This window comes from Deltaproteobacteria bacterium (assembly GCA_016180855.1).
Taxonomy (GTDB): Bacteria; UBA10199; UBA10199; order JACPAL01; family JACPAL01; genus JACPAL01.
On record JACPAL010000002.1, the window covers coordinates 1 to 57,671 of the forward strand.

The 57,671-nt window shown below is 51.0% G+C and carries 55 protein-coding genes and 2 tRNA genes (1 of these 57 running past the window's edge); 27 read left to right on the forward strand and 30 right to left on the reverse strand.

Translation table 11 applies throughout. The features are described from left to right. Positions 1-22: 22 nt before the first annotated feature. The 4 genes from HYT77_00065 to HYT77_00080 all read left to right on the forward strand — a co-directional run bounded on the left by HYT77_00065 (position 23) and on the right by HYT77_00080 (position 2,104). Positions 23-95 (forward strand) — tRNA-Glu (locus HYT77_00065). Between the two features lie 340 nt (positions 96-435). After that, the gene (locus HYT77_00070) at positions 436-1,407 is read left to right on the forward strand and encodes a hypothetical protein (protein MBI2066394.1); all 972 of its coding nucleotides are present in this window, start codon (positions 436-438) and stop codon (positions 1,405-1,407) included. Next, positions 1,404-1,700, forward strand: coding sequence for an STAS-like domain-containing protein (locus HYT77_00075; GenBank protein ID MBI2066395.1), 297 nt, complete (start codon positions 1,404-1,406; stop codon positions 1,698-1,700). The genes HYT77_00070 and HYT77_00075 overlap by 4 nt, the downstream gene beginning before the upstream one ends. A gap of 68 nt (positions 1,701-1,768) precedes the next feature. Next, complete coding sequence (locus HYT77_00080; GenBank protein MBI2066396.1) at positions 1,769-2,104, forward strand: hypothetical protein; 336 nt, start codon at positions 1,769-1,771, stop codon at positions 2,102-2,104. Between the two features lie 166 nt (positions 2,105-2,270). Here the strand turns inward: HYT77_00080 and HYT77_00085 are convergent, their stop codons facing one another. Both HYT77_00085 and HYT77_00090 read right to left on the reverse strand, forming a co-directional pair. Then, positions 2,271-3,419 carry an ATP-binding protein gene (locus tag HYT77_00085; GenBank protein ID MBI2066397.1) on the reverse strand — a complete coding sequence of 383 codons (1,149 nt, stop codon included), beginning with the start codon at positions 3,417-3,419 and terminating at the stop codon, positions 2,271-2,273. Positions 3,420-3,657: 238 nt separating this feature from the next. Continuing rightward, positions 3,658-4,125 (reverse strand): hypothetical protein, encoded by a 468-nt coding sequence (locus HYT77_00090; protein ID MBI2066398.1) that lies wholly within the window; start codon positions 4,123-4,125, stop codon positions 3,658-3,660. Between the two features lie 215 nt (positions 4,126-4,340). On the opposite strand from HYT77_00090, the gene HYT77_00095 reads away from it, so the two are divergent. Then, the gene (locus HYT77_00095; protein ID MBI2066399.1) at positions 4,341-4,511 is read left to right on the forward strand and encodes a hypothetical protein; all 171 of its coding nucleotides are present in this window, start codon (positions 4,341-4,343) and stop codon (positions 4,509-4,511) included. A 244-nt stretch (positions 4,512-4,755) separates the two neighbouring features. Next, the gene (locus HYT77_00100) at positions 4,756-4,872 is read left to right on the forward strand and encodes a 4Fe-4S binding protein (protein MBI2066400.1); all 117 of its coding nucleotides are present in this window, start codon (positions 4,756-4,758) and stop codon (positions 4,870-4,872) included. 17 nt (positions 4,873-4,889) lie between these two features. On the opposite strand, the gene HYT77_00105 is transcribed toward HYT77_00100, so the two are convergent. After that, positions 4,890-5,180: a hypothetical protein gene (locus tag HYT77_00105; GenBank protein ID MBI2066401.1), complete on the reverse strand. Its 291-nt coding sequence runs from the start codon at positions 5,178-5,180 to the stop codon at positions 4,890-4,892. Positions 5,181-5,317: 137 nt separating this feature from the next. Between HYT77_00105 and HYT77_00110 the strand changes: the two genes are divergently transcribed. Continuing rightward, positions 5,318-5,776 carry a putative molybdenum carrier protein gene (locus HYT77_00110; GenBank protein MBI2066402.1) on the forward strand — a complete coding sequence of 153 codons (459 nt, stop codon included), beginning with the start codon at positions 5,318-5,320 and terminating at the stop codon, positions 5,774-5,776. Positions 5,777-5,897: 121 nt separating this feature from the next. Here the strand turns inward: HYT77_00110 and HYT77_00115 are convergent, their stop codons facing one another. From HYT77_00115 to HYT77_00150, 8 genes are all read right to left on the reverse strand, one after another. Continuing rightward, positions 5,898-6,551, reverse strand: coding sequence for a hypothetical protein (locus tag HYT77_00115; protein ID MBI2066403.1), 654 nt, complete (start codon positions 6,549-6,551; stop codon positions 5,898-5,900). 13 nt (positions 6,552-6,564) lie between these two features. Continuing rightward, a complete protein-coding gene (locus HYT77_00120) occupies positions 6,565-7,332 on the reverse strand; it encodes a gamma-glutamyl-gamma-aminobutyrate hydrolase family protein (GenBank protein MBI2066404.1) in 768 nt (255 codons plus the stop codon). Between the two features lies 1 nt (position 7,333). Next, on the reverse strand, positions 7,334-8,701 hold the full coding sequence (locus tag HYT77_00125) for an aldehyde dehydrogenase family protein (protein ID MBI2066405.1): 1,368 nt from the start codon (positions 8,699-8,701) through the stop codon (positions 7,334-7,336). 67 nt (positions 8,702-8,768) lie between these two features. Further along, entirely contained in the window at positions 8,769-9,911 is a 1,143-nt protein-coding gene (locus HYT77_00130; GenBank protein MBI2066406.1) for an iron-containing alcohol dehydrogenase, read from the reverse strand. A gap of 10 nt (positions 9,912-9,921) precedes the next feature. After that, on the reverse strand, positions 9,922-11,286 hold the full coding sequence (locus tag HYT77_00135) for a glutamine synthetase (GenBank protein ID MBI2066407.1): 1,365 nt from the start codon (positions 11,284-11,286) through the stop codon (positions 9,922-9,924). 24 nt (positions 11,287-11,310) lie between these two features. Further along, positions 11,311-12,588 (reverse strand): MFS transporter, encoded by a 1,278-nt coding sequence (locus tag HYT77_00140; GenBank protein MBI2066408.1) that lies wholly within the window; start codon positions 12,586-12,588, stop codon positions 11,311-11,313. Between the two features lie 53 nt (positions 12,589-12,641). Then, positions 12,642-13,040: a hypothetical protein gene (locus tag HYT77_00145; GenBank protein ID MBI2066409.1), complete on the reverse strand. Its 399-nt coding sequence runs from the start codon at positions 13,038-13,040 to the stop codon at positions 12,642-12,644. A 137-nt stretch (positions 13,041-13,177) separates the two neighbouring features. After that, the gene (locus tag HYT77_00150) at positions 13,178-14,101 is read right to left on the reverse strand and encodes a haloacid dehalogenase-like hydrolase (protein ID MBI2066410.1); all 924 of its coding nucleotides are present in this window, start codon (positions 14,099-14,101) and stop codon (positions 13,178-13,180) included. Between the two features lie 362 nt (positions 14,102-14,463). Here HYT77_00150 and HYT77_00155 point away from each other — a divergent pair, with 362 nt between their 5' ends. Together HYT77_00155 and polX are read left to right on the forward strand one after the other, a co-directional pair. Next, on the forward strand, positions 14,464-14,838 hold the full coding sequence (locus HYT77_00155; protein MBI2066411.1) for a hypothetical protein: 375 nt from the start codon (positions 14,464-14,466) through the stop codon (positions 14,836-14,838). Between the two features lie 59 nt (positions 14,839-14,897). Further along, positions 14,898-16,607: a DNA polymerase/3'-5' exonuclease PolX gene (gene polX / locus HYT77_00160; protein ID MBI2066412.1), complete on the forward strand. Its 1,710-nt coding sequence runs from the start codon at positions 14,898-14,900 to the stop codon at positions 16,605-16,607. A gap of 3 nt (positions 16,608-16,610) precedes the next feature. Here polX and HYT77_00165 read toward each other — a convergent pair whose 3' ends face one another. From HYT77_00165 to HYT77_00185, 5 genes are all read right to left on the reverse strand, one after another. After that, on the reverse strand, positions 16,611-17,285 hold the full coding sequence (locus HYT77_00165; protein MBI2066413.1) for a response regulator: 675 nt from the start codon (positions 17,283-17,285) through the stop codon (positions 16,611-16,613). A 165-nt stretch (positions 17,286-17,450) separates the two neighbouring features. Beyond that, positions 17,451-18,716: a hypothetical protein gene (locus tag HYT77_00170; protein ID MBI2066414.1), complete on the reverse strand. Its 1,266-nt coding sequence runs from the start codon at positions 18,714-18,716 to the stop codon at positions 17,451-17,453. A gap of 96 nt (positions 18,717-18,812) precedes the next feature. Continuing rightward, a complete protein-coding gene (locus HYT77_00175; protein ID MBI2066415.1) occupies positions 18,813-19,436 on the reverse strand; it encodes a cyclase family protein in 624 nt (207 codons plus the stop codon). Positions 19,437-19,484: 48 nt separating this feature from the next. After that, the gene (locus tag HYT77_00180) at positions 19,485-19,865 is read right to left on the reverse strand and encodes an endonuclease domain-containing protein (protein ID MBI2066416.1); all 381 of its coding nucleotides are present in this window, start codon (positions 19,863-19,865) and stop codon (positions 19,485-19,487) included. 88 nt (positions 19,866-19,953) lie between these two features. Continuing rightward, positions 19,954-20,697 (reverse strand): 3-oxoacyl-ACP reductase FabG, encoded by a 744-nt coding sequence (locus tag HYT77_00185; protein ID MBI2066417.1) that lies wholly within the window; start codon positions 20,695-20,697, stop codon positions 19,954-19,956. Between the two features lie 93 nt (positions 20,698-20,790). Between HYT77_00185 and HYT77_00190 the strand changes: the two genes are divergently transcribed. The 3 genes from HYT77_00190 (at position 20,791) to HYT77_00200 (ending at position 26,114) form a co-directional block, all read left to right on the forward strand. Then, on the forward strand, positions 20,791-24,156 hold the full coding sequence (locus HYT77_00190; GenBank protein MBI2066418.1) for a proline dehydrogenase family protein: 3,366 nt from the start codon (positions 20,791-20,793) through the stop codon (positions 24,154-24,156). Continuing rightward, complete coding sequence (locus tag HYT77_00195) at positions 24,153-24,608, forward strand: phosphatidylglycerophosphatase A (GenBank protein ID MBI2066419.1); 456 nt, start codon at positions 24,153-24,155, stop codon at positions 24,606-24,608. Before HYT77_00190 ends, HYT77_00195 begins: the two co-directional genes overlap by 4 nt. A gap of 273 nt (positions 24,609-24,881) precedes the next feature. Next, positions 24,882-26,114 carry a competence/damage-inducible protein A gene (locus HYT77_00200; protein ID MBI2066420.1) on the forward strand — a complete coding sequence of 411 codons (1,233 nt, stop codon included), beginning with the start codon at positions 24,882-24,884 and terminating at the stop codon, positions 26,112-26,114. On the opposite strand, the gene mfd is transcribed toward HYT77_00200, so the two are convergent. After that, positions 26,109-29,504 (reverse strand): transcription-repair coupling factor, encoded by a 3,396-nt coding sequence (gene mfd / locus HYT77_00205; GenBank protein MBI2066421.1) that lies wholly within the window; start codon positions 29,502-29,504, stop codon positions 26,109-26,111. The two genes, HYT77_00200 and mfd, sit on opposite strands and share 6 nt — an antisense overlap. A gap of 230 nt (positions 29,505-29,734) precedes the next feature. Here mfd and HYT77_00210 point away from each other — a divergent pair, with 230 nt between their 5' ends. After that, a complete protein-coding gene (locus HYT77_00210) occupies positions 29,735-31,054 on the forward strand; it encodes a hypothetical protein (GenBank protein ID MBI2066422.1) in 1,320 nt (439 codons plus the stop codon). A gap of 125 nt (positions 31,055-31,179) precedes the next feature. On the opposite strand, the gene HYT77_00215 is transcribed toward HYT77_00210, so the two are convergent. The 7 genes from HYT77_00215 to HYT77_00245 all read right to left on the reverse strand — a co-directional run bounded on the left by HYT77_00215 (position 31,180) and on the right by HYT77_00245 (position 38,745). Then, positions 31,180-35,094 carry a protein kinase gene (locus HYT77_00215; GenBank protein MBI2066423.1) on the reverse strand — a complete coding sequence of 1,305 codons (3,915 nt, stop codon included), beginning with the start codon at positions 35,092-35,094 and terminating at the stop codon, positions 31,180-31,182. A 3-nt stretch (positions 35,095-35,097) separates the two neighbouring features. Continuing rightward, positions 35,098-36,249 carry a hypothetical protein gene (locus HYT77_00220; GenBank protein MBI2066424.1) on the reverse strand — a complete coding sequence of 384 codons (1,152 nt, stop codon included), beginning with the start codon at positions 36,247-36,249 and terminating at the stop codon, positions 35,098-35,100. A 152-nt stretch (positions 36,250-36,401) separates the two neighbouring features. After that, entirely contained in the window at positions 36,402-36,743 is a 342-nt protein-coding gene (locus tag HYT77_00225) for a histidine triad nucleotide-binding protein (protein ID MBI2066425.1), read from the reverse strand. Then, a complete protein-coding gene (gene hisI, locus HYT77_00230) occupies positions 36,740-37,123 on the reverse strand; it encodes a phosphoribosyl-AMP cyclohydrolase (protein ID MBI2066426.1) in 384 nt (127 codons plus the stop codon). The genes HYT77_00225 and hisI overlap by 4 nt, the downstream gene beginning before the upstream one ends. A gap of 24 nt (positions 37,124-37,147) precedes the next feature. Beyond that, positions 37,148-37,912, reverse strand: a complete 765-nt coding sequence (gene hisF / locus HYT77_00235; GenBank protein MBI2066427.1) for an imidazole glycerol phosphate synthase subunit HisF — start codon at positions 37,910-37,912, stop codon at positions 37,148-37,150. Further along, positions 37,906-38,616 (reverse strand): 1-(5-phosphoribosyl)-5-[(5-phosphoribosylamino)methylideneamino]imidazole-4-carboxamide isomerase, encoded by a 711-nt coding sequence (gene hisA, locus HYT77_00240; GenBank protein ID MBI2066428.1) that lies wholly within the window; start codon positions 38,614-38,616, stop codon positions 37,906-37,908. Before hisA ends, hisF begins: the two co-directional genes overlap by 7 nt. A 57-nt stretch (positions 38,617-38,673) precedes the next feature. After that, positions 38,674-38,745 (reverse strand) — tRNA-Thr (locus HYT77_00245). 86 nt (positions 38,746-38,831) lie between these two features. Between HYT77_00245 and HYT77_00250 the strand changes: the two genes are divergently transcribed. Then, positions 38,832-39,368 (forward strand): hypothetical protein, encoded by a 537-nt coding sequence (locus HYT77_00250; GenBank protein MBI2066429.1) that lies wholly within the window; start codon positions 38,832-38,834, stop codon positions 39,366-39,368. Here the strand turns inward: HYT77_00250 and HYT77_00255 are convergent. Further along, entirely contained in the window at positions 39,365-39,583 is a 219-nt protein-coding gene (locus HYT77_00255; protein ID MBI2066430.1) for a DNA-directed RNA polymerase subunit omega, read from the reverse strand. The two genes, HYT77_00250 and HYT77_00255, sit on opposite strands and share 4 nt — an antisense overlap. A 139-nt stretch (positions 39,584-39,722) precedes the next feature. Here HYT77_00255 and HYT77_00260 point away from each other — a divergent pair, with 139 nt between their 5' ends. From HYT77_00260 to gspN, 13 genes are all read left to right on the forward strand, one after another. Next, positions 39,723-41,600 carry a GAF domain-containing protein gene (locus tag HYT77_00260; protein ID MBI2066431.1) on the forward strand — a complete coding sequence of 626 codons (1,878 nt, stop codon included), beginning with the start codon at positions 39,723-39,725 and terminating at the stop codon, positions 41,598-41,600. Positions 41,601-41,667: 67 nt separating this feature from the next. Then, positions 41,668-42,645: a hypothetical protein gene (locus HYT77_00265; protein MBI2066432.1), complete on the forward strand. Its 978-nt coding sequence runs from the start codon at positions 41,668-41,670 to the stop codon at positions 42,643-42,645. Further along, complete coding sequence (gspD, locus tag HYT77_00270; protein ID MBI2066433.1) at positions 42,632-45,307, forward strand: type II secretion system secretin GspD; 2,676 nt, start codon at positions 42,632-42,634, stop codon at positions 45,305-45,307. Before HYT77_00265 ends, gspD begins: the two co-directional genes overlap by 14 nt. Positions 45,308-45,326: 19 nt before the next feature. Continuing rightward, positions 45,327-47,051 (forward strand): type II secretion system ATPase GspE, encoded by a 1,725-nt coding sequence (gspE, locus tag HYT77_00275; protein ID MBI2066434.1) that lies wholly within the window; start codon positions 45,327-45,329, stop codon positions 47,049-47,051. 7 nt (positions 47,052-47,058) lie between these two features. Then, positions 47,059-48,291 carry a type II secretion system inner membrane protein GspF gene (gspF, locus tag HYT77_00280; GenBank protein ID MBI2066435.1) on the forward strand — a complete coding sequence of 411 codons (1,233 nt, stop codon included), beginning with the start codon at positions 47,059-47,061 and terminating at the stop codon, positions 48,289-48,291. Between the two features lie 30 nt (positions 48,292-48,321). Next, positions 48,322-48,783 (forward strand): type II secretion system major pseudopilin GspG, encoded by a 462-nt coding sequence (gene gspG / locus HYT77_00285; GenBank protein MBI2066436.1) that lies wholly within the window; start codon positions 48,322-48,324, stop codon positions 48,781-48,783. Continuing rightward, entirely contained in the window at positions 48,776-49,429 is a 654-nt protein-coding gene (locus tag HYT77_00290) for a type II secretion system protein (protein ID MBI2066437.1), read from the forward strand. The genes gspG and HYT77_00290 overlap by 8 nt, the downstream gene beginning before the upstream one ends. After that, positions 49,410-49,892 (forward strand): type II secretion system protein, encoded by a 483-nt coding sequence (locus HYT77_00295; protein MBI2066438.1) that lies wholly within the window; start codon positions 49,410-49,412, stop codon positions 49,890-49,892. Before HYT77_00290 ends, HYT77_00295 begins: the two co-directional genes overlap by 20 nt. Further along, on the forward strand, positions 49,889-50,581 hold the full coding sequence (locus HYT77_00300; protein ID MBI2066439.1) for a prepilin-type N-terminal cleavage/methylation domain-containing protein: 693 nt from the start codon (positions 49,889-49,891) through the stop codon (positions 50,579-50,581). The genes HYT77_00295 and HYT77_00300 overlap by 4 nt, the downstream gene beginning before the upstream one ends. A gap of 6 nt (positions 50,582-50,587) precedes the next feature. After that, positions 50,588-51,886, forward strand: a complete 1,299-nt coding sequence (locus HYT77_00305; GenBank protein ID MBI2066440.1) for a general secretion pathway protein GspK — start codon at positions 50,588-50,590, stop codon at positions 51,884-51,886. A 39-nt stretch (positions 51,887-51,925) separates the two neighbouring features. Further along, on the forward strand, positions 51,926-53,539 hold the full coding sequence (gene pilM, locus HYT77_00310; protein MBI2066441.1) for a pilus assembly protein PilM: 1,614 nt from the start codon (positions 51,926-51,928) through the stop codon (positions 53,537-53,539). Then, positions 53,529-54,110 carry a hypothetical protein gene (locus tag HYT77_00315; GenBank protein ID MBI2066442.1) on the forward strand — a complete coding sequence of 194 codons (582 nt, stop codon included), beginning with the start codon at positions 53,529-53,531 and terminating at the stop codon, positions 54,108-54,110. The genes pilM and HYT77_00315 overlap by 11 nt, the downstream gene beginning before the upstream one ends. Before the next feature lie 4 nt (positions 54,111-54,114). Next, entirely contained in the window at positions 54,115-55,005 is an 891-nt protein-coding gene (gene gspN / locus HYT77_00320; GenBank protein ID MBI2066443.1) for a type II secretion system protein GspN, read from the forward strand. Here the strand turns inward: gspN and HYT77_00325 are convergent. The 5 genes in view from HYT77_00325 to HYT77_00345 are tightly spaced (at most 27 nt apart) and all read right to left on the reverse strand, a layout consistent with a single transcriptional unit that may run on beyond the window. Next, positions 54,998-55,264 carry a septum formation initiator family protein gene (locus HYT77_00325; protein MBI2066444.1) on the reverse strand — a complete coding sequence of 89 codons (267 nt, stop codon included), beginning with the start codon at positions 55,262-55,264 and terminating at the stop codon, positions 54,998-55,000. The two genes, gspN and HYT77_00325, sit on opposite strands and share 8 nt — an antisense overlap. Continuing rightward, complete coding sequence (ruvB, locus tag HYT77_00330; GenBank protein ID MBI2066445.1) at positions 55,254-56,300, reverse strand: Holliday junction branch migration DNA helicase RuvB; 1,047 nt, start codon at positions 56,298-56,300, stop codon at positions 55,254-55,256. The genes HYT77_00325 and ruvB overlap by 11 nt, the downstream gene beginning before the upstream one ends. Continuing rightward, on the reverse strand, positions 56,297-56,902 hold the full coding sequence (gene ruvA / locus HYT77_00335; protein MBI2066446.1) for a Holliday junction branch migration protein RuvA: 606 nt from the start codon (positions 56,900-56,902) through the stop codon (positions 56,297-56,299). The genes ruvB and ruvA overlap by 4 nt, the downstream gene beginning before the upstream one ends. After that, positions 56,899-57,384: a crossover junction endodeoxyribonuclease RuvC gene (ruvC, locus tag HYT77_00340; GenBank protein MBI2066447.1), complete on the reverse strand. Its 486-nt coding sequence runs from the start codon at positions 57,382-57,384 to the stop codon at positions 56,899-56,901. The genes ruvA and ruvC overlap by 4 nt, the downstream gene beginning before the upstream one ends. Positions 57,385-57,411: 27 nt before the next feature. Further along, positions 57,412-57,671 carry the end of a YebC/PmpR family DNA-binding transcriptional regulator gene (locus HYT77_00345; protein ID MBI2066448.1) on the reverse strand. 499 nt of this gene lie beyond the right edge of the window, so the window shows 260 of its 759 coding nt (coding positions 500-759); its start codon lies off the right edge, out of view; the stop codon is at positions 57,412-57,414.

Sequence of the window (57,671 nt, forward strand, 5' to 3'; positions counted from 1 at the left end):
GTTTGTTACGAAGATGCCACTGGCTCCCATCGTCTAGAGGCCTAGGACGGTGCCCTCTCACGGCATAAACACCGGTTCGAATCCGGTTGGGAGCACAAATTTTCAAAATCAGGGGCCACCACCTGATGGGCCTGGTGAGCCGCCTCCAGGAATTCCCGGTACGGTTCGAGCCAACCGGTGGCATATTCTTCGAAAAGCTTTTTAATCAATGGAGCCTTTTGAGGGTCAAATTTTGGAAAACTGTGGTGGCCACTGGCGAGTCGCTGCTGTGCCCTGAGCAGAGTCGAAGGGGGAAGGGCATCACACAGACCCAACAAATCCAATGCCACAGGAGTTCACCGTATCCAAATAATTGAAATGCAGTTGGAGATATTAAACTTTACCGGGAATCCCGGTAGCTTGACACATTACCGGGATTCCCGGTAATATGTCCGCATGAAGATACATCTCCCCAATAGCGCCTTCTTGGGAAATATTGACCCGTTTATTCGCGGGTTTGATCCCTTGAATCCCACTTCGTTGGCAATCACTTCCAATGATAAATGGATTTCTGTTCATCCGGTTGTGCTCTCAATGATTGCCGCATTGGGGTTGACCCTCAACCCAGATCACATCCATTTTGATAAGTTGGAGGCCAAATCAAAACATTACCTTGTGCGGATGGGACTTTTCGAAATTCTGGGAATCTCGTCCGGTATTAACGTCGTAGAACATGAACCAGCAGGGAGATTTATTCCAATCACTCAAATTAAAACATCTAACGAGCTCACCAAATTTATTACGGAGATGATTCCATTGCTCCATCTGGAGGCGGAGCAGTCACAGACTATTGGATATATTGTGAGTGAGCTCGTTCGAAATGTGATTGAACACGCAGGGGCACAAAATGGTGCGCTTCTTTGCGCTCAATATTATGAAAAAAGCAATTCCATCCGCATTGGCATTGCCGACACTGGCGTAGGAATCAAAAAAACAATCAATCAGTCCCATATGGCCAAAACAGATTTACAGGCGATTCAGCTGGCGTTAACCCCCGGAATTACAGGCACTACAGGTAAAGAAGGCGGCACGGAACAAAATGCCGGTGCGGGACTATTTTTCATCAAATCGATTGCCTTCGTAAATCGGGACTACTTCACTATTTATAGCGGAAACGGTTTTTATAAACTTTTGAAGCGCACATCTGATAAACAGATTTCGTTGCACGCTGATCCATTTGATGACAGGCATTCTATCGGATCCGAGAGAGGAGTGTTTCCATATTGGAATGGAACGATAGTGGGAGTGGATATTACGCTCGATCAAACCAAGGAATTCTCTCTACTGTTAGATGCAATCCGTAAAACATATAGTTCAGCTGTACGCGAACGGAAAAGGGAACGTTACAAAAAACCAAAATTTATATGAAGATAATTACCATTTTTAAAGAGGCGGGAGCCTTTGCCGAAAACAAGGATGTCGCAAGGAACATGCGCTTGCAGGAAATAATACCTGCTCTGGAAAATCATGAAGAGGTTATTCTGGATTTCAGCCAGGTCACTGCGGCGACTCAGTCATTTGTGCATGCCCTTATTAGCGATGTATTGAAAAAGTTTGGAAACGGCGTTTTGGATCGTATTTCATTTAAATCTTGCAATGACACCGTCAAAAAAATTATAGGGATCGTAGTAGACTATATGCAGGAAGGCATGGGGGATTAGGTGGAGAATGGAGGCCTCCTCCAGGTTCAGCCAATGCACCTCAGGGAGCACAAAATAAGGAGGACTCTATGCAAATCATAAAACTGGCTATCGTGATGGTGGCGCTTCTTGCTCTACCAATTCCGGCCCTCGCCAAGACCTTCAAGGTCAGTGAGTATAAAAAGTCGGGCGTTTATGAGCAAGAGATCGGTGATTTCCGCTACCTGTATGATACGGTGACCGGGTTGTGTTTCTTCCTGTATACGGATGGAAGCACGGCCGCCGGACTGACCTCTGTCGACTGCAGTAACGTCACCAAACGGCCCGAATGGTCCAACTTGCTAAAAACACCGGCATCTGAAGCAGAGCCGGAGGTAGCGCCAGCGGCAGAGCCTGAAGTTACTAAGCCGAAGAAAAAGAAGTAAACAAATGACCTGCAGGTTATGTTCATGTCATAGGAACTGGGGAGGATGAGGGGTGTTATTTTGTCTTTGTCAGGAAGTACACACCCACCGGCGTGACTTCCTTCACAGCTCAACAGGCTCCCTCCCCGCTGGAGATCCAAAGTAACTCCTGCCTCATCGATCGAATTCAAGCGATAATCTTCCCTGACCAAAGCTCTTCTAAAAAGATATTCCAGGGCAAAATTCGAATATCACCGGCCAAGCGTGGTGAAGAGTCCAGAGAAACTAAAATTGATTTGTTAACTTTATATTCCTCCTGAAATGCCTTGAGTCCCTTTAAGTGTTTCTCTTGAGCCAAAGAAGTTCCCTTGATCTCAAGGGCGATCTCATGATCCCCCAAAATAAAGTCAACTTCCATTTGGGAACTTGTTCTCCAGAAAGAGATTCCATAATTAAGCCGCGAATAATGGCTGTGCGTTACGATTTCATGATAAATGAAATGTTCCAGCGCCTTACCGAAAACCTCGCTCCCTTTTTCAATTTTACCTCTCTTCAAAAGAAAATTTACAATTCCCATATCAAAAAAATAAAATTTTGGGGCTTTTGTTACACGTCGTTTCGGTCTCTTTTGATACACGGGAAGAAATCTCCCAATCAGAGTGTCTTCGAGAATTTGAAAATAATTCCTGACCGTGCTCGAATAGACACCGCAATCGCTGGCAATGTTCGTATGGTTCACCTGTTCTCCATTACTGAATGCGGCCCCCTCCAAAAATTTTGAAAAAGCCTGCAAATTGCGCGTTAGAGCTTCTGCGAAGATTTCCTCTTTGAGGTAGTCCCCGACATACGCATGAATGAGGTCTATGGGAGCTTCATGCAGGTAGTGTTGGGGTAGAAGTCCGTGGTTTAAGGCGCGAAGAAGGTCAAAATTGGGAATTTCCTTGTAGACGAGCGGGTAGAGTTCGTACCGGACGGCACGCCCACCCAAAAGATTTCCTGCCCCCCTTTTCAGCTTTCTGGCACTGGAACCGCTTAAGATAAATTGGGTATCGTACTTTGTTATTAAGTGTTGAACGATATCCAGCAGCCTCGGAATTTTTTGAATTTCGTCGATGATGACAGGCTTTCGGTTTTTGGCTTCCGCTAAAACTTTTTCCTGAAGGAGGCCGGGGTTGAGGGTCAATTCTTCATAGAGTCGTGGATCAAGTAAATCGAACAGAAGTGAATCGCTAAAAATTTTACCAAGAAGACTTGTCTTGCCAACCTGTCGTGGACCCCATAGGAAGCAGCTAGAATTATTTAGGTTTTTAAAGGTTTGGAGACGATTGAGGAACACAAACTAATTATGCATGTAATTTTAGTATTGTAAACTATGAATTATCTCTCTGTGATATTTTAGGCAAAATAGGTTCGAACTTATGTCCCATTAGCTCAAACAGAAAGATCTTACGTGAGAGAGGTGGCCTTTACTTTTTAGGACAGGATTTGAGGTCGGCATAAGTGAAGCCCCGCGGTGCGGAGGGTAAATTCTTTGGGAGAGCAAAATTTTTCATGGATCGTAGTAGCGTATTCCACTAATCCTTCTTACGACCAAGCTTGGTAGGGACATCGGGAGTGTATTCGCACCCCCTGCGTTCGGGGTTGTAACGCCCGGTCCATTTTTCTGCTCCAGCCTCTCTAAGGGCGGTTTGAGCCTCAGCTGTTTGGGTTAAGGGGCTTTTCTCTGCAAATCGGGAACAGGTCCTGTTTAATAAAGCGATCTTTTCTTTACCATCTAGAAATGTCGGTTGATCGTTAGCGAACATCCCTGGGTCACCAAAGAGATCGTTATGGTCCACCATCCCATCAGGTTTTTCTCCAGAATTACCAGGCAGATCCAGCACTCGGACTCGACTATCTTCAAGGTCTTGACTGAATCGCCATTGAGCTTCGCAGGAGGCCTCTCTGAACGCCTCCAACTCAAACTCCTCCTGAGCAGCGTTAAAACCATCGACCGTCAAGGGATTAAATAGTACCGGCCTGACTCCATTAGATCCTCCCATAAATGTCTCCTTCAAATTGATACAGAGTTTTCCCTGTCAGATTCATTATCGGCATACCCCCCTCATCAAAGTTGCGTCGGTTGTCCTTTATCGAAATTTTCTGTTCTCTGCAGAGAACAGTTTTGGCCTAAAATGTGTTTAATCGGGGCTTAATTCCCCGCCGTCTTGCGGGGATGAATGGTCCGGAGATCCGAAGCATTGGCAGAGGAGGGTTGGTGGCTACGGGGATTCCGCCAAGAAACCCCGCGGTCTTGCCGCTGGGAGCTTCATGTGCGGAAGATTTTTCATCTTACGATGATGAATGGTGGCATTTTTACTATGGAAATCAATTTTGGGCATTTCAAAAACAAAAACCATCGGCTATTTATGGTGAAATTGTCCCTTGATGAATCCAAGGGAAACTCACGCCGCCAAGTTGAATTCGACCGTGTCGTACTCAACCACAGGCATTCTTACCTTTCGTCCAGATACCGTGGCCGTCTTGACCCTCACGGCTCCAACTTCCTCAAAGAAAAGGATGATCTTGTTTAAGTTAGAAACATCCATTTTTGTAATCTTAGCCAGCTCATAGATTGATTTCGGTTTGAAGATCAGGATGTACTTCAGAACGTGTAAGTTCCTGGCAAATCGATCGAAATCGTTTTTATTGTCAAAACTGACTTCGTAGTGTGGTTCTTTTGGAGTCGCTTTTTTTGCCTTGCGAAATGCCCTTTTGAAATCATCCAGGATCTCATCAGCGGTCTTTAGTGACACAATAAGGTGTTTCATATCTTCACCCCCATGTTTTCAAAAATTAATGTTTTAAAGTCTTTGATCAACTTTTCCTCGCCTGAGAATTCATAGGCTATTTCCTGGCTATCCAAATGAACATGGGGCCCTTTGGGATGATGGTTGTCCATGAGAATCTTTTTCCCGCTCTTTAGGTCAGCCAATACAAGTCCATACTTAATTCCATGAGGATACTTCTTCGAGAGTCCGACCTTATGTATCTCCATTTCAAGAACATACCGTCCCTGAAGACGAGCCTTATGCCAGTAGACCAGGACGGCCTTCATATTGGTTTAATATACCTATATTGTGCTCCGCCTGTCGAGTGGTATTTTGATCTACGGTATTTTTGGGGGGAGACACCGTTATTCAATTGCAATCGTTGCGGACAAGAATTCCATAAATATCTCAGGCACAAATCACTATGCTGATCAAAACAATCATCTCAGGCGGTCAAACGGGGGTCGACCGGGCGGCGCTGGATGTTGCCTTAGAGTTAGAAATTCCCTGCGGCGGTTGGTGTCCGAAGGGACGGCAGGCCGAAGACGGCACGATTGATTCGATTTATCCGCTTCAGGAAACCCCTTCGAAAAATTACTCCCAACGAACGGAATGGAACGTCCGTGATGCCGATGGGACTTTGATCCTTACTTGGGGTCTACCCTCTGGCGGAACCGCCTATACGATCGAATGTGCCAGAACGTATCGAAAGCCTCTTCTGATCGTGGAGATGAAAAAGTCTCCTTCAAAAGCAGTTTTCTTAAGATGGATTACAGAGCATCAGATAAAGAAGCTCAATGTCGCCGGCCCAAGGGAAAGCCTTTTTCCGGGATTTATCTATAAGGAAGCGAGACAAATTCTGATGAATTGGCTGGGGCCTTAAGGTTCAGCTAAACTCTGGCTCACAGGGCCTATCTCTTTTGGAAAGTAAGAAATGAGAATGACGACCTTCGGTATTCCTGGCATATGATTATGATATTGCCGATAATTTTTGTAAAAAGATTCTAATGACTGGTTGCTTCTCTTTCCAAATTGTGGAAAACATCCGGCGTTGTCATCCGTACACCCAATTTGACGACCCACTCGGGGATGTGCCCTCCGAGATCTGAAATCTCTTCATAATAGAGAAAGGTCTCACCTCTTTTTTCTGTAGGTTGGAGACGAAAACAGCCTTGAACCGAACGAACATTACCATCGATCATGGACCAGCACTGTTCGTACTTCCGTTCATAAATTTTACTTTCATTGTTTAAGTAGCGCAGAAGGAACCAGCGATTGGCGACCGGGAATGGTGTATTAACCACCTGAAAGGCTATTCCGCCCCACTTTCCTCTACGGTGGGGTTTTCTATCAATTTTGAATTGTGCAGCTAGTTTCGATAAGAACTTTGGGTTCTGATTTCTGGTCTTTTGTATGGCAACAACCCCTTCTTCAGAAACGTAGTGGCTTACCGGCATTCTTGGCATAAAGTGGGACCAATCATTAATTCGGATGATTATCTCCCAAATTTGTTCTGGTTCTCCCTTGATGATTCCCTCAGCATGCATTTTGCTAGGGCGATGAGAATCACCTTTTTGATAAGAAATTTTAATGGGAGAGGCAATGCTTATCAATGGATAAGATAAAAGCAGGCTGAGAATAAGTGACTTAGTTAACATCGCAATAGATCGGTTAAGAAGTGCCCCGACATTTTTCTAAAAATGCCGCCATGATTTTTTGCCCATCGTCGAGTGAGAGTTTTGGATTTCCCTCCCATTCTGGATGCCATTGAACACCCAGAAGAAAAGAGTTTAAAGGTCTTGCTAGCTCAACCGCTTCGATGAGGCCGTCTTCGGAGATGGCACTTGCCTTAAGCCCCTTTCCCAGGTCTTTGACCGCTTGGTGGTGAACGCTATTCACCTTAAGCCGTGCTTTGTTGTAGAGAGGGAAAAGAAGACCGTTTTCTTCCAGACTGACAAAGTGGTTGTTATGGTCATATTTTTCCACATCCCGATGGAGGAGGGTGCCCGGTTTTTGGCTGGTAATATCCTGGTAAAGGGTTCCACCAAAATAGACATTGAGGATCTGGCACCCGCGGCAGAGGCCGAGGATTGGCTTTTTAGCCTTCAAGGCCAGGTCGATAAGGCGTAATTCGTAGGCATCCCTTTTAGGATCCCCTGGCCAGCGTTCACTGATCGGTTTCTCATGATAGGTTTGAGGGGCCACATCCGCCCCTCCCGTCAAGATAAGGCCATCGATTAGCTCGATCATCTGCTCCGCATCAGAGGGTGTTCCTGTTTCGGGGAGCATGATCGGCAATCCACCTGCCCTTGACACAGCCTGGAGGCCCTCCATCTCCAGCGCCTGGATATGTTTCTTGGCGTAGATATTTCTGGGGGGATCCGGTGGATAGATATTGCCGGTCATCCCGATGATCGGTTTTTGCCTTGAGTGCTTCATATTAAGGGTGACGTAAATAATAGGCCTTCGGTTTCACAAAGGGGTAGAGACCCAAAAAGGAGAGCGTAGAGCCGAGGCCCGAATGTTTCCTTCCGGACCATGGGAGATACGGACTCACACGGTCGCAGCAGTTCCAGTATCCCGTGCCGGTGTTGATTTGACCCAAGACGGCACGGGCCCTCTCCTCTGACGTGGAATAAACGGCGGCTGTCAGACCAAATTCTGTGTCATTCATGAGACGGACCGCCTCTTCATCATCTTGAACCTGCTGGATACCGATCAGAGGTCCGAACGTCTCCTCCCTCATGAGACTCATTGTATGATTTACATTCGTAAAGATCGTTGGTTCGAAAAACGCCCCTTTTGTTCCCCATCTCTTTCCTCCGGCCAGGAGTCTCGCACCACGATTGACTGCATCTTTGACCTGTGCCTCCAAAAAAGGGATCTGTTGAGGACGTGCCAGAGAGCCTTGGGTCGTTTGGGAGTCTGTCGGATCTCCGACTTTAAGTTTTTTTGTCTCGTTCAGGAAGCTTTCAAGGAATGGCTCGAAGATCTTCTTCTGGACATAGATCCTTTCTACCGCGCAACAGCTCTGGCCGTTGTTGTAAAAACTCCCCTCAACCGCAGCGGCCGCAACTTGTCGTATCTCCCGAATATCCTCCATGACGTACAGGGGATCCTTCCCCCCCAACTCAAGCCCCATCGGGATCAATCGCGAACCGACCGCCGAGGCGATCGACTGCCCGGTCCGATAGGAACCGGTGAAGAAAAAACCGTCACAGGGGAGTGAGAGAACCATTTCTCCGACACGCCCGCCCCCGATCGCTACCTGAAAGAGATCTTCCGGAATCCCCGATTTCCATAGGAGCCGGCCGATCTCGATGCCGGTGAGCGTTGCATGTTCAGACGGTTTGTAGAGGACCCCGTTTCCCGCAATGAGGGCCGGGATAAAGACATTTACGCCGACCAGATAGGGGTAATTCCAGGCCGAGATATTGGCAACGACACCGAGCGGCTCAAACTCGAGCCACTCTTTGAGTCCCGTCTCTTCACGCGCGAGGCGGGATTTAAGGATTTCAGAGGCGTGGTCGATAAAAAATTGCATTTTTTTCCTGACCCCGGTGAGTTCGTTCAAAGACTCGCGAATCGGCTTGCCGACCTCCAAGGTCAGGGTTTTTGCGAGCGATTCCTTGTTCTGTTCCAATAAAAGGGAAAAACGTCGGATCGGCTCGACTCTTTTTTCCAGGGGGATCTTGGACCATCGCCTCTGACCCTCCCGAAGGGCGTCGTATTTTTTTTGAAGTGAACTGGTCGTCTCTTCTTCAACTTCCTTGATTAATTCTTCCGTGGCAGGGTTTAAAATTTTCATAAGATAAATTCTCAGTACCATGCCCCCCTTAGGGTAAGGGGGGCCTATGGGGAGTTAAGGAGAAAATCTAAAAAATCTCCCGATACATCCTCTCAAAATCCTGCCGGGTAACGGGACGCGGGTTTTCCAGTTGGCAGACATCCTGAACGGCGAGATCGACGAGTCGTCCCATCATCTCTTCTTTCACACCGGCATCCCGGAGTCGCGGGGGAATTCCGATCGCTGCCGTCAATTTTTTCATAAAGGTAATGAACCCTTCAGCGGTTCGATCCTCAAGGCCACTATGCGTCGCGAGTGTCTCCAAACGATCCCGACGGACCTCCTTGTTAAAGGTGAGTGTTGTGGGAAGACAGAGGGCATTCGCAGTTCCATGGGGGATACCGGCAACTGTTGTCAGCGGATGGGCCATCGAGTGATTGACGCCCAGCCCTTTTTGAAATGCGATCGCCCCCATCATAGCGGAGAGCATCATTCCACTTCGGGCCTCCATATCCTTCCCATTTTTGACCGCCCGCTCCAGATATTTGGAGGCATAACGCGTTCCCTCCAGGGCGACGCCGTCACAGATCGGGTGGAACCCCTTGGCGAGATACGCCTCCACGTTATGGGTCATCGCATCCATGCCGGTGGCGGCCGTAATTGAAGGGGGAAGATTTAAGGTTAATTCAGGGTCGGCAACAACGAATTTCGGCAAGAGGCGAGGTGAAAAGACGACGTGCTTGATCCCGGTCCGGTCCTCGCCGATGACTGCACTTCGACCGACTTCCGAACCGGTCCCTGCCGTTGTCGGGATCGCGGCGATTGGAAGAACATTCTCGGGGACCGATTTGTTTCCCATCTCGGTATAGTCAAAAAGGGAGCCCTCGGCACACGCCTTCAGGGCGATCGCCTTGGAGGCATCCATCGGGGATCCACCGCCAATCGCAATGATCCAGTCGGCCCGATTTTCGAGACAAAGCTTGGTTCCGCCAACGACGTCGCTCTCGATCGGGTTGGCATGAACCTCAGAATAAACGGCTGGGTTATAGCCGGCCTTTTTCAATTCGGTCATGATCGTTTCAAAGAACGGTTGTCGGACAACGCCGCTGTCGGTCACAACAAACGGTCTTTCGCAACCGCGGCTTTTGAGCTCGCTTGTCAGCTTCTTGATCGCTCCAGCACCAAACAGGATTGTTGTTGGAAAGTAAAAGGCATGCACGGTTTCGCTCATAAATTCCTCCTTATATAATTTCAAAATACCGTTTTAGTTCCCAGTCCGTTACGGCCTTGTTGTACTCACGAACCTCCCATTCACGCGTTCGAACGTAGTGATCAACAAACTCCTCTCCAAAAAGTTCTCGTGCCAAGAGACTCCGTTTTAACCTCTCCGTCGCCTCAGCCAAGGTTCGTGGGAGATGCGGCACCTCCTTGGTTGACAACTCATACGCCGTCCCCTTTACCGGTTGTTGATCGAGGGGGAGTTTCCTCTCGATCCCATAGAGACCGGAGGCGAGTGTTGCCGCAAGCGCCAGATAGGGGTTGATATCCGCCCCGTTGGTTCGTTGTTCGACACGCGTCGCCTTCGGGTCGAGGCCGGGAATGACTCGCAGGGCGGTGGTACGATTTTCAACTCCCCATGTCGCATTGAGCGGTGACCAGACCCCCGGGACGCTCCTCTTATAGCTGTTGATCGTTGGGGCATAAAACGCCATCAGATCGTGGAGCCCATTCAGGACGCCCGCAACAAAGTGACGGAAGAGGGGGCTCATTCGGTTCGGGTCGTTCGAGTCGGCGAAAGCGTTCGTTTCATCCCTCCAGAGACTCAGATGGGCATGTCCACCGCAACCGGGCAGGTTTTGATTTCCCTTTGCCATGAAACTGGCGACCTTTCCCTCCTTGTAGGCCAACTCCTTCATGCCGGTCTTGAAGAGGACCGCCCGGTCGGCCGCCTCGAGTGATCTGGTATAGAGGATCGCCGATTCATAGACACCCGGACCGGTCTCGGTATGGATCCCCTCGATCGGGACATTAAATCCGTTCATTTGGCTCACAATCTTTGTCATGAACTCACTGTTGGCAGAGGCGCGGAGGATCGAATAGCCAAACATCCCCGGGGTGAGTGGTTTGAGGTTCTGAAAATTCTTCTCGTGGAGGGTATGGGGGGTTTCGTCAAAAAGAAAATACTCAAACTCGATTGAGGAATAAGGCTCGAACCCAAGACGTTGATACCGCTCCACGACCTTCTTGAGCAGATTTCTGGGGCAGACCGGATACGGCTTCCCTTCTGTTGTATAAAAGTCGGCCAGTAAAAACGGCCGGTCGGCCTCCCAGGGGATCTTCCGGAAGGTCGCCGGATCGACCTTGGCAACAATATCGGGGTAACCGGTATGCCAGCCGGTCAGTTTGGCATTGTCATACAGGACATCGGCGCTGTCCCACCCGAAGACGACGTCACAAAAGCCAAAACCTTTATCGATCGCTGAAAGGACCTTTTCCTTTGAGAGATATTTTCCACGCAGCACGCCGTCGATGTCGCAGGTGGCGACCTTCACCTCGGGGTGCGGGCTGGCCTTAATCGTCTCCAAAACCTGCTGCTTTGTCGACATAGAGCCTCCTTAAAACTCCAAATCTCAAGGATTTACCTTCTTATGCGGTGCCTCAACATTCCACAACAGGGATGTCAACGATCCTGCGATGAATGAGAGTCCTATAAAAAGGTAGAAGAGATAATTCCAGCCAAATTTCTGTGAGACATACCCCACAATCAACCCTTGAAGTGCGGCGCCCGTGGAGCCCATTCCATTGATAAATCCTGCCGCCGTTGAGGCCCCTTCTTTTGTTCCAAAGTCCATGGCGGCCGCCCCGGTCAAGATCGAGTCAGGTCCATAAATCATAAATCCGACGAGCGCCATCCCGACCGCATTCATGAGTGGGCCCATGAGGGTCAGGTAGGTGTGGGCATAGATCGAAAGGCCCAAACCAAAAAGCATGAGGGCGGCGATCGGTCCGCGACGCGAATCAAAGAGCTTGTCCGAGACATAACCGGCCACGAGCCCTCCCAGAAACCCACCGACCTCCACGATGATTGAATGGTAACCGGCCTGATCCGGTTTATAACCGAGCCGTTCCACCATATAGAGCGGGAGCCAAAACATGAGGGCGTAGCGTACCAATTTGAGACAGAAATAACTCGCCCCGCAGATCCAGACGGTCGAGCTTGAGAGGACATCCCTCAAGACGGTCTTAAAAGGGAGCCTGCCATTTTTCTCTTCCAGGATATTTTTATCTTCTCTCCGATAGGTTTCGATATCCGGGAGACCGACATCCTCCGGATGATCCTTCTGGAAGATAAAAAAGAGGAGCGTGATTCCGGTCAGAAGCAGGGCTGGGACAAAAAACGAATAACGCCATCCCCAATGGGCGAGTGACCAGGTGGCGACTGCCGTTGCGATTGCGGAGCCGATTTCGAAACAGCTCCCCCACCAGCCCATTACAATACCCCGTTCATGGACAGAGAACCAGTTCGCCATCGTCTTGACGAGCCCGGGCCAGCCGGTTGCCTGGGCATAGCCGTTAATCCCATACAGCATCATGAGGAATCCAAGGACTGAGCCGTAGCCAAAGAGATAATTGGTGATCACGACGACAACGAGCCCCACGCCAACCGTCACCTTCGCTCCGAATCGATCGCCCAGGACCCCGTTTAAAAAGGCGCCAATGGCGTAAGTCGTCAGATAGGCGGTGTCGATAAGCCCAAGCTGAAGGTTGTCGAATCCGAACTCCGTTTTGAGCGGGGATTTGACGACGGCGAAATTTTTTCGACAGAGATAAAACCCGGCATAGGTGATCCAGGTTACCGCAAAGATCTTGATCCGCCAGAGCTTGTATTTACGATCAATATTTTCCACTTGTGAGTGGAATTAGTATTAATTTTTATGAGGCACAACTGTTCTTTTAAGGGCTATGCCTCTCTCCGTAACCGACCTTCCATCATAGTAAAACCAATTCCGAGACCTACCAGAAGAGCGGCTGAGAGGAGTGAAGTCGTCAGTCGACGGTAGGTTGTAACCTTCACCCAGCCTCGTTCTCTTGGGACAATTCTTTCAATGCGATGATCACCAATTAACTCACGCAGAACGGCATCTGGGTCGGTATCACCAAAGGTAGTGACGTGAAACATGTCCCCCACGTTGGCAGTAACCTCCTCAACGGCCCCTCGGGCCGCCATAGGGTCCAATGAATTTAAAGGATCACTCACCAAAAAAAACGCCCGGCCTTGGGCCTCCAAGGATCCAACGCTAGGGCCTGTTATAATGACCTGTCTGGCGAAATCGGCGGGTGGGGTTGTGGGTGGGGGCATAATCATAAGAATCCTCCTCTTTTTTTTAAAAAAACTACCTCGCGTATCGATTTCAAACCCCTAAAGGTGCTTCCATAACTTTCATGACAGATAAAAGTGTACTCTTTGGGGGTACACTGTTTTTAGGGGAAGCGGCCTTAAAAGGCCGTCTGGATCAACCAGCCGTTCTTTTCGGCGTGGCTCCTGGTCTCAGGATTTCCGGAATCAATCAAGAGGGAGATTTCGGTGGCACTCTCCATCATTGCAAAATCGGATGGACTGTCGCCGGCGACAAAATTGGGGATCCGGCCGATCTGTTTCAAAATCGCCTCGAGCTTTCCCGGCCCCATCGGTTGGGGGTGGACCGGATCAGAGGTCAGAATTCCATTCCTGACCTCGACCGCCATGCCGATAAAGTTGTCGACGGGTAGCTTAAGTTGTTCGAGCACTTTTTGGATAATCCATCGTGCCGAGGCGGAGACGACCCAGACCTCGACCCCCACCTCTTTCATGAGCCGCATTAATTGTTCAATCTCCGGATAGAGACGGATCCCTCGTTTTACATGAAGCGGGTGTTGGTCCGCTGGATCTGTACGAATCTCTTCCTCGGTAATCGCTCTCCTCAACTCCTCTTTAATTGCCTGGCCCGTCAGCTGATACATCTCTCGTTCAGAGAGCCCGGCAAAGACGGCAACGACCCAGGGATAGGCCGCCTTGGAACCTTCTTGTTCAATCCGATGATAGTAGGCCCCTAGAATGGCCTTCTGATATTTTCTATAAAGAGGATCTTTTCGACGCTGTTCGGGTGACAATGGGAGGAGGCGTTTGACCGCCTCTTCGATGAGTTTAGCTTCGTATCGTTCCCCGATATGTTTATAGAGCGATGACGAATAGGCCAGCTTCATATTCTCGGCAAGGTAGTGGAAGACCGCCTCACCGACGTCGTTCTGAATAACGGTCTTGTCGAAGTCGAAGATCGCCAGCGGTGGTTGTCGACCATTTCCCGGTTTGGTTACCTTGCCAAGCCAGTTCTCCAGCCTCTGTTTCGTTTTTTCTGACCAGAGACCATTGAGTTGTGACACGAGATCTCGATAGCATCCTATCCGGCCCTTGCCAAGGCCTGGGCCTTCTCTTCCAAAAATTTTTTGAAAAAAACGCGAAACCTCTTCCAAGGTAAACCGATAATTACCCCAAGACAGAGTTAACTATGGTTAAACTACTCGATGTCCTTCCTCAGCGCGGCAAAGCCTTTTCTATCCTCGAGAGTTGTTTTGGGCGTTTTCGGTGGGGGGTGTTGGATCCCGCAAGCGTTGTCTTCGAAGAGTCTGCGCAGGGCGTCGTTGCCAGATGTTTGGTAGACCTAGGTAGGAAGAGGAGTGTCTTTGTCAGGGCGGAGGTCACTGATTCAATAACCAGCCTCTCTCTGAAATTAAGATGTGGTACAATGCAAGCAAGAAGTCGGTGGATCTCTGCCTATTTTGACCGTACTCATCCCGGTAGCCCCCTGCTGATGTATGGTAAGGGGACAAGGCGACCGACAGTGAATGAGTCTCAATCTATTTATGCGGGATTCTCCCGACCCGATTTATTGGGGCAGGCCCCTGATGCTGTGTTGGAAGATCTGACGCAGTGGCAACCACGAGAGCTTAGTGGAAAAGCACTTGATGAGGCACTTACGTGGCTTGCTCTCCCGTCAAGCCCTGGTTGGAAAACGACAGATCCCGTTGAGTCGATGGTCTCCGGGGTCATACGAGCGTCACGTATGCAGGTTGCTCGCGAGCTCCGGTGGACCGACAGTAGTTTTAGGGGTAATTGCTAAATATCCCCCATCAAAAATCATTGAGAACACCTCCGATTGCCTGTTAGAGTCTATTTCCCGTGGAAAAAGAGACCGTCGTTTCTATCCTTAATGAAATCGGCATGCTTCTGGAGCTCTTGGGAGAAAATCCGTTTAAGGTTCGTGCCTATCACAACGCGGCTCGAACGTTGGAGGGGCAAACGGAGTCGGTTGAGGAGTTGGTCAGGAGCGGCACGCTTCAAGAGTTATCTGGCTTTGGTGAGGCGTTGGTCGAGAAGGTGACAACCCTGGTTCAGACAGGTCGCCTCCCTTATTACGAGGAGTTAAGGAAAAAGGTCCCGGCCGGTCTCCTGGAGATCATCAAGATAGCGGGTGTTGGCCCCAAAAAGGCGAGCGTCCTCTACAGAAAGAAGAAGATTGATACCGTCTCCAAGCTGAAGATCGCCTGTCTTCGGGGGGAGATCAGGGAGTTGGAAGGTTTTGGGGAGAGGAGCGAGAAAAAGATCCTGGAGGGGATCACGCATCTCGAGAAATATGCCGAGAGGCGTCGTTATGATGAGGCGCTTGCGGCGGCCCTCCCGCTTTTTCAAAAGATAAGGAAACAGCCTGACGTTATCCGGTGCGAGCTCGGGGGCTCATTGCGCCGACATCGGGAGACGATTGGGGACATCGACATCCTTGTGAGTACAAAGAGGCCTCAAAAGGTGATGGCCGATTTTGTTGCCCTGCCGGAGGTTGATTCTGTCATCGGGCAGGGGGAGACGAAGAGCTCTGTCATTTTGAAGGAGAGCGGGATGCAGGTTGATCTCCGTTCCGTCTCCGATGACGAATTCCCGTTTGCGCTTCATCATTTTACCGGGAGTGCCGAACACAATACCGAGATGCGGAACCGGGCCAAGGAGTCTGGTCTCAAACTGAATGAATACGGTCTTTTTAAGGGGGAGAGACGTCTCCGATGCAGAAGTGAGGAAGAGATCTTTGGCCGATTAGGACTCGCCTACATCCCACCGGAGCTCCGCGAAGGGATGGGGGAGATTGAGGCGGCGAGTCAAAATAAGATCCCGGATCTGGTCCAGGGAAAAGATATTCGCGGGGTTTTTCATGTCCATTCCACATGGAGTGACGGAACGGCCTCTCTGGAACAGATGATTGCAGAGGCAGAGCGGCTCGGATTGGAATATGTTGGCCTGTCGGATCACAGCCAGTCGGCCTACTACGCGGGAGGACTCAAGCCGGATCGGCTCTCCTTGCAACAGAGGGAGGTTGAAACGCTCCGGAAGAGATTCAGGATCAGGATCTTCTGGGGAGTTGAATCGGATATCCTGCCGGACGGCTCTCTCGATTATTCCGATTCGATTCTGCAGCGGTTTGATTTTGTAATCGGTTCGATCCATTCCTCGTTTAACATGCCGGGTCATGAGATGACTGCGCGGATCATCAAGGCGCTTCAGAATAAGTATTGCACCATCTTGGGACACGCGACGGGGAGGCTCCTCCTTCAAAGGGAGGGAATACAGGTTAACATGAGACAGGTGATCGATGCCGCCTCGGATTACGGTAAGGTGATTGAACTCAATGCGAGCCCCCATCGTTTCGACCTCGACTGGCGATTTGGTCCTTATGCGAAGGAGAAGGGGGTAAGGATATCGATCAATCCTGATGCCCATTCTGTTGATGGTTTGTCGGTCTATAAACTCGGTGTGGGGATTGCCCGAAAAGGGTGGTTTACGAAGAAGGATGTCTTGAATACGATGGTGGTGTCTCAGATCGAGAAATATCTCGGGACTTAAACTTTATTCCTTCATGAGCTCGAACAGCGCCTTTTCTAGGGAGTCGTGATCTCCCTGAATGGAGGCGATGACGGCACGGCACCAGGATTCCTTGGCCGCGCGTCGGATGATCGCTACCTCCTCCTTCCGAAGAGGCGGCTCACAGTAGGAGAGAAAGATTCGCTTGGCCCCCCTCGCATCGACCTCCCCTTCTGCCTTTTGGGGGAGTTGACTCACGATGGAGAGCGGTACGGTTTTCTTCTGAATCAGGGAGTTGAGGTCTTCCGGCTGTTTCTCCTGTTGGGGCTCATTGGTCAGCAGGCGGGCATAGGATTCATCGATAAAATGACGGATCCTCTGTTTGTCCCATGGTTTTTCAAAAAATGCGGTAACACCAGCCTTCCGTTTTGCCTCCTCCTTTAAGGGGGCACTCGAATAGGCGGAGAGAACGGCACGGACCGTTTGGGGAGAGACCTTCTGGACCTCCGACAAAAAGTCGATACCGGAGATCTTCGGCATACTGAGGTCGGCCACTACAAGAAAAATTGCATGTTCCTGGAGGATCTGAAGACCCTCCTCCGCTGAGGGGGCGGTCAGGACGAGCCAGTCTCCCCGGAAGGCATGTTCGAAGAGGAGGCGGTGCGACGGCTGGTCATCGACGTACAGGATTGTGGCGTCGTTGGAAGGGAAAAGGCCCACGTTGATATAATCGGCAATAACCCCCTTCAAGTTGCGTTAGTGTCGTGTCCCATAAATTCCTTTATGCGGCGTCGCCCTTCGTCGGGCATCCTCGACGTACTTCCAAGTACGCCTCCGGTGCCCTTCTCAGGGCTCCTGGCCTAAAGAGAATTTATGGGACACTCATTAAGAGTCGGGGAGGATCGGTTCCACAAGAAAGGCGATCCGGACGAGTTCCTGCAGATAAGACTGCAGGAGGGGGGATGGCTTTTCGGATAGCCCAAAGATGAGGCAGTGACCATCGGCGCATCTTATATCAACGGTTGGCGCGAGATTGTTAAAGGGTAATCCGCCATCGTGGGGCACCCCGCTTTCGGAGTGTAACAGATTGACTGCATTGATTAAGTCAGGGCCTGAGACCTTTAGAGAGACCGAGGGCACTTCGTCGCTATAATCGTACCGTACATCGAGGAGGGCTGACCTCAAATCGTTGGGGGGATAGTCATCTGAAACTTCTATCGTCACAACATCATCATTGAGCGAAAGGAAGGAGGTATCACTGCCTTGTTCCATGGTGCCTACAAAGCTTTCGTAATTTAAGGCAAAGTCGGGAAGCTCAGTGTTTATCTCTATCTCCTGGACCGACCAGAAGCGATACTCGCACATCTCCCTCTTTTCCTGATCAAACGAAGGCCCCCAGTAGATCAGATACTCGTCCGATTCGAGTCGTTCATTCCCTTCCTCAAAGGGACGATCGGGGAATTCCTGTTCCCACAGGGAAGGGGTGAGTGGCAATGCCTGAAACTGGTTCATCGGGATACGTTTTTCGTTGGAGAGGACGAGGACTGTTGTCCCCTCGGACGCCTCGGTTCGACAGACGAACAATTGAGCTCTATCCGGAATTGGGTCGGGTCTCTCCGGCCACTCCCAATGGGGATCTCGCACGGTTATTTTTTTGCGATATTTTGGTATTTCGATTTCAGGAACAGAACGGTTTTCTGTCTCCGCGGGTTGGTCGGTAATCCTTTTGGGATTTTCTTTGTCCAATCCCAACTGGAGAGAGCCAAAGGCAAGCAGGGCGAGGCCCGTGGCATGAAAGGGACGACTTTTGAAATAAAACCCCAGGAAGAGTGCCGCCCCGCTGAGCAACAGATCAGAGGCGATCAACAGATGTTTAACCCGCCGGACAGCCGCCTCGGTGACTGCATCGATAGCCTCTCCTTCTCTTCCGGAGGCCTTAAGTTGACCCCAGTGGAATGATGAGGCGGCCAAAAAAAGCCCTGAGGCGAGACGAATCGGCTTATTGCTTACCGCGATTCCGATGCCGAACGAGGCGACGGCAAAGGAGGCGGTCACTGCCTTTTGTACTGTTTGTGAAAAAGAGGAGAGATCGGAGACAACCGGGATTGTTGCCAGCAGGGGATAACCGGCACTTTGTTCAACATGACGCATCTCTATTCTTGATATCGGCAGGAGGGGGCGAGAGTTGCTTTTTAACTCACCCCTTTCACCCCTTCACGGCAACCATGATGGTCCATGAAGGGTGAGTTATGGGAGCGCAACCTTCGCCACAACCCTCACGGGGGCTCCGTCTGCCTCAAGTTTTATGGGGAACGCAAAAATTTCAAAATCATCCATTCTGATTAACGATTCCAAATTTGTCATATTTTCGATAATCAGGATCTCTTTTTGCAAGAGGAGCTTGTGGATCTCAAATGGATCAAAATCGGGGCTTGGGGTGTCAAGCCCCAAGAGTTTAATTTTAAGATCGACGAGCCTTTGGGCAAAGCCCTTCGTGACTTGGGGAAATTTTTCATAATATTCCTTTACACCAAATTTTTTTGACCAAGCGGTGCAAACGAGCATGATCTCACCTTGGGGAACATTGTTTAAAAGGGGGAGATCTATTTCTGACTTCCCCCGTGCGTCGATCAGCAACCCTCTTCCACAAAATCGTTCCACAGGGATTTCTGAGAGTCTTCTCCCACCCGAAATCATATGGATGGGGGCATCAATATGGGTCCCAACGTGAAGGCTGGTTTTTATCAGTTGACCGTTATAGCCATCATTATCAAGTGTCGCTTTTTGTGTAAATTGTGGATCGGTATCCCCCGGCCAAACTGGCATTTTGGGGGCAAAGGTGTGGGAGAGGTCGATCAATCTGTAGTTCATAACTCACCCCTTCACGGCTATCACTTAGCCAACTGCCCCTCTCTTACACTAAGAGAGGGGCCTCGTGCACAGAGAGGAGAAAACCTTGCGTATTTTTGTCAGAACGTCTTCAATATTTTTCAGTACTTCTTGGTTCCAAAATCGTATTACTTTAATATCCTCTGATTCTAGAAACAGTGATCTTTCCTCATCAATCTTTCGGACTTCTTCAATTTGATGATGGGCACCATCCAGTTCAACAGCAAGGCGGCAGGCAGGAGAGAAGAAATCAAGTATGTAGGGACCGACGCTATATTGCCGATAAAATTTTGTGTTGAGAATTTGCCGATTTCTCAATTGCTCCCATAGAATTTCTTCAGCATCTGACTGCTTAATCCGCAGCCTCTGGCGTCGTGGTTTCAGGATCGGATTGTTGTACTTGTGCTGTATAACTCACCTCTCCGGGGCGTCCTGGCTCCCTCTCTTAATGTAAGAGAGGGAGCATGGCAACCATGATGGTCCATGAGGGTGAGTTAGGCTATCCCCCCATGGTGAGTCCGCCAGAGACCGATAGTACCTGACCGGTGATGTAATCAGCATCAGCGGAGCAAAAGAAGGCAACCCCGGCGGCAATCTCTTCCGGTTTTGCGATCCGTTTGAACGGGATGATCTGAGAAAAGACCTCTTTGACCTTCGGGTTGATCGCCTCTTCATAAAGTTGGGTGTCGGTTGGACCGGGACAGATGCAATTTACAGAAATTTGATAACGGGCCACTTCACGCGCTAATGCCTTGGTAAAACCGATCACCCCGGCCTTGCAAAGTGAATAGACAACCCCCTGCATCTGTCCGACACGCCCGGCGTCGGAGGAGAGGTTGACGATCTTCCCTCCCTTTTGTTTTGACATCTCTTTAAGAACGGCTTGTGTAACGAGAAGCCCCGTCTTGGAATTAACAGCGATAACCTTGTCCCAGTAATCTTCATTCTCTTCCATAAAGAAAGTGGGAAGGGCCCAGCCGATGTTATTGACGAGAATATCGATCTTGCCGAACTGCTTGATAACGTCCGCAATGCTTCGATCCACTTCACTCTTCTTGGTACAGTCGGTTTGGAGGAACAGACCACGGATCTCTTTTGCAACGGCCTCACCCGGCCCCGGTTTGAGATCGAGGAGGGCGACCTGGGCCCCCTCCTGGCCAAGTCTTTGACAAATCGCCTTTCCAATCCCCTGGGCCCCGCCGGTGACGATTGAAACTCTTCCTTTTAGTCGCCCATTGGTCATAGCTCCCTCTTAAAGGTTAAACTTGACAGAAGGCCCCCCCTCTTAAGGTAAGAGGGGGGTAATGGCAATCTTGAAGTTTACGGTGGGGGTGTTATGAGCAGCATTCTGCTGGAACAACAAACCCAAACAATCGGCCGCCGACTTTTGGGTTCGATGTCTCATCGTTCCTGGAATCTTCGTCGCCGCTTTCTCGATCGGATGATGGAGGCGTCCATGCAAAATGAGGAGGTTCGTGGGGCGCTCCTTCGATTTGTCGACCTCCTCCCGATTCTGAAGACCGATGGGCAGGTTTTAAGGCTCCTCAAAGAACATATGAATCCGGTTCGGAGTTTCCTCCCCTGGCGCGTGAGGTTCGGGATTGAGTTCGCCTTGACCCGTTTGATTCCAAAAAAGATTCGGGCCGCCGCGGTTCGATTGGGCGCGGAACTTTTTGCGCGTCAGTTCATTGCGGCGACAAACTTTCAGCAGGCGGCGGAGGCGAGTCGTCGTCTCCATAAAAAGGGGTGGAACGTTACATTTGATATCCTGGGCGAAGTGGTTACGAGTAACAAACTGGCTCAGCAGTATTGTGACCAACTCTGCGAGTTGATGCGTGTCTTGAGGCAGTCAGGGGTGACGGACATCAACATTGCCGTCAAATTTTCCGCCTTTGACTCGGAGCTTCATCCTGTCAATTGGGAGGGTTGTATCGGCAAGATCCAGGCCTCTTTTGAAAAGGTGCTTGAGGTGGCGGAAGAGGTCGGGGCGTATGTCTGGGTTGACCCCGAAAAGCATGAGACTCTCGAGCTCTGTCTTGAAGTTTTTCAGAGGACGTTGGCCAAAGAGGGTCGTTACGGCAGATTCCGTCGCGTCGGTATCGGGCTTCAGGCCTATTTAAAAGATGCCGGGGTAAGGGCCCAAAGGTTGCTGGAATGGGTCGGTGCACGCGGGACCCCCATCGGTATCCGCCTTATCAAAGGGGCGTATTGGGATTATGAGGTGATGCATGCGGGTGAGATGGGATGGGAGATACCGGTTTACACGGAGAAGTGGCAGAGTGACGCCTGTTTTGAGCGGTTGACCGATTTCCTTCTGGATCATGCCGATTCCTTTGATGTCGCCTTTGGGACACACAATGCGAGGTCCGTTGCCTGCGCGATGGCAAAGGCGGTGGAGAAAGGATTGCGGGAGAAGATCGAATTTCAGGCCCTTTATGGAATGGCCGATTCACTCAAGGAGGCGATTGGGAAGGAACGGTATCGACTTCGTGTCTACACTCCGTTTACGGTCGACAACCAGTACCTCCCCGGGATGTCTTATCTGGGACGTCGGATCCTCGAGAACACCTCTCAAGAATCTTTCCTGCGGCAGGCATCGGGGACGAGTCTTGATCCGGGGCCTTTGCTCAGTCCCCCTCACTTGAACAGAAAAGTTTCTGTGGTGCCGGCGGTTTTTGTCGACGACGGTTTGGGAGGGTATCGTCCCTGTCCGTTCGCGAATTTTGCCCTAAAAGAGGTACGTCAACAGATCGCCTCTGAGGTTACCAAGCAGTCGATTCCCTCTCTCCGCGAGACCGCACCGGACGAGATTGACAGGATTGTCTCCACGGCCAACGGCTCATTTGATCTCTGGAAGGGAAAGTCGGTGATGGAACGATCCGATATCCTTCTCCAGGCTGCCAGCCTGTTGGAGCAGCGCCGTTTTGAGTTTGCCGCGATTATTGTCAATGAGGGGAATAAGTCATGGCGGGAGGCGGACGGGGATGTTGTCGAGGCGATCGAGGCGCTCCGTTTTGCCGCTTGGGATATCCGTCGACTTGAAAGGGAAGGGTACCTCAATTTTCATGAGTCAGCAGGTCCGACGGTTGTTATTTCGCCATGGAACTTCCCGCTCGCGATTCCGACGATTGGCGTCTCCTCCGCCCTCGCTGTTGGAAATACGGTTATTCTGAAACCGGCGGAACAAACACCGTATGTAGCGAACCGGCTGGTTCAGCTCCTTCATGAGGCCGGAGTGCCTCAAGCGGTCTTGTCAGTGGTCGTTGGTGGTGGGAGGGCGGGAGAACGGCTTGCGGCAAATCCGGCGGTCGCTGTGATCGATTTTACCGGTTCGGAGGCGGTCGGTCGGGAGCTTTACAGCTGGGCTTGGCAGAAGAAGGTGATCAGCGAGATGGGGGGCAAGAATGCGATTATTGTCTCCTCAACTGCCGATCTGGATGAGGCGGTGGCCGGGGTCGTTGAGTCGGCCTTCGGTCACAGTGGACAAAAATGTTCCGCCTGTTCACGCGTGATTGTGGATGACGATCTGTACGAAGAGTTTGTTGGAAAACTCTTTGATGCGGCGGTGTCGCTCTCCGTTGCGCCGGCCAAGGAGCCTGGGGCTCGCGTGGTCCCGTTGATCGACGATGAGGCGAAAGAGAGGGTTTTAGAATTCATTCAAAAAGCACCTCAGGCGGGACGCCTCCTCTTGAATGGGGCCGAGGGCTCCTTTTCAGATCCTCGCCTCGTTGGTCCCACTCTTGTGGTCGATGTCGATCCCCGGAGTGAGTTGGCTGAAAAGGAGATCTTTGGGCCGGTGCTTGCGGTTTTCCGCGGTGGCCGAAATCTCTCCCGAATGATTGAGATGGCAAACGCCTCACGTTACGCGTTAACGGGTGGGCTCTTCACGAGGAGCCCGGTTGAGAGGGAAAAGGCGATTCGCGAGTTCAAAGTAGGGAACCTTTATATCAACCAAAAAATCACCGGGGCCCGGATTGGGGCCCAGCCGTTTGGTGGTTTCAAGAGTTCCGGGGTCGGCTCCAAGACTGGTGGGCCGGACTACCTGCTTCAATTTATGAAGACGAAATCATCGACACTGAAAAGTTGGATCGGTGGTGACAGGATTCCAGGACTTCGCCACGAACCGGAGTGGGAGCCGGTGCGTCGCGCCATCCTGGAACTTTGGAAGCGGTCTGATTTGGTCGACGAAGCGATGGAGCTGCTCAATCATTTCCCCGATTATCAGTTGACGCAGGTCCAGCTTCCAGGACAGACCAACCTGCTCAAGTATGAACCTTTGGGGAAAGGGATCCTGTTGGTCGATGATACCGCTTCTGCCAAAGAGATCCTCATGACGATTTCGGCCGCCTTGATCTCCGGCAACCAGCTCCGGATTCGTGATTTGGGAAAGGTCCCAAAGGGGCTTGATGAGATTGTGAATCGATTCCGAGAGGTCGGTATTGGTGAAGAGACGCTTGCGATTGATCCGGCGCATTCGATCGAAGATATCCAAGGGGTACGTTTTGTGATGACGGTTGGGAAAGGGATCACCCCTCAAAGATTGGCCTCTCTCGTCAGAAAAGATGTGACGATTCCCTATCTTCCCCGTTTGGTGTTGGAACCGGTTTCTCTGAAAGATCGCGCGACGCTTGAACAACTTCGCTGTCCCCGCTCCATCTGTGTCGTGACGTCGCGACACGGGCATCTGGAGTCGTTTTGGTGAAATCTTTTATTCTTTTCATCGCAACCGGTTTCGGAAGCGGGTATATCCCCAAAATACCCGGGACCGTTGGGACGTTGGTTGGATTACTTCTTTTTCTCCTCTTGAAGGATTTGTCTCCTGTTTCCTATGGGGTGACGCTGATCGGTTTTATTTTTCTCTCGGTTTGGGTAGCAACCGTTGCCGAATCCTGCTTTCAAGAAAAGGATTCCCGCAAAATTGTTATCGATGAAGTGCTCGGCTTTTTGGTGTCAATGGCGTTTGTTCCGTTTTCATGGCCAAACCTTCTGGCGGCGTTTATTCTGTTTCGTCTCTTTGATATTTCAAAGCCGTTCCCCTGTCGCCTTATTGAAAGACGCCTCCCTTCCGGCTGGGGGGTTGTGGGGGATGATGTGGTCGCCGGGATTTATGCAAACCTCGTACTTCAGATTTATGGTTTATTGACTTTCAATTAGCAGGATGTTGACAAAGGCCCATCTACTTCGTTGGCTGCTTCGGTCGCTCCTCGACGTACCGGCAAGTACGCCTGCGTCGCGCCTCAGCAGCCTGCCTCGAAACCCCTTTGTCAACAGACTGTTAGTACAATTTAAAATGACCAACCACAAGTATTTCTAACTTTTTATCCGCACTACCGTACGAATAAAAAGTTGAAACACTATATCATTTTTCCCAGAGCTTGCTGTAGAATACGGTTCCATTTTCCCATTGTCTGATTAGAATAGAGAAACATGAACATCGAAATTATCACGATTGGAGATGAGGTTTTATCGGGAGCGGTTATCAACACCAATTTTTCCTGGATTGCTGAGCGTCTCTGGAGCCACGGTTTTGATCTGATTTGGCAGACGACCGTTGCGGATGATCCCCTACGGATGGGGCAGGCGTTTTTGGCGGCGGCCAACCGGGCTGAAATGATCATCGTCACCGGTGGTTTGGGGCCAACAACGGATGATATCACGCTGGAAGTTGCGGCTAAAACATTGGGTGTGCCACTCGTTTTGAATGAAGAGGCGCTTTCTGAAATCAAAAATCTTTTTAAGAAAATTGGCAGGACCATGACCCCCAATAACGAGCGGCAGGCCTGGTTGCCGCAAGGGGCTGTAAAAATTTCTAACCATTTTGGAACGGCACCTGGTTGTCGACTTCAGTGCAAGAAGAGTCATTTTATCTTTCTTCCGGGGGTTCCGACCGAGATGAAGGGCGAGTTTAACGAATCGGTTTTGCCATTCTTGGAACAGATCAATCCGGGCCGGATTTATTACTCGAAACAGTTTCGTTGTTATGGGGTTCCGGAGGCGTCATTGGATCAGGCGCTTCGCGAGGTGACGATGCCGGAGGTTCGTCTTGGCTGGAGGATCAACTATCCGGAGGTGATCATCAAGATCTCCTCCAAAGATCCTCAAAAAGGTGAAAAGGAAATGGCGTTGGCGGAGCGGATAATCCGTGAAAAAATTGGGGAATCTATTTATGCCGAGGGGGATGAGACGATTGAGGAGAGGATCGGTCGGATGTTGAAGGAGAGGAGCGAGACCTTGGCTGTGGCAGAGTCGTGCACGGGAGGATTCCTGTCGAATCTGATCACGAGTCTCTCGGGGAGCTCGGCCTATTTTGTTCAAGGAGTTGTGACTTACAGCAATCAGGCGAAACAAGGGATGCTGGGGATCGATGAAAAGTTGATCCAAGAAAAGGGAGCGGTCTCTTCCGAAGTGGCAAAGGCGATGGCAGAAGCGGTCCGTCGTCTTTCAAAAACAACATACGGAATTGGCGTCACCGGCATCGCCGGTCCTTCCGGGGGAACCCCCCAAAAACCGGTTGGTACGGTCCATATTGCTATTGCAGGCCCTAAGCGAACGAGTGAACGGGAGTATTATTTCCCCCGAGGTCGTGAATGGTTCAAACGGGCCGCCTCTCAGGTGGCACTTCATAAGCTCCGGAGAATGATGGAGAAACAAAACTTATGACACCGTTGCCGCCAGACCCCGTAAAAACTTTTTGGTCTCTGCCAGCACATGATCGGGGGGGAGCGCTTTTCTCATAATCAATCTCATATCAGGTGTCAGCTTATTCAGCTTGGGATCTTTTTGGATCAGTTTCATCAAGGTTTCGGGAGGCAAGGGGCAAGTCGGGTCAAAGGCATAGGCAAAACTGGAACCGTCGTAACGGATCTGTTTTAAACGCAGTTTTTTTGCGTACGTTTTGATTGCCGAAAACTCGATCAAGTTTTGGACCTCAAGTGTCGGAGCACCAAAGCGGTCACGGAGTTCATCCAGGATCGGTTCGATCTCCTCCTCCGATTCAAGTGAGGAGAGGCGCCTGTAAATTTCGAGTCGGATCGGTGGATCGGGGATATAATCGTTGGGGATGTAAGCGGGGAGTTTAAAATGAAGTTCGGGCTCAATCTCTTCCAACACTTTTTCACCTTTGAGTTCACGGATCGCTTGCTCCAGAAGCTCTGTATAAAGTTCATAGCCCAAGGCGACCATCTGCCCGGATTGTTCCTTGCCCAGGAGATTTCCTGCCCCGCGGATCTCAAGATCGTAGGAGGCGAGCTCCGCGCCGGAACCGAGTTCAGAAAATTTTTGTAGGACCTGCAATCTTTTTTCTGCATCGGCCGTTAGTTCCTTGTCTTGCGGTACGAGGAGATAGGCAAATGCGCGGTGGTTGCCGCGTCCGACCCGACCCCGGATTTGATAAATTTGGGCGAGCCCTAATTGATCGGCATTATTAATCAGAATTGTATTGGCGGATGGGATATCGATTCCTGACTCAATAATAGTGGTGCAGAGGAGGAGTGAAAATTCCTGATGATAAAATCGAACCATCACCTCCTCCAAGGTATCCTCTTTCATCTGGCCATGGGCGATTTCTGTTTTTGCCTCCGGGACCAGTTTGTCCAGGTACTCCTTCATCCGGCCAATTGTTTCGACCTTGTTATGGACAAAGAAAACCTGTCCCCCGCGTTGGACCTCCCGGAGGATCGCCTCACGAATGACAGAATCCTCGAAAGGAAGGACATAGGTCCGGATTGCCAGGCGATTGGTGGGAGGCGTCTCGATAACGCTCAAACTGCGAATGCCGACCATGGACATATAAAGTGTGCGTGGAATCGGTGTGGCGGAGAGGGTCAGGACATCGACATTCTTCCGGAGTTTTTTGATCCGTTCCTTATGGGCGACGCCAAAGCGATGCTCCTCATCAATCACGAGAAGGCCCAGGTTCTTAAAGGAGATGTTTGGTTGAAGGAGGCTGTGAGTTCCAATGACGATATCGATCGTTCCCTCGGAGAGCTCACGAATCACCTTTTTTTGTTCCGCCGTGGTTCGAAAACGGGAAAGCATCTCCACGCGGACCGGCCAGTCCTTGAAGCGTTCCGAAAACCGTTCCCAGTGTTGGAAGGCGAGCAGTGTGGTTGGTACGAGGACGGCCGTTTGTCTGCCGTCGAGAGAGGCCAGACAGGCGGCTCGGATTGCGACCTCTGTCTTGCCGTAGCCGACATCTCCGAGGACAAGGTGGTCCATCGGCTTGTCGCTTTGCATCTGGGCGAGTGTCTCTCCGATCGCCTTGGCCTGATCCGGCGTCTCTTCAAAAGGGAAGCTTGCTTCGAACGCCTCAAACATTTCGTTAGGGGCCGAGAAGGGGTGCCCCTTTCCATGTGATCTTGCCGCGTAGAGATTTAGCAGGTCTCCTGCCATTTCCCGGATCGCTTTTTCTGCCTTCTTGCGCAGGGTAATCCACGAGGTTCCGCCGAGCTTGTCGATTTGGGGCGGTCCGTCCCCTCCCGTATAACGCTGGATCAAGTTCAATCGATAGACAGGGAGATACAGCTTGTCTCCTCCCCGGTACTCCAAAAGGACAAAGTCATTTTCAGTCCCCTCAATCTGGAGATGAAGCATCCCGCGATAGAGGCCGATTCCATGTTGTTTGTGGACGATCGCGTTTCCTTCCTGGATTTCTGACAGCGAAGAAAAAGAAAGTCCCTTGTCAGACGATTTTTTATCCGCTGGACGGTGGACGCGGGGGCCGAAGATCTCTTGATCGGTTAAGTAGGTGATCTTCTCTTCGGGCAGCCGGAAGCCAGAGGAGAGTTGTCCGACCTCTATTGAAAACGGGAGTTGTGACGGGAAATAGGGGGACAGAAGGTCCCAAAGGCGCGATCTCTGGATTTCTGATGAGGCAATGAGGATCAGTCGGTCGGTCTCTGTCCAGGAGGAGATCTTTTTCGCCAGCGGCTGAAGCGGTTCTGAAGCTTTTCGGCGGATCTCTTGCCGGATCCCTTCATGGGTCTCAACAGAAAAATCGATTGCTTGAGGTGAGGGGAGGGCTCCAAATTCAAGAGAGCGTTTTTCTCTAACTTTTTCTAAAAGGTTTTTTGGCCCACACCATTCTTCCGGGTCAATCAGGAGGTGCGTGTTCGAGGTGATTCGCCGGATCTCCTCACGGTAATCTTCCGCCGCGCGCTGGATTTCCGTCGGTTGATCGAGGATCCAGATTGCATCAGGGAAACAATCCCAAAAGCGACACCCCTCTCCATAAAAAAATGGGAGATAGGTTTCAATCCCTGAAAAGAAGATCCCCTCTCTCACCTTTTCCACCATCGATCCCCAACGGGATTTGGGAATATCCCGGCTCTCGGCCGTTTCGCGGATCTTCTTCTGAAACTGTTGTATCTGTTCTTCACAGAGGATGACCTCCCGGGAGGGAATAATTTTGCACTCCGGCAATTCCCCCGCCGATTTTTGAGTGGTGGCCTCAAACAGGCGGATCGATTCAACCCAGTCCCCGTACCATTCCAAACGGAGCGGTTTTTCATGGGAAGGGGTAAAAATATCGAGGATTCCCCCTCGTACGGCAAAGGTCCCACGGTCGGTGGTCAGCGGGACTTTCTGGTAGCCCCACTGCAGCAGTTTTTGAATGAGATGTTCCCGGTGGATCTCTTCCTCTTTTTTTAAAAGGAGTTGTGTTTTGCGGATGGCTGGTGGGGGGAGTGGGGAGAGGAGGGCTGTTGCCGTAGTGACAATAACAGGAGCAGGACTCGAAGCGGACAGGAGACCGACTCTTTGGCAGAGGATGTCGGTATGGGGAGAGAGGCCGGAGAACGGGAGGGCGTCGTAGGGAGGAAAAAGAGAGGCGTTCACCCCAAAGAAGGAGAGGTCATTTAAGATACGATCGGCCTCTTTGAGGGAGGCGGTTAAATAAACAAAACCGCTCTTCCCCTCCCTTTGGGAGAGGTGGGAGATCAGATACGCCTTGGAAGAGCCTGCGAGCCCTGTGCATTGGATCTGCCGTGCACCACTCGTGAGCCGTTCCAGAACTTGCCTAAGACCGGTCATGGGACTGTTGAAAAATGCCATCTGCTGCGTTCCCCTCGTCGCCGGCTCCTCGACGTACCCTCAAGTACGCCTGCGTCGCGGCTTCTCGGGGTGCCTTGCAGCTGGGCATTTTTGAACAGTCCCCAAAAGCCATTGTTCAACACACCCGTCATCTATCGGCCCAGGGTTGTTACCCAAATCTTGCCGCTGGGCAACCCATAAATCTGATCGACCGATAATAGAAGATGAGATAGAATAAAAAAGGGTTTTTTATGCCTATTGAGGGTGCTGATAAAAAGGTAGATGCCACCGCCACCACCAAAGTGGCTGAAAATGCTGCCTCGGGGGCGACCAAGAAAGAGAGTTCGCCGGAACCGCAGACAGAAAAACAGCCTCTTACGCCTAAGACCGATCACTACCATGTTGATCCTGGCACCGGCCGCAAGGTCCCTCATGAAGAGTTTCATGGGACGCAGAAGACGAACCGGCCGATGATCTGGTTAATGCAAAGAGTTGCCTTCCTCAAAAACTGGATCGAATCTTCGGGGGTACGACCGCTACAAACCTCCCAACAGCCACAGAAGGGGACAGGGGTCATTGTGGATCGTGCGATCAAGGCAGCTCCCCGACTCACAACATTTGAGAAACTTTTTATCGGGCGCTATGGAGAGGAGGAGGGGAAAAGGCAGCCCTGGAGTGGTCAAGGCTCTCTCTCAAAAGGGCAGTTTCATTTCGCAAAAAAGACGGTCTCGGAGTGGGTTTCTTTAGTTACCAAATGGTTCCCTTTTACATTGGAGACAAAGGGTAAGACTGGCGAACTCGATCGGGCCGTCTTTCGAGGGGTTGTGGAGAAGGCGCCGATGCCACCTCCTAAGGGGGAGTCGGCTTCTTCGACCAAAAGAGAAACCGCAATGCTTATCTCCGATCTTCGATTTCTCTCCGGTAAGACCGAAAAATTTGCAAGGATTCCCTTGTCCTCTTCGGCCCAGGTGCGACAAATTCTGGCGCAACTTGAGGCGTTGAGGCCGGGTCAACTACTCGACAAGCCCCAACTGCTGCAGTTGTTGGGGAGTGCCGACTTTCCGTATCTGGTACTCTCCCGGAAGATTATCCGTCCGGAGCTGGCCCAAGTGGAACCGCAGAATCCGCTCGTAGAATCGGCTCGGGCGCATGAAGGGGGGGGCATTGCCTACAGTCGTGAGGCGACCAAGGGGCTCGCCTTCTCCGCCAAGACGGAGGAAATGATCGCGAGCCAACTTGATTTAAATATTCGTCCGACCTCCGCGCTTCAACAAAAGGGGGAATCATCCGGGATGGCCGCAACTCTGACCACGCCAGTTGGTGGTCCTTTGGGTAGTACAGAAGATCAAAAACGACTGTTTGGATTTTTGAAAAAAAGGCGCCGAAGAGAGGCCGGTGAGGGAGAGGCCCTTTATGAAGGTGGATTCGTTCCGTGGTATCAACTCGTCTGGAGGCCCAAGAAATGGAAGGGAAAGCCGCGCTGGTGGATCCCTCTTCTTTATCTCATTGCGATCTCCGTTATTGTCTTTTCGATCGTCTATCTGGTTCGGTTTGTGCTTCCGCAGCAGTAGAATTCTAAGTCCTTCGATTCATAAATTCGGTGACGAATTTATTCACTCAGGACTAGTGCTGAGCGAGTAATTTGATTGATTTTTCTGGCTTTTCAGATACGTCATAGTCATTACGAGTCGAAGTACTAAGGGGTCTCTTTTTTACCGTGGGGGAGCAGTATTAAAAATCGTGATCCCCCTTGGGGAGATGTCTCCACCCGAATCTTTCCACCATGGAGATGGATGATGTTTAAGATCATGGTGAGGCCAAGGCCGATCCCCCCTGAGACCTGCTGTTTCTCTTCCTTGGTTGTGAAGAAGGGCTCGAAGATCTTTTCTCTCAATTCCAAAGGAATTCCTGGACCATCGTCGGAAACCGTCAGCCGAATCCAGCCGTTCCCCCCTTCCTGTGTTTCCACATCGATCGTTCCGCCTCCCTTCAGGAAAAGGGCATCCTGGGCATTGGTCATCAGATTAGCAACTGCCTGTCCCATCATCGTTTCATTCCCTTCAAACCAGAGAGGCCTCTTTGGAAAAGTTTTCTTCACCGTTACCTTAGGGTTTCTCAAAGGTTCAAAATTCTCGAGTGCACGTCCCACGGTTTCCGAGAGATTCATCAGTTTGAGGGGGGGGCGCCCCTTCCCGGCAAAGAACCGGATCTGGTGAAGGATCTGGCTGATCTTCTCAGCCGATTCGATGACCGGTTGTATTTCCTTGACGCCGTCACGGGAGAGCATCTCCGCATGACACCGGATAGCGGCCAGTGGGCTTGCGATCTCATGGGCCAGACCGGCAGACATCTGCCCCAGCGTGTTCAACTTTTCTCCCTGAACCAGTTTGTCCTGGGCTTCTTTGAGTGAATGATTGGTCTCTCGCAACTGGTCAACAAGACGCGCATTCACGAGCGTCAGTGTTGCCTCATCGGCAAACGCCTGGAGGAGGGGGAGCTTCTGATGATATTTCTTGGGCCTTTTCGAGTCCGCATAAATGATCCCTATCGTTTCTCCTCTATTGTTCAACGGGAGACAAAGGACCGATTGAAGTCCGAGATCGGCCACACTTTGCGTCATCAGGTTCATCTCTTTGGTGTTGGGAATAAGGGCAGGAAGGCCTGATTGGAAGACGCCTTGCGAGATCGTTGAGGAGATTCGACTTCCCAATTCCTCGGCCTCGGGCTTTGAGAGATTGTGCGTTGAGTTAATAGAGAATGTCTCCCCGTCCTTGAGGACAAGCAACCCCCGATCACTTTCCGAGAGCTGCAGGACCGATTCGAGGATGAGATCGATGATTTCCTGTGTCGGGCATGCTTCGGCAATCATTTCATGGAGTCGGTGGAGACGGTCGAGGAGTGAGGAACCGAGCGGTCCCGTTTTTCCGGAGAGGGGGTGCCGGCTGGGGGAGGTGACTCCCGGTCTTCCAAGCCGGAGGGCTGTCCAGCGCATCGCACCCTGACGACGGCTTTTCTTGGCGATCCGCTCCAGAGAGGTCAGGACGGCCTTTTCTTCGGGGGAACCTCGTTCCAGATGTGGAAGGTCCTCCTTAAAACGGCGTGAAAGGTCTTGGTCGTCGAACTCACCTTTGGCGAACCGGTCGATCCACAAAGCATCTGAAACGGCCTGCTGGATGGATGGAGGGCTTTGTTCAGAAACCTTGGCCTGGATCCGATCCCACAAACGATCAAACGCGTCGAATTGTAAATCTTCGGTATAGATTCTGAGAAGGTTGATCTCGGCCATTGTTATTTCCAGAGAGGTGCCGAGGATCGAGAAAATGCGGAGTGCCGCTTCGTAATTTTTTTGGGCCTCCAGAAGATTTCCCTCCTGGGAATGAATGTCACCCAGGATGAGCAGACTGTAGGCTTCGAGGTATCCCGTTCTTTTCTCATGGCAGCGTCTTAAGGAATCATGAATCAGCTCTTTGGCCCTTAGAATATTCCCTTGGTGGAGATGGGTATTGGCCAGATTATTGAGAACACGCGGGATCTCAAATCCATAACCGATCCTCTGAAACTTCATAAGACTCTCGCAGTAGTGTTCCAGTGCCTTGGGGTATTCTCTCTTTTGCTGAAACAGGGCCCCCAGGTTCATCAGATAAGAGCCCTCACCAACCACGTCAAAAATTTCACGCGCTGTTTTGAGGGCCGTTCGGTAACATTGTTCCGCCTCAGCCTCTTTCCCCTGACGTAACAGGGCGTTTGCGAGGCTGTTTTCCGATGAGGCGGTATGAAGTTTGTCACCCAAGCGTGAATAAAGAAGGCCTGCTCTTTGAAAACAGGGGATCGCCTCTGCAAGATTCCCCTCATAAAAGTGGAGGACACCCGTGCTATTTTCACGGCCTGCCTGCTCGGACGGGGTGAGTTCCTTCTCTCCCGACAGTGATTCAAGGGTCTCTCTCGCGGCGCTGAAATCTCCTTTTTTCATAGAGCACTTGGCAGAGAGCAAAATTGATTTTGACCCCCTCTGCTTCAACCGCTTGAGATGGGTGAGTGCCTCATCAACCGCTCCTTTTTCATAGAGAAGCTCTGCCAGGGAGAGGCGATGGTTTTCATCTCCTTGATCGACGAGCTTTTCATAAAAAGCGATCGCCCGTTTCAGAGAGAGGGTATAAGGGGACTCTTCCTTTTTACGGAAACCGAAGAGGGGATCTGTCTCGTAAAAATCAAACAGATTGATGTGGGCCAGTTGGGGGGCGAGTGGTTCATACGGTATCAGTAAGTTCTCAAGGAGGTCGCTTATGATTGAGACGATCTGGGCCGGTCTTCCTCCTGTCAGTTTAAGCAGGTCTTGAGTCAGCAGGGAGGGGGCTTCGCTTTCAAGGGCGTGTTCGAGCAATTGATCGGTCTCTTCCTCATTGAGTGGATTCAGGAGAATACGGCAAGAGGGGTCAGGAAGGGGGATGTTGGACCACTCCGTTGTGCTTACGATGACTGTCCAGAGGTTCTTTCTGGCTTGATCGATCAGATTCATTTGATCGGTTGCCGGCAGCAGGTCGAAATCGTCGATGAGCAGCAGGCACCGGCCATGGAAGGGAGGGGCCAAAAATTGATGACCTGAAATGGACAGGGTGGGAAGTTTATCTTCGAATTGTTGTTTCAGTTCTCTTAGTAATCTCGTTCGACCACTTCCCGATTCTCCTTGAATGACTATAAACGGCGCTGTACCACGACCCATTTTTTCAGCGAGTTCTGTGATCGTTTTATCCCGTCCGACAAGTGGAAGAGAGGAGAGGCGTCGATGGAGGGAAGGAACGGTCTCCAGGGGAAAGTGACTACCGAAGGAGATGTTGATCTCCCGGATGATCTGAACCGCTTCGGCAGGCCGGTCGTGTGGCTCTTTGTTCAGGAGCCGAAGAATGAGGTCGCCCCATGCCGTAGGATAAGCCGAAGTCGATTGAGAGGGGTGCTTGGCGATCTCCAGATGATGTGCCATCATGGCGGAGGGGAGATCAGTGACCTGGAATGGGAGATGGCCGGTTGTTATCTCGTAGAGCAGAACTCCGAGGCTGTACAGATCGGAGCAGACAGTCGGTCTTCCTCCCGAGAGGACTTCAGGGGCAAGATACGGAAGGGTTCCGCCGATCGTCCTTCCGCTTGTGGGATTGATTTTCTGTGACAGGCCAAAATCAACCAGCTTCACTTGGTCACCGACCAGCAGGAGGTTGGACGGCTTCAGATCTCCATGGACGATTCCTTTCTGATGGAGATGGGCGAGGGCCTGACAGATCTGAACGGTTAACTGAAGAATCTGGGGAAGAGAGAGCTGTCCCGATCGGGTCGAAAGGGGCACCCCCTCAAGAAACTCTTCGGTAAAATAGAATCTCTTTTTTGATCGGTCGACTCCAAAATCGTAAATTTCAACGATGTTTGGATGGGACAGGTTTTTGAGGCACCCGTACTCGTTGTAAAGGGTGTCGAACGCCTTTTCGCCCTCTGGCTGTGTCACCATCTTCAGGGCGACTTTCTTATCCTCCTGAAACCGGTCCAGGGCGACATACAACTCTCCCATTGTCCCTTTGGAGATCTCACCGATCACAAGGTATCGTTCGTTGAGTAGAAAGGTCACGGATTAATTCCTCCCCCTTCGGTCCCCACCGTTATTCTGGCTCTGGTTATTTCCATCGGAATTTCCGTTTCCTTCTCCCCGATTCTCACCCCCGTTGTTTTCGTTCCTGTTGTTGTTCCCGCTATCCCTGTTGGAATTTTCATTCTCCTGGTTCTGATCGTTATCCTCATCTCCTTCTCCATTGTTTCCATTGGAATTTCCGTTTCCTTCTCCCCGATTCTCACCCCCGTTGTTTTCGTTTCGGTTGTTGTTCCCGCTATCCCTGTTGGAATTTTCATTCTCCTGGTTCTGATTATTGTTCTCATTGCCGTTGTTTTCTTCACTCTCTTCATTCTCGCTATCATCTTTTTTTGAAGGGTTTGTTGGCGGATCGCTCTCTTTCTGTTTCTTCTCTACCTTGATCGGTGCTTCTCTTTCAACTCCTCCCTTCAAATCATGCAGGGCCTTGGCAATCTCCTCGCGTACAGAGACAGACCGGCTCGCTGCCTTTTCTTCGGAGAGGATGATTGTGCCTCCGGCGGGAATGGACTCCTCTTGAACAAGGGTTTCCAGGGCGGTTTGGGATGCCTCAAGGGCGACCGTTGTATTCAACGTGATTGTGATGTCATAGCTCTCTTCCGAACCGGTCGACAATGCCAGAAGGGGACTCGTTGCTGCGGTGAGTGAGAACAGGTCCTCAGAGAGTGTTGAGGAGGTGGTGATCTCTTGTTCGGTTTCAATCTGGTAATTGTAGGTAATTCCATCGATGACGACAGATCCCGACATCGTGAGGGAGGAGAGGTTCAGGGTGACTGCTTGATAAGCATCGAGGCCTTCTACTTCTGTTGAGGAGAGGAGTGCCGTCCCCTCCGAGGAGAGGTCGACTTCAAGTCCGGCAGATGAAAGGATCTCCAGCGCCTGGTTTCCCTCCAGGGAAAGGTTTTCAACGGTTACATTGACCGAACTGACGGAGCTTCCCGCCGGGAGCGCCCCTTCACCCTGATGATTGCTGAGGAGATAGAAACGGACATCCCTGAAGATTGGGGTTGGTGGTGTGAAGGCCGCCTCTTCATCCCCATCGTTCGTGCTTTGGAGAACAGTCCCCGTCCCCTCGTCGATAAGACAGGAGGTGAGTAAAAGATAAAACAAACAACCGAGAAGACGATATCTTCTCATCAACTGACTCCTACCCGCTGCCACCCGTTGTCTTGACTAGAAAATAAATTGCCAACAGTATGAAATTGTAGTTATTTTTTACTATTTATGCAAACTATTTTCAAAGTGAAAAGAAAAACGATTTCATAGACTTGTCGGGCGTGACAGCGAGATCAGCCAGGCGGCCACTGAAGGGGACGTCCTGCAAGGAAATGGAGATGGAGGTGCCAGACCGATTGGCCGGCCTGTTCTCCATTATTGATGACGATTCGGAAGTCGGTTAGCCCCATTTTTTTTGCCAGTTGCTTGGCGACCCAATGGAGATGACCGACCAATAACTTGTCTTCAGCCGACATGTCGGCGATTTTCCGAAGATGACTCCGCGGGACAATCAAGAGATGGGTTGGTGCCTTGGGGTTGATATCCTTCAACACAACACATTGGTCATCCTCATGAAGAAATTCACCCTTGATCTCTTTCCGTATAATCTTGCAAAAGAGGCAGTCGGCACTCATTTTTTGTACGCCTCTCTCGGATCAAAAACTTTTTTGGCGATAATCTGCATTTTTCCGTCCTCTATTTTTCTAAAAAAATCACTTCGATAGCCTTCGTGACAGGTGGCGACCTTTTGGTCGACCTTGATTAAAAGGGTATCTGCATCGCAATCAAGAAATATTTGTTTTACTTCTTGTGTATGTCCGGACTCCTCCCCCTTGACCCAGATTTTTTTTCGAGAGCGAGACCAAAAAGCGACATAAGGACCTTTCAGTGTCATTTCGACGGCCTGTCGATTCATATGGGCGACCATGAGAACCTCGTTGTTCTGGTAGTCCTGGATGACGGCAGTGAGCAGCCCGTTTTCATCAAACTTGAGTTGGTTGAGGATCTCTTTCATTGTTCCACCCCCTCACCCACAGAATTATAATCTGATCGGAACATCATGTTGCCAGAGATACTCCTTAACTTCCTCAATCCGATATTCACGGAAATGAAAGATGGAGGCGGCGAGTACAGCGTCTGCCGAGCCTTTTGTCAGCGCTTCCAGGAGGTGTTGCGGATGTCCCGCTCCTCCCGAGGCGATCACGGGAATGCTGACGGCTTTTGAAACCGCACGCAGCAGATCCAGATCATAACCATCCTTGGTGCCGTCGCGATCCATGCTTGTCAAAAGAATCTCTCCGGCACCCAGTTTTTGGGCCTTTTTGGCCCACCGGACAGCATCAAGACCGGTCTTTTCCCGCCCCCCATGGGTATAAACATGCCATTTTTTCAGACTTGGTTTCACCCTTTTTGCATCAATGGCGACAACGATACACTGGCTCCCGAATTTCTCTGCTGCCTTTGAAATCAGTGATTGGTTCTGGACCGCCGCCGTGTTCAGAGAAATCTTGTCGGCACCGGCCAGAAGGAGTTCCTGAATGTCTTTTAAATTTCTGATGCCGCCCCCGACCGTCAGGGGCATGAAAATTGCCTCGGCGGTTCTTCTGACAGTTTCCAGAAGAATATTTCTGTTGTCTGATGAGGCGGTGATATCCAGAAAAACGAGCTCATCGGCCCCTTCTTGATCATACTGGGCCGCGACGAGCGCAGGGTCGCCGGCATCGCGGAGGTTCACAAACCTGGTTCCCTTGACAATCCGGCCGTCCTGGACATCTAAGCAGGGTATAATACGCTTTGCTAACACAATTTTAGAGCCTCCTTCAGGTAGACCTTCCCTTCGTAAATTGATCGTCCCAAAATTGCGCCGTCACAACCGATCTCCTTTAATTTTTTTAGGTCGTCAAGCGAAGAGATACCGCCGGAGGCGACAATCGGAATTTTCGTTAGCTGAACTAGCTGTGACAGCGACTCGATATTGGGGCCGCCCATCATTCCGTCGCACTTCACATCCGTGCAGATAAAGCAGGCGGGCTGAAGATTTTCGAGCTTTCTGACGATTGTCAGCACTGGAAACGCCGTCTCCTCTTTCCAGCCCCGAATGGTGACCTTCCCTTCTCTCGCATCAAGACCGAAAACGATTTGGGACCGGTATTTTTTGGCAAGCATCTCACAAGATGGAAAGTCTTCAATGACGGCGCTTCCTAAAACAACCCTTTCCAGCCCCATTTTCAGAAAAGAGAGAACGGTTTCCTCGGTACGAATCCCCCCTCCTGCCTGCAGTGCAATGGAGACGGTATTTCGGATCTGTTCAATAACCTTTTGGTTTTTTGGCTGTCCATGGAGGGCCCCGTCCAGATCAACCAGATGCAGCCATTCGGCCCCTTCATCGGCCCATTGTTTGGCCGCGTCGACCGGATTTTTGAAATAGACCTTCGACCTTTTAAAATCCCCCTGGGTGAGACGGACACATTGGCCTTGGTATATATCGATGGCGGGATACAATATCATAGCATCTGGGCCGTTTTTCGAAGTGCCCTTATCTTAATATTTATGAAGCGTGACAATAGCCACGGGGGGGGATTGAACCCCCGACCTACGGTTTACGAAACCGTTGCTCTACCACTGAGCTACCGTGGCGGTGAAACAAACGTTGATTAACAAAAGTGTTGGAACACCTCAACAAATAAACAACATTTGCTTAGGAATAGCGAAGATAACGGGGCATGGCACAATCGACCTTCAGACCAATCTCCCTTGAGGAAATCCGACAGTACGATCGGTGGATGACACGGGTCGGTTTCGCGGCCCTGACGGGAGGGGTTGTTTCGTGGGGAATCGCCTCTTTTTATGAGAGGCGACACAAGAGTTTTCCCTTCACGTTTAAAGGTCCGGTTCCTGGCTGGAGATTTTTTGCCTTAAGTATCATCGGGACACTTGGTTGGAATGGGATCCGGGCCTTTGATCGCCTCTCTCCGTCACACAAGTGGGAAAAAAGTAACGATCCAATGGCCGATTCCCTGCTTTTTTTTGGTGCTGGTTTTGGTGTTATGTCAACTGCCTGCACCCTTGGCTCATTTAACCCAATGGCCTTTCTGACCGGATTTTTGGGAACAGGGATGAATCTGTATGCCTTTTATCGCTCATCACGTCAGCCCTCAGGGGAGTCTGATCAGGTTCGGAAAGGTCAGCTCCTCTTGCAGACGTCGCTGATGATTTTGTCGGTTGTTTTGATGATTCGAGGAGCCAGGGCTCTGCCTTAATGCTTCGCCGATTTTCCGTTCGAGCTTGAGTCTCCAACAAACATAACCTTGTCGGCGGCGATCTCGCGCAGTGCCGTTACGACCTCTTTGTTCTTGCAACGGACGAGCGGATCAACACCCTTGTACAGTTCCCGAGCCCTTTTGGCGGCAACGTGAACTAAGGCAAACCGATTTTCAACCTTTGTCAGGCAATCTTCAACGGTGACTCGTGCCATAGATCGCAGCCTTTTAAAGGTGAACAGGCACCCAAGTCAAGGCCAATCGAGCTCTGGCAGAAACAAGCGGCCAAATTGACGCCTCTCGTCACGAAAGCCAAATTGACACCCCTTTTTATCGCATGGTAATCCGAGACCAGTGAGCGCCGGCTTTTATCAATCCAGGCTTGATATCCGATTCCCCGATTTTCTTGAAAGACACGTATTCGCAGGAAAGCTCCGGATGGTGATCCTGCTCGGACTTTGGGTCTTTGCGATTTTCTATGCCCCGCCTCTCTTGGCGATTCATCCCTCACCGATGCTTCTTTACAGTCTTCTTTTCGTTCTAACCACGATCAGTTACCTGTTCATCTTCCGAAGAATAGCCGCCTCCTTATTTTTCATTATCGAGCTTTTGGCGGACGTTGCCGGTGTGACCCTGCTGGTTTATCTGACAGGAGGACCTAAGGGATACTTCTGGCTCGTCTATGTCCTCTACACCTTGGCGGGTGGGCTTTTCTATGGTTGGAAGGTATCGCTTCTTTCCGGTATTGTCTCTCTCTTTTTTTACGGAGGGCTCTATTTAACACTTGAGGGGGGATGGATCACCCCTTTTCCCATCTTGCCACTGCCTGAAATTGCACTTCTAAGCCACGATGAAACTGTCAGAAATGTGACACTTCTCTTTTTGTCGCTGGCCGTTGCCATTTACGGGGTTCGCTTGGCCAGTCATTTCAGTCGATTAAGAGAGAACGCGCTTGAGGCAAAAAATCTGGAACTGACCGCCAGAAATCAGGTTGCCTCGCTCGCCAAAGGGACGTTGTCTCTGGAACAGATTCTGCTTCGGATCCTCAAGGCCTGCCGGGAGGGACTCCTGTTCGAGGCCGTTCTCCTGGTCCTTGGAGACGAAGACGGAAAATCCTATCATATCCAGGTTGAGGAGGATCTGAACCTTTTAGAGATCAAGGAGGCGTTGGGGTTTGATCTGCAAAAGATCAAGATCTCTTCCGAGAACAGCGAGAGCCCGATCATCCAGTCGATCCAAAACAAAAAGGTTGTTATTCGGTACGAACTTTCGTCGCTTTCTGCCGGGATGGTTCCTGCGATCTCCCGCGATGCTGCCTCTGCCATTCAGAAGAATCTTGGTTTCGGGAAATTTATTGTGGCGCCCCTCGTGGTTGAGCAGAAGCCGGTGGGGGCCCTGGTTGGGATCTCACAAAAGGACTGGGTTGAGGAGGAGGTGATTCGGACCTTTGAAGGCTTTGCCGATCAGGCGGCGCTCGTTATCGAAAACCAGCGATTGATTGAAGAGCTAAAAAAGAAGAACGTTGAACTGGAGCGGGCAAATCGCGCCAAGTCGGATTTTCTGGCGGCGATGAGCCATGAACTTCGTACCCCTCTCAATGCGATCCTCGGCTTTTCCGATCTACTCGATGAAGGAGAGATGGGGACGCTGACTTCCTTGCAACAGGAAGGTCTGCACAAGATCCGGGAAAACGCGAACAATCTTCTTCGGCTCATCAACGACCTCCTCGATCTTGCCAAGATTGAGGCGGGAAAGATGGAGCTCTACCTTGGTCCGGTCAGCCTGAATGACCTTGTAACGCGGATTCAGGGGATGATTCGTTCACTTGTACAGAAAAAAGGACAGAATCTCGAGGTGCATTTACTTCAACCCTCATCGATCCTGTACGCGGACGAGGCGAAGCTTCAACAGATTCTACTGAACCTCCTTTCCAACGCGATCAAGTTTACTCCGGAAAAGGGACGAATTGTTGTTGATCTCAAAAAATGGGAGGACTCCTATCAGGTTTCGATTTCAGACAACGGGATCGGGATTCCCCATAAAGATTTGGAGAAGGTTTTTGACTTCTTCCACCAGGTTAAGGAGCCGAAGGTTCAGAAGGAGAGGGGAACCGGGCTTGGGCTGGCATTGGCACGCCAATTTGCGGAGCTCCATGGCGGAACTATTCGTGTTTCAAGTGAAGAGGGAAAAGGCTCGATCTTCACGGTTTCGCTCCCTGACAGAACCCCTTGAAATTCCTTGGCAATAGGGCAGAATTTTGATACCCTCAACCCAAGGGTAGCGGCCGCTTGGGGGGAGTATGATTGTTGTCGTCAAACGTTACAGCTGGACTCTGCATTTTCTGACGATTGCGTTGGCGAGCTATCTCGTTGCCCAGGCGTTCTCAACCTACATCGCCTCCAAACTAGAATCGATGACTCTCAGCAAACCGGAAGCAGAGGCGCCAAAGCAGGAATTGGCTCCGGAAGAGGAGACGGCGGTCGATGCCGGGATTGAGGAGGATGCGTACAAGGTTATTGCCGAGAGAAATATTTTTAACTCGGCTGCAACGGGCATTGCCGAGGAGAACCCGATTGTGGAAGATCCCACGATGCTCGGAGAGCTGGGGCCGGCGGTTAAAACGGGTCTCAGTGTAAAATTGTTGGGGACGCTCGTTGTGGATGGAGGAGCCGATCGGCGCTCTTCGGCGACCGTTAAGGGAGGGGGAAAGAAGGAGATTGATGTTTATTATGTGGGGGATGAGAAGTCATTTGGAGAGAACGTTCGTCTTACAAAAGTGATGAAAGATCGAATTGAGTTTGTCAACGGATCACGATTGGAGTATGCGGAACTGGAAGATTTTGCCCAGGGAAAATCGATCTTTGATAAGGCGGAGGCGGTTCACGGTGACGGAAAATCGTCCGGGTCGTCCAAGGGTGGGGCGTCAGTTTCCGATGAGGGAGGGGCTATTGTTGCACAGGGGGATAAAATCTTTATTGACCAGAGCGCTATTGATGACGCCCTCACGAATCTGGATCGCTTTTATACAGAGATTCGCATTGTCCCCCACTTTGATCAAGGAAAGGTCTCCGGGATGAAGGTCCTTTCGGTCAAGCCAGGGAGTCTGGTTAGTAAACTGGGCTTGCAGAGAGGGGACATTTTGGAGAAGATTAACGGACAGGAGCTCGACGTCAAAAGGGGTATGGCGTTGTTTGCGGAGCTGAAGGATCAGAAAAATTTTAGTATTGATCTTAAGAGGGGGGGGCAAAATAAAACATTGGAATATGAGATTCGTTGAGGCCGCGATCCATAAATTTCTTGATGCGGCGTCGTTGTTCGTCGAGCATCCTCAGCGTACCACCCAAGTACGTCTCCGGTGCTCTCCTCACATCTCCTTGCCTCGAGGGAATTTCTGGATCGCGCTTGTAACTTTTTTAACTACCATTTTATTATCGGGCCAAGTTTTTGCAGCGGATGTGACACCGCTTCCGCCCGTTGTCATCGACTCCCCGGCAAATCCCAGTCCAGCAGCTCCTCCACTCAAAGCCCCTTCCGCCGATGTGGAACTTCCTCCCGCGATCAAGCTGGATCAACCGGCGCTGCAGCCACAGACGCCTGTTACGACGGCCCCAACAACTTCTCCTTCGGTCCCCTCGGCACCGACGGGAGGAGTGACAACTCCCGCCGCCCCCTCCTCTGAACAGGCAGCCGTTGCTCCTTCAGTTGGGGCCCCCGTAGGGACGGCACCGGCCCCAACAGAGACCCCGGAAGTTACCCAAACAGGTGTACCGTCTGTTTCCCAGACGCTTGGACCAGCTCCGGAGACAAAAACCGAGGAGCTTATTGAGGAACAGGGGATGTATTTCAATGTGGCTGACGAGGACCTGAAGGAGGTTATCAAACAGATCAGCCGCGCCCTGGGGAAGGACTTTCTCCTCGATGAAAAATCCTGCAAGGGAAAGATTACCATTATCAGCGAAAGAAAATTGACCAAGGAGGAGGTTTGGGAGGTTTTTCTTTCTGCGCTCGATGCCAACCAGTGCACGGTTGTCAAAGGGCCCGCCGGACTCTACCGATTGATTCCACGCCGCGAGGCGTTGAGTTATCCGATTGAGTTTTACAAAGACGACAGCCCGGTGAGTGACCGATTCATCACGCGTCTCATCACGCTCAAAAATATCAGCGCGGCGGATATGGCCAACGTGATCAAGGGACTTGTTTCGAAAGAAGGGAACCTTTTTGCCTACCCCGTGACCAATACGTTAATTCTGACTGATACTGGAACGAACATCGACCGCCTTGTTCGTTTGATCAAGGAGCTTGATACAGAGGGCCCTCAGGAGATCATGGAGATCATACCGATTGTTTTTGCTGAGGCGAAGGATATTGCGAACAAGATTACCCAGATCTTTGAAGAGGAGACCAAAGGAGACAAGGGGGGCGGAAGAAAAAGAGGCGGAAAGGACGAGGGAGGAGAGGATATTCCACAGATCCGGAAGGTGCTTCCGGATGATCGGACCAATTCAATTATCCTGCTTGCCTCCAAGAGGGCGATACAGGACATACGGGATCTTATAAAAAAACTGGATCGGCCGATGGCCGGTGAGGCGGGTGAGATTCATGTCCATTACTTAAAGCATGCTGCTGCAAAGGATATGGCATCCGTCTTATCCTCGATCTCCGGTCAGGTTCAAAAGGATAAAGGGGCCAAAGGAATTGCACCGCCGGCAACCGGGGCGGGAGGGATCTCTTCGCTGGAGGGGCTCGATATCCTTGGCAAGTTTTCCGTTACCTCTGATGAATCGACAAACTCCCTTGTCATCACGGCAAGTGCCAAGGACTACCAGATCCTTGTCGATCGAGTCATTTCAAAATTGGATATCCCACGCAAGCAGGTCTATGTCGAGGCGATCATCGTTGAGCTTTCAGTTGCTCAGGATCAGCAGGTTGGGTTTGGTGTGCTGGGTGGAAAACTGTTTAACGTGGGTGGAAACAGTATCGCCACCTTTGGAAGTACGCTCGGCTTTTTGGGTCCTAACTTTTTAACTGATCCGAGCAGGGTTTTGAGTGGTACGGTAGGAGGGGTTAATACAACCAACACCGTTACGATTAACACGCCGGGGGCACCAGGCTCGACCGCAACGACGACATTGCCCGTGCCAGCCTTCCTGACCGCGCTCCAACTGGCGCAGGGGAATACCGACGTCAATATCCTCTCCACCCCGAATATTCTCACGCTGGATAACCAGGAGGCGGAGATCACGGTCGGTCAGAAGGTTCCGTTCCCCTCGGCTCAGGCAACAACAATTGGAGGCAGTCTACAGACTTCATTTACGCGTGAAGACGTGGCACTGAAATTAAAGATCAAACCTCAAATCTCGGAGAGTGACACGATCCGGCTTGAGGTTGCCCAGGAGGATCATGAGGTTCTTTCAAACCAGCCTGCCTCGGCAGCCCAATCTGGTCCATCAACAACGGAGAGGAAGATCAAGACGACGATTGTTGCGAACAACGGCCAGACGATTGTCTTAGGAGGGCTCATCAAGGACAAGCATGAGACGATCGTCAACAAGGTTCCGGTATTGGGGGATATCCCCCTCCTGGGGTGGCTCTTCAAGACGCGCAGAAAAACAAAACAAAAGGTTAACCTCGTTGTTTTCTTAACTCCCAACATTATTCGGGAGCCGCGTGATTTTCTGTCGATCCTGCAGCGAAAGGTGACTGAGAATAACGCCTTTATTGATGAAAATTTCAGCAAGTCCCAGCGGCGACAGATCAAGAAGAGTCTGGAGGTTCACGCGAGCCATTTGGCGGAATTCATAGAGGAGAGTGAAGAAGCAACCTCTTACCAAGAGAAGCCCCGCCATGAAGAGCCGATAAAACAGGAATCGCCCAAGACATCCCCCCCTGCCAAGAAGTCTAACCCACCAGCAGAGGAAGACGTCGACTTGGCACTTTAGATGTGATACGGTGCCCTCCATGATCGAGGATCGGAGTTTGGGGGCGATTCTCCTGGAAAATACCTCGCTGACCCAACAACAGCTCGATGAGGCGCTCACCCTGCAGCGAGACAAGGGGATCAAACTGGGCGAGGCGCTCGTCCAGCTCAAGTTTTTAAGAAATGAAGATATCCTCAAGGCGCTTTCGATCCAGCTCGGCATTCCTTACGAGGTGAAATTAGAACCCGATTCAATAGCGACCGATCTCGCCTCGACCGTCTCTCTGAACTACGCCAAAAAGAACGAAGTGATGCCGATCCGTCGTGAGGATCATGCGATTGTCGTGGCGATGTCGGATCCGCTCAACCATTACGTCGTGGATGACTTAAGGGTGTTATATGGATCGGCCGTCCGTCCTGTCATTGCGAGCTCTCTGGAGATCATGGGAGCGATCAACTCGGTCTTCAACCGGATGAGCGATGTGGGTGACCATGCGGCCGAAGAGCTGGAGGGAGAAAACCTCGATACCCTGGGGCAGGAATTGGAGGAGGTACAGGACCTCCTTGATTCTGCGGACGAGGCCCCGATCATCCGGCTCGTGAACTCGCTCATCTTCAGGGCGGTCAAACAGAAGGCGTCGGATATCCACTTTGAGCCTTTTGAAAAGGAGCTTATTGTTCGTTTCCGTGTCGATGGAACGCTTTATGACATCATGCGTCCACCCAAGAGGGTTCAGGCAGCGGTGACGTCACGTCTCAAGGTCATGGCAAGTCTCGATATCGCTGAAAAACGGCTCCCGCAGGATGGTCGGATCCGTCTCAAGATTGCCGGCAAGGATATCGATGTTCGTGTCTCGACGGTTCCAACCGCCCAGGGAGAATCGATTGTCCTCCGTCTCCTGGACCGGAGCAGTGTCATGGTCGATCTCGACAGACTTGGGATGGCGCCTCTTCTTCTGAAAAAATTTAACGAGGTGCTCGATAGGACGCATGGGATCATCCTTGTGACCGGTCCCACAGGAAGCGGAAAGACGACGACGCTCTATGCCGCGCTTTCGAAACTCAACACGCCAGACGTCAAGATTATTACGACGGAAGATCCAGTCGAGTATCAGTTGCAGGGGATCAACCAGATCCCTGTGAATGCGAAAATCAACCTGACCTTTGCTGCGGGGCTTCGGTCGATCCTCCGCCAAGATCCGGATATCGTCATGGTCGGCGAGATCCGTGACAAGGAGACGGCAGAGATTGCGGTTCAGGCCGCGCTGACGGGGCATCTCGTCTTTTCGACGCTTCATACCAATGATTCCGCCTCGTCTGTGACCCGCATGATCGATATGGGGGTTGAACCGTTTTTGATCTCCTCTTCCGTTCTGGCGATCCTGGCTCAACGACTCATCCGTCGTGTCTGCCTCGATTGCGGCAAAAAATATGTCCCAACCCCGGAAGAACTGGTGAGGGTCGGTATCAAGCCGGAGGATCTCAAGGGGCGTCAGCTTTACCGGGCGGTCGGCTGTCCCAATTGTATGAATACCGGCTACGCCGGTCGTGTTGGCATTCATGAGCTGCTGATCATGGATGAAGAGATGAGGGGGCTTGTTGTCAAAAATCCGGATGCGACTGTGCTCAAGAGGAAGGCGATGAGCAAGGGGATGGCAACGCTGCGGGAGGATGCATTACAGAAGGCGCTTAAGGGGATGACGACTCTCGAAGAGGTGTTATTGTCAACACAGGAAGATGTGATGAGGGAAGAAGCAGCTGTTTGAATAGTCGATGCCAGCTTACTCTTATAAGGGGCTTAATACCCAGGGGAAGAATACCAGCGGAGTGATTGAGGCCGAGTCGGAAAAGGCGGCGAGGCTCAAGCTCCGGAAGCTGGGCGTGTTTCCAACCGATGTGACTCCCGAGGGGAGTCGCCGTTCCGGTGGCATCAGCTTGGGGAGCGATGTCAATTTCAGCAAGTACTTTCAGCGGATCAAGATCCAGGATCTGGCCGATATGACCCGCCAGCTCTCTACGCTACTGTCGGCGCATATCCCAATGGTCGATGCCTTGGGCGCCCTTGTCGACCAGACGGCGAATCCAAAACTTCGAGGGATTATCGGATCGGTCAAGACATCGGTCGTTCAGGGGAGTCGTCTCTCCGAGGCGTTGGCGGCCCATCCCAAGATTTTTTCCGGGCTCTTTACCCACATGATCGGGGCTGGAGAGGCGTCCGGTGCGATGGACACGGTTATGAAACGGTTGGCCGATCTCCTGGAGAACCAGGCCAAGTTGAAGGCGAAGATCCTTGGGGCTCTCATGTATCCCCTCATTATGGCGATTGTCGGCCTTGGGCTGATGGGATTTCTGTTGGTTTACGTGGTGCCGAAGGTAACGAAGATCTTTGAGGATGTGAAGGCGACCCTGCCGATTCCCACACGAATCCTGATCGCCATTTCACATGCCTTGGCCAATTACTGGTATGTTTTTATCCTGCTCGGTCTCGGTCTCTTTTTCGGACTCCGAAAATTTTTGAAGACGCCTCGAGGCAAGGTATTGTATGACCGGTTGACGCTCAAAATGCCGATCTTTGGAAAACTGTTCCGGATGGTTGAGATTTCCCGGTTTGTCCGGACGCTTGCCACGCTTCTGGGGAGTGGCGTGACGCTGCTCAATGGACTCGATATCGTCAAGAAAATTGTCCAAAATTCGCTGCTGGTCAATGCGATCGAGGAGACGAGGGTCGGAGTCCGCGAGGGGGAGCCGCTGGCAGGCCCCTTAAAGCGGAGCAAGCAGTTTCCTCCGATCGTCATCCATATGATCTCCATCGGGGAGAAGACGGGGGAGTTGGGAACAATGATGGAGAGGATTGCCGACAATTATGATCAACAGATTGACAATCTGGTCGGGACCCTGACAACATTGCTGGAACCGGTCATGATTCTGGTGATGGGGGGGCTGGTCTCTTTTATTGTGATGTCAATTTTGTTGCCAATTTTGCAATTGAACCAGTTGGGATCTTAAAAGAGTGTGTAACAATAAAGGGGGGAGTTTATGATCAAAAAACTAGGACGTGAGAACGGTATGACGTTGATCGAAATCATGGTCGTGGTGACGATCCTGGGACTCATCGCAACGATCGTGACCGTCAATGTCTTGGGCAAACTGGATCAGGCAAAGGTTTCAGCAGCCCAGACGCAGATCAAGACGCTGGAAGAGGCGCTCGATGCCTTCCGGGCTGACAACGGTTTCTATCCGGGGACCGAACAGGGGCTCAAGGCGCTCATTGAAAAACCATCCGTCGGACGGATCCCAAAATCGTATCCGCGGGACGGCTACCTCAAGGGGAACAATGTTCCGAAGGATCCCTGGAGTTGTGATTACCTCTACGCCAGTCCTGGCTCCCATGGCAATCGTGTCGAGATAATCTCCTATGGGGCCGATTGTCAGGAGGGGGGCGAGGATACGGATGCCGACATCAACTCCTGGGAAATAGGCGTAGAGAAGAGTGAATAAAAAAAGGTCCGATCGTCAGTCTGGGATCACACTGATTGAGCTTCTCGTGGCGATGGCGATTGTGGGGGCGATTTTTGCCTTGTCCGCCAGTGGGCTGCGTCAGGCGTTTGATCTTGAGCTCAAAAACTCCTCCCGTCGACTCTCCTCCCTCATGCGTTATTTAAGAATTCAGGCCGTGACGGAACATAAATATCTGCGTCTCTGTCTTGATATGGAGAAGGATGAATATTGGGTGGAAGAGACCAAAGAGAGTTTTGTCATTGCTTCCTCCGACGAGGAACAAACGGATGTGAAAAAGGCGGGTGAAAAGGAGAAGGCGTCTGATGCCCTATCGGCTGAGGGGGAGGAGAAAGAGGCGGGGGATGAGGCGTCGGTGAAGGGCAGTTTCCAGGAGTCGGACAAGACCGTTGTGAAGAGAAAAAAACTCGGTTCCGGGGTGCTCTTCAAGGACGTCTCGGTCTCCTATCTCCCGATGAAAGCGGAGAACGGGCAGGTTTACGTCTATTTTTTCCCTGATGGTTATGCCACGCCGGCGATGATTCATCTCCAGAATGAGGATGATGATGCCCATTACTCTCTGGAAGTCTTTCCTTTAACCGGAAAAGTAGAGGTGGAGGGGGAATACCGTGAATGGGAAAAGAAATAAGGGATTCACCTTAATCGAAGTGATGGTCGCTGTTGCGATCCTTTCGGTCTCTCTGATGGCCCTCATGAATCTCCAGAGTCGGTCGATCCTGGCCTCCGCAAGGGCCCAGAGGATCTCTGTCGCAACGCTGCTGGCGCGCCAAAAAATGGCCTCCGTCATTCTCGAGATTGAAAAAGGAATTCCCAAAGGGGATTTCCCTGATGAGAAGGAAGAGGAGGGAATTTTTGAGGAGGAGGATTTTCAGGACTATTACTGGAAGCTCGTGATCAAGACGGTCGAGCTCCCGGTACCCGAGGGGGCCGAAGGAAAATCGGAGATCATGGGCCAGGTCATGAAGATGCTTTCGGAGGAACTCTCCAAGTCGGCCCGTGAAGTCCGGTTGATTGTTGGCTGGAAGGAGTTTGAGGAGGAAGAGGAGGGGATTACACTCGTTACACATATCGTCAACCCTCTCGGTGTATGAAAAAAAACGGTTTTACATTGATTGAGGTCCTTGTTGCGATTGTTCTGCTCGCGATCATCTCGTTACTTGTTTGGCAAGCGTCCGGGGCAACGATTCAGTCCAAGGAACGTTTTGAGAAGAGGGATGAGCTGTTTCAGTCGGCGACGCTGGCATTGGGACAGATGACGCGTGACCTCGAATCGGCAGCGATTTTTTCGGCGATTGACTTTTTGGGTGCCTCGGAATCGGGAGAACAACGGTGGAAATCGGTTTTTATCGGAAAGGATGAGGGGGACCAGGACCGGGTTATCTTTTTTGCCTTTTCGCATGTCCGGTACCTCAAGGATGTCAAAGAATCGGATCAGGCCGAAATCAGCTATTTTTTGGAGAGGGATGAGGAGACGCCCGAGCTCTTTTCGTTAAAGAAGAGGGTCTCTTCTCCCCCCGACGCGAATCCCGAGGAGGGGGGGGGAACCTATACGCTCATTCGCAACGTTCGGGAACTCAACTTTCGTTACTATGACCTAAAGCAGGCGCAGTTCTTTGACAGCTGGGATTCCACCAGTCTGGATCAGCGAAATATTCTCCCGAGGGCGGTTGAAATCCTGATGGTTCTTCAGGATCCGGAGGCTGAGGAGGAAGAGGAGGGGAGGCTCCGGTTTTTGACGACGGCTTTTTTAGGGCTCGCCCCCGGCCCGAATGATTTTTAGAAAGAGATGATAAACAAACTTTTCAAGAATGAGTCGGGTGTTGCCCTCATGCTAGTTCTCTCTTCGCTTCTTCTCGTCTCCACCGTTGCGGTAGAGTTTGCCTACAATGTTCATATTGCCTACGAAGTAGCGGCGACTCAGAGAGATCGGCTCAAGGCAGAATATCTGGCACAATCGGCGGTCAATCTTGTTCGTTGGGAGTTGGCGGCTGAACGGAAATTCAAACAGAGGTTCTCCAGCCTCCTGCAACAGCTCTCCGGTGGGAGTTTCACGCAGGAACCTTTTTGCAAGGCATTCCCGCTTGCGAGTGGAATGATTGAGGGGATCGGGCTCTCCGGAGCCTCTGGCGAAGGTGAGATGAAAAAGGAAGAGGGAGAAGAAAACCAGGGGGAAGATAAGGGAAAACCGGATGAGCCAGAAGAGAGACCCAGCGAAGATCTCCTTGATCTCGGGGGCGATTTTGAAGGTTCCTGCGACACTGAAGAGAGTCGGATCAATCTGAACGCCTTTCGTTCCTCGGCGGTTCCTAATGCACAGACACCTCCACGGGAAGAAGAAGAGGAGACGGGGGGGCGGCGGCCACAAAACCCGAAGAATCCGGCAACTCCGTCCCCTATGGTCTCTGCAGCGGTCCTTTATGAGGAACAAAAAAATCTATTGGTCTCTCTCCTGTCGCAGAAGTCTCTTGAACCCCTCTTTGAGGGAAAGACGGACGAGATAAAAAAACTGGTGACCCGGATTGGCGATTGGGTCGATGCCGATGATCGGATTAACGAGGCGCAGGGAGTTCAGGGAGGGTACGAAGAGTCCGAATATAAGGAAGTCAATTATAAGCCGAAGAATGGGAAGTTTGCGAGTCGTGCCGAGCTTCTATTGATTCCTGGTTTAGGAGATGAGATTTATCAGAAGATTGAATCGAGTTTGACCGTCTACGGTGATGGCAAGATCAATATATGTCAGGCAAATGATCAGACGATCCTGACCTTCCTGCTCTTTATGAGCATGACGCCGGGCGCTCCCCGTTTCAATCTGGAGGACGAGAAGAAAAACGAGGCGATTTTGGAAACGGTTCGCAAGGGGTGTGCCGAACCGAACCCTCAGCCGAATCAACTGGCCCAGATGATTGCTGCCAATACGGGGGGGGACAGCCGGGTGTTGTCCTCCCGCATCAGCACCCAGAATCGTTTCTACACGTTGAAGGGGGTTGGCGTTGCCGGGGATGCCGAGGTGACAATCCATACGGTGATTGATACCGATTCGTCAAACCCTAACCTATGGAAAATACTTTATTTTCGGGTTGAATAAGTATAATATTCGAACCGGGGGATTGTTTTAAGGTAAAATATGCGGCAGAGAATTCTGGGAATAGATGTCGGCGGCTATTCAATCAAGGTGGCCGAGATCGAGAGATCTTTCCGCACCTTTGAGCTGGTCGGTTTTTATGAACAGCCGATTCTTCGTGGGGAGTCAGGAGGTGGCGAGACGGGCGCATTGCAAAGACTCTTCGAAGAATATAATCTGTCCACTGATTTTCTCTACACGGCCCTGCCAGGCCACCTGACGGCCCTCCGGTTGGTCGAGCTTCCGTTCAGCAATTTCAAAAAAGTCGATACCACCATTGAGTTTGAGATGGAAAATTATCTTCCGCTCCCGCTTGAAGAGACGGTGGTTGATTATCAATTTGTTATCCAGGAAAAAAACAGCTCCAAGATTATGGCTGCCTATGCTCGGAAAGGGGAACTCATCAAATTCACGAATCATTTTGCCTCGGCAGAGCTCGATCCCCGTTTTGTGGGTGCTGAGGCGGTGGAGATCAGCAACCTTTTAAAACTGGGGGTCGTTGTGCCGGAGGGAAGCTATGCTGTTGTTGATATCGGTTACCAGAAGACGAATCTCTACCTTTTTGTCAGCAAGACGCTTTATTTGACACGAAGTATCATGATTGGGGGGCGTGACTTGACCCATGCCGTGGCAACGACCCTTACGATGTCGGAACCGGATGCCGAAAAAATCAAGATTGAAATGGGGCAGCTCGGTCCAGCCTCCGAGACAGCGGATGCGATGACTCGCCAGGTTGCTGGAGCGCTGAGCAAGCCGCTTGATGATCTTCTCGTCCAGATCAAGCAGACGATGCTCGCTTTCCAGCAGGAACGGGGTGAGGTGGTCCAGGCCGTCCTCTTGACGGGAGGATCGTCCCGTCTCCGAGGAATTGATCAGTTTTTTTCGCAAGCCTTACGGAAGAATGTCAGCTTCCTTGATTGTATGGATTTTGCGGGGAATCGACTTTCGGATACTGGCTGGTGCCGACCAATCGCCGCGACCTCTCTATCCCTTGCCTACCGAGGGGTTTTAGGGGTGGGAAACAAGGATCTTCATTTTCGTCGAGGGGAGTTTGCCTATCGGGGTGAGATGAAGGATCTGTCATCTCTCATCAAAGAGGTAGCGATCCAAATTGGAATTATCACCGCCTTTGTTCTTGTCACCTTTCTTGTCAGTTATTTGAGTCTGCGTGGAAGGATCAAGGAGCAAGAGACGCGTATTGCTAAAATAGCAGGGGAGGTGCTGCCGGATCTTCCTCCCAAGAGCCTTTCCAACGCCAAAAATGTTATTTCGGTTTTGGCCGGCAGGATCACCGAGGCGAGTGAGAAAAAGCAAAAGCTGGATGAGGAGACAGCGATTTCGATTCTGGATGCCCTGAAGGAGGTTTCCGAGAAACTTCCGGCCAAGGATAAGATCAAAGTTGATATTGACGACCTCATGATTGCGAGTGGGAGGATCAAGCTGACCGGGCGGACCGATTCTTTTGAGGCGGTTGATCAGATCAAGGGGGCATTGTCTCAATCAACAGCCTTTCAGGATGTGACCACCCAGAATGTACGTAAGGGGGTTGGCGATGAGGTGAAATTCGATCTCTCTTTTGAGCTGAAGATTGGAGAGGAGGAGAAGGATGGCGCTTAAAACAAAATATTCACCTCTCCAGCACTTCTCGCTTGAAAATCTGTACAACTCGTTTTTGGGACTTGATCCACGCCAAAAAATCATTGCCCTTTGTTTCATTGGCGTCTTGCTCTTGCTTCTCCTGTTTTTGCCGTTTTCTCTTGTCTCCAGTCAAATCAGCTCGCTTCAGCGCAAGATTATTATTGCCCAGAAAGGATTTCGTGATGTTCAACAAAAGATCGGTGAGTATCGCGAATCCGAGGCCTCTATTGCCTCCTTGGAGAGAAAGTTTGGTCATGGGGGGTCGGTCACCGGCCGTGTCGAGGGAGCCGCCAAAAAATTGGGGATTGCCGTGAGTCAGCTCAAGGAGAATCCACCACAGGAAACTGATTTTCTCACAATTACGGCGGTCGATGTCCGGTTTTCCAATGCAACTCTTCAGCAGGTGATCGACTTTTTGCAGGAGATCGAGAAAGATGAGTCAAGTCTCATGCGGGTTCGGCGGATCCAGATCAAGCCAAAGTACGCCAACCGTCAGCTTCTGGATGTTTCCTGCGAGGTCGCCACATTTGCACTGAAAAAGGAGACCTGAGGATATGCCGTTAACGCTCCGGTTAATTCTCTATCCTGCCTTCGCCTTTTTTTGCCTTCTCGTTTTCTCCATTCTCCTTTTCCCGTTTGACAGCCTTAAAAACCGTTTTGAAGGTGAGATCGAAAAAGGATTGGGGGGAGGGTTTTCAGTCACTGTCGGAAAGATTTCCCCCGCCCTGCTCAGCGGCGTCACGCTTAAAAATCTTGAGATACGGTCTAAAAAGAATGATGCCAAGGTCAAACTTGAGAGGGCTAAGCTCAAGATCGCGCTGTTTCCTCTCTTGTGGGGTAAAAAGAATATTTCACTCGCGGTAAAATCAGGTCCTTCATCAATAGAAGGGCGAATGATCATTGGCAAGGAGACGCTCCGTCTTGATCTGGACTTGGACAAGATGGACATTGCGATTGGCCGTATCTTGACCTCTCTTTCCCTACCATTAGCTGGTACCATCAGCGGCCAGATCAAGCTGGATCTCTATCCGACCGATCCCCTTCGGAATGCCGGAAAGGTTCACCTTGTTTTTCCTGATTTTCGTCTGGATGAGGGGGCAACGCTCGGTGGTTTTCCACTCCCTTCTGTCATGCTCTCCAAGGGGGATTCTTCGGGTATTGATATTGAGGTGAATCGGGGCAACTGGGAGGTCAAGCTCTTCAAGTTTGAGGGGGGAGATCTCCAGCTTGAGGCGGTCGGAAAAGTCTTTGCAGCGCGCAGGATAGAAAATTACCGATGGAATCTTCAGGGGACATTTCAACCCGCCCCGGGTTCCGAGGAAAAACTTTCTTTTTTAAGTCTTGTGGGGGATCAAAAAGGGGAGGATGGAAAATATCCGCTTTCCATCTCAGGGAAGTTGTCGAAACCGGCGATCCGTATTGGAACGTTTCAACTGCCTATTTAGGAGGAGGGGTGATTTCGAGGAGTCTCTCCCCCTCCCGGATGTAACCGCGCTCTTCCCGGATAAATCGTTCGAGGGCAACCGGATCCTGGAGCTTTGAGATAGCCTGCACCAACTCCTCATTTTTCCCCTGGAGGGCAGCGTTTTCCCGTTCAAGAGTTTTTTTGTGTTGAAGAAGTTGGTAGAGGCGGTACGCCCCCTGTTCACCAAAGAGACTCAGGAGTACCAGAAAAAGAGAAGCGAGAATCAGTTTAACTGACATTGTTAAAATCCAGCTTCTGTTGGTTATTTTGTGATGGAGCAGGATACGGTATTCCAAGATGCTTATAGGCCAGTGGTGTCGCGACGCGTCCGCGGGGTGTCCTGTTCAGATAACCGTTTTGGATCAGAAAAGGTTCGTACATATCTTCGATCGTCTCCTTTTCCTCGCTGATCGCCGAGGAAAGAGTCTCGACACCGACCGGCCCCCCCCCAAATTTTTCAATAACTGTTTCCAGGATCTTACGATCCATCTGGTCAAATCCCTTTTCATCGACTTCGAGGAGGCGAAGGGCGTTCTCGGCCGTTTTGCGATCAACATGCCCGCTTCCTTTCACGTCAGCAAAGTCGCGAATACGTCGGAGGAGGCGGTTTACAATTCGAGGAGTGCCTCGTGAACGGCGGGCAATTTCAAAGGCTCCGTCTTCCGTGAGTGGGACATTCAGAATCTTGGCGGAGCGAAGACAGATCTGTGAAAGTTCTTCCGGCTCATAAAAATCAAGACGACAGGAAATCCCGAAACGGTCGCGCAGCGGTGAGGTCAGGAGCCCGGCGCGTGTTGTCGCGCCGATTAATGTGAAGGGAGGCAGGTCCAGTTTAATCGTCTTTGCGGAGGGGCCCTGTCCGACAAGGATGTCCAATTTGTAATCCTCCATCGCTGGATAAAGAATCTCCTCAACCACACTATTCAGGCGGTGAATCTCGTCGATAAAAAGGACCTCATGCGGCTCCAGGTTGGTCAGGATGGCAGCGAGGTCGCCTGGCCGTTCGATGACAGGACCGGAAGTCGATTTGATTGAGACTCCTAGTTCACTGGCGATTACATGAGCGAGAGAGGTCTTGCCCAATCCGGGAGGACCATAAAAAAGTGCGTGGTCCAGAGATTCCTTCCGTTTCTTGGTTGCCTCGATGAAGATCGTCAGCTTTTCCTTGATTTTTGGTTGACCGATGTACTCCCTGAAGTTTCTCGGGCGAAGCGAGGCCTCGATCTGCCTATCCTCCTCCAAGGGAACGGGAGACAGGTTTCTCTCATCACTCATACGCGCCTCTCCGAAAGAATTTTCAACGCCTCTTTAACACAATTTTCCAAAGGAATCCCCTCGGGGAATTTAAGTTGGGAGACCGTCTTCTCAGCCATTGGTCTGGCATAACCCAAATTGAGCAGGGCCGAGAGGGTCTCTTCATACAGTTGCCTTTTCTCTCCACGATAGGCCGGGGAGGTCGTTCCGTCCCCTCCCAGATCGGCCAGTTTGTCCTTAAGATCAACAATCATTCTCTCGGCGGTCTTTTTTCCGATCCCCGGAATCGAGGTCAAACGGACCAGATTTTCCTCCTGAAGTGCCCTGGCCAACTCCTGGGGTGCAATTCCAGAAAGGATCGTGATCGCCAGTTTAGGACCGATACCGGACACTTTGATCAACTTTTGAAACAGTTTTTTCTCTGCATCGGTTAGAAAGCCGAAAAGGGAGATATCATCTTCGCGGACAGCGGTATGAATGAGTAAAGAAATCTTCTCGCCTGGTGGGGGGAGATGGGTCAGGGTTCCTTTGGAAACGGCAACTCGATAACCGACACCACTGACGTTAATGACCACTTCCTGATTCTCCTTTTGTTGCAGCAACCCCGAAAGTGACGCGATCATGATAAAAGTTCCTTCATCCGATGCGACTGCATATGGCAGATGGCGACCGCCAGGGCATCGGAGGCATCCTCCGCCGCCACCTCCGGAAGTTTTAAAAGTTGTTGTACCATTTTTTGAATCTGTTCCTTGGTGGCCTGGCCGTAACCGGTAACCGCCTGTTTAACCTCGCGGGTGCTGTACTCGTAGATCGGGATGTTTTCGGATGCCGCGGCTAGCATCGAAACGCCGCGGGCCTCTCCAAGCTTCAGGGCACTCATCGCATTTTTGGCCAAAAACACCTTTTCGATAGCGACCGCATCAGGTCGAAACTTTTTTATAGCTTCCTTGAGCATGCAAAAGATCTCCCACAGTCTTTCCGCAAAAAGGTCTTTGGTATGGACACGATAAGCGATGTTTTCAAGATGTCTCAACCCGGACCCGTTTTTTTCGATGACCCCGAGGCCTGTAATTTGTGATCCGGGATCAATCCCCAAGATTTTCATGATCCCCCTGGCCCTCACCCTTGAAGATTAGGCAACCAATTTGCTGATACGCTCCATCTCCTCTTTAGAGATGTCGAAATTGGAAAAAACCTCCTGAACGTCGTCATGATCTTCCAACGATTCCATGAGGCGGAGCATCTTTTCGGCATCGCTACCGGAGAGATTAACCGTATTTTGCGGCACCATCGTGAGTTCAGCGCTAAGCGGCGTCAACCCTTTTTCGGCAAGCGCCTTTTTAACCGGCTCAAAGCTCTCTGGTTTTGTCATGACATCCCAGGTGTCCTCCT

Coding starts and splice junctions, on each gene's coding strand:
- HYT77_00070 (MBI2066394.1), top strand. CDS start 436: ATGAAGATACATCTCCCCAATAGCGCCTTCTTGGGAAATATTGACCCG.
- HYT77_00075 (MBI2066395.1), top strand. CDS start 1,404: ATGAAGATAATTACCATTTTTAAAGAGGCGGGAGCCTTTGCCGAAAAC.
- HYT77_00080 (MBI2066396.1), top strand. CDS start 1,769: ATGCAAATCATAAAACTGGCTATCGTGATGGTGGCGCTTCTTGCTCTA.
- HYT77_00090 (MBI2066398.1), bottom strand. CDS start 4,125: ATGGGAGGATCTAATGGAGTCAGGCCGGTACTATTTAATCCCTTGACG.
- HYT77_00105 (MBI2066401.1), bottom strand. CDS start 5,180: ATGAAGGCCGTCCTGGTCTACTGGCATAAGGCTCGTCTTCAGGGACGG.
- HYT77_00110 (MBI2066402.1), top strand. CDS start 5,318: ATGCTGATCAAAACAATCATCTCAGGCGGTCAAACGGGGGTCGACCGG.
- HYT77_00115 (MBI2066403.1), bottom strand. CDS start 6,551: ATGTTAACTAAGTCACTTATTCTCAGCCTGCTTTTATCTTATCCATTG.
- HYT77_00120 (MBI2066404.1), bottom strand. CDS start 7,332: ATGAAGCACTCAAGGCAAAAACCGATCATCGGGATGACCGGCAATATC.
- HYT77_00125 (MBI2066405.1), bottom strand. CDS start 8,701: ATGAAAATTTTAAACCCTGCCACGGAAGAATTAATCAAGGAAGTTGAA.
- HYT77_00130 (MBI2066406.1), bottom strand. CDS start 9,911: ATGAGCGAAACCGTGCATGCCTTTTACTTTCCAACAACAATCCTGTTT.
- HYT77_00135 (MBI2066407.1), bottom strand. CDS start 11,286: ATGTCGACAAAGCAGCAGGTTTTGGAGACGATTAAGGCCAGCCCGCAC.
- HYT77_00145 (MBI2066409.1), bottom strand. CDS start 13,040: ATGCCCCCACCCACAACCCCACCCGCCGATTTCGCCAGACAGGTCATT.
- HYT77_00155 (MBI2066411.1), top strand. CDS start 14,464: ATGCAAGCAAGAAGTCGGTGGATCTCTGCCTATTTTGACCGTACTCAT.
- HYT77_00170 (MBI2066414.1), bottom strand. CDS start 18,716: ATGCGTCATGTTGAACAAAGTGCCGGTTATCCCCTGCTGGCAACAATC.
- HYT77_00175 (MBI2066415.1), bottom strand. CDS start 19,436: ATGAACTACAGATTGATCGACCTCTCCCACACCTTTGCCCCCAAAATG.
- HYT77_00185 (MBI2066417.1), bottom strand. CDS start 20,697: ATGACCAATGGGCGACTAAAAGGAAGAGTTTCAATCGTCACCGGCGGG.
- HYT77_00190 (MBI2066418.1), top strand. CDS start 20,791: ATGAGCAGCATTCTGCTGGAACAACAAACCCAAACAATCGGCCGCCGA.
- HYT77_00200 (MBI2066420.1), top strand. CDS start 24,882: ATGAACATCGAAATTATCACGATTGGAGATGAGGTTTTATCGGGAGCG.
- mfd (MBI2066421.1), bottom strand. CDS start 29,504: ATGGCATTTTTCAACAGTCCCATGACCGGTCTTAGGCAAGTTCTGGAA.
- HYT77_00210 (MBI2066422.1), top strand. CDS start 29,735: ATGCCTATTGAGGGTGCTGATAAAAAGGTAGATGCCACCGCCACCACC.
- HYT77_00220 (MBI2066424.1), bottom strand. CDS start 36,249: ATGAGAAGATATCGTCTTCTCGGTTGTTTGTTTTATCTTTTACTCACC.
- HYT77_00225 (MBI2066425.1), bottom strand. CDS start 36,743: ATGAGTGCCGACTGCCTCTTTTGCAAGATTATACGGAAAGAGATCAAG.
- hisI (MBI2066426.1), bottom strand. CDS start 37,123: ATGAAAGAGATCCTCAACCAACTCAAGTTTGATGAAAACGGGCTGCTC.
- hisA (MBI2066428.1), bottom strand. CDS start 38,616: ATGATATTGTATCCCGCCATCGATATATACCAAGGCCAATGTGTCCGT.
- HYT77_00250 (MBI2066429.1), top strand. CDS start 38,832: ATGGCACAATCGACCTTCAGACCAATCTCCCTTGAGGAAATCCGACAG.
- HYT77_00255 (MBI2066430.1), bottom strand. CDS start 39,583: ATGGCACGAGTCACCGTTGAAGATTGCCTGACAAAGGTTGAAAATCGG.
- HYT77_00265 (MBI2066432.1), top strand. CDS start 41,668: ATGATTGTTGTCGTCAAACGTTACAGCTGGACTCTGCATTTTCTGACG.
- gspD (MBI2066433.1), top strand. CDS start 42,632: ATGAGATTCGTTGAGGCCGCGATCCATAAATTTCTTGATGCGGCGTCG.
- gspE (MBI2066434.1), top strand. CDS start 45,327: ATGATCGAGGATCGGAGTTTGGGGGCGATTCTCCTGGAAAATACCTCG.
- gspF (MBI2066435.1), top strand. CDS start 47,059: ATGCCAGCTTACTCTTATAAGGGGCTTAATACCCAGGGGAAGAATACC.
- gspG (MBI2066436.1), top strand. CDS start 48,322: ATGATCAAAAAACTAGGACGTGAGAACGGTATGACGTTGATCGAAATC.
- HYT77_00300 (MBI2066439.1), top strand. CDS start 49,889: ATGAAAAAAAACGGTTTTACATTGATTGAGGTCCTTGTTGCGATTGTT.
- HYT77_00305 (MBI2066440.1), top strand. CDS start 50,588: ATGATAAACAAACTTTTCAAGAATGAGTCGGGTGTTGCCCTCATGCTA.
- pilM (MBI2066441.1), top strand. CDS start 51,926: ATGCGGCAGAGAATTCTGGGAATAGATGTCGGCGGCTATTCAATCAAG.
- HYT77_00315 (MBI2066442.1), top strand. CDS start 53,529: ATGGCGCTTAAAACAAAATATTCACCTCTCCAGCACTTCTCGCTTGAA.
- gspN (MBI2066443.1), top strand. CDS start 54,115: ATGCCGTTAACGCTCCGGTTAATTCTCTATCCTGCCTTCGCCTTTTTT.
- HYT77_00325 (MBI2066444.1), bottom strand. CDS start 55,264: ATGTCAGTTAAACTGATTCTCGCTTCTCTTTTTCTGGTACTCCTGAGT.
- ruvB (MBI2066445.1), bottom strand. CDS start 56,300: ATGAGTGATGAGAGAAACCTGTCTCCCGTTCCCTTGGAGGAGGATAGG.
- ruvA (MBI2066446.1), bottom strand. CDS start 56,902: ATGATCGCGTCACTTTCGGGGTTGCTGCAACAAAAGGAGAATCAGGAA.
- ruvC (MBI2066447.1), bottom strand. CDS start 57,384: ATGAAAATCTTGGGGATTGATCCCGGATCACAAATTACAGGCCTCGGG.